General features: G+C 59.7%; 51 protein-coding genes and 1 tRNA gene (2 of these 52 cut by a window edge). 24 read left to right on the top strand and 28 right to left on the bottom strand.

Annotation, left to right across the window (positions count from 1 at the left end; genetic code table 11):
• From ASE98_RS25235 to ASE98_RS25225, 3 genes are all read left to right on the top strand, one after another.
• A protein-coding gene (locus ASE98_RS25235; protein WP_060544036.1) for a methyltransferase crosses the window boundary here: on the top strand, positions 1 to 380 show its 3' portion. 850 nt of this gene lie to the left of the window's left edge; 380 of the gene's 1,230 nt are visible here — the last part of the coding sequence; its start codon lies beyond the left edge, outside the window; it ends in the stop codon at positions 378 to 380.
• A 345-nt stretch (positions 381 to 725) separates the two neighbouring features.
• A complete protein-coding gene (locus ASE98_RS25230) occupies positions 726 to 1,550 on the top strand; it encodes an FkbM family methyltransferase (RefSeq protein WP_060544035.1) in 825 nt (274 codons plus the stop codon).
• A 78-nt stretch (positions 1,551 to 1,628) separates the two neighbouring features.
• Positions 1,629 to 1,704, top strand: a tRNA-Thr gene (locus ASE98_RS25225).
• Positions 1,705 to 1,768: 64 nt separating this feature from the next.
• On the opposite strand, the gene ASE98_RS25220 is transcribed toward ASE98_RS25225, so the two are convergent.
• The 6 genes from ASE98_RS25220 to ASE98_RS25195 form a co-directional block, all read right to left on the bottom strand.
• A complete protein-coding gene (locus tag ASE98_RS25220; protein ID WP_060544034.1) occupies positions 1,769 to 2,479 on the bottom strand; it encodes an SDR family NAD(P)-dependent oxidoreductase in 711 nt (236 codons plus the stop codon).
• Between the two features lie 60 nt (positions 2,480 to 2,539).
• Entirely contained in the window at positions 2,540 to 2,761 is a 222-nt protein-coding gene (locus tag ASE98_RS25215) for a tautomerase family protein (protein WP_060544033.1), read from the bottom strand.
• 314 nt (positions 2,762 to 3,075) lie between these two features.
• The gene (locus tag ASE98_RS25210; protein ID WP_060544032.1) at positions 3,076 to 3,288 is read right to left on the bottom strand and encodes a hypothetical protein; all 213 of its coding nucleotides are present in this window, start codon (positions 3,286 to 3,288) and stop codon (positions 3,076 to 3,078) included.
• Between the two features lie 245 nt (positions 3,289 to 3,533).
• Entirely contained in the window at positions 3,534 to 4,640 is a 1,107-nt protein-coding gene (aguA, locus tag ASE98_RS25205) for an agmatine deiminase (RefSeq protein ID WP_060544031.1), read from the bottom strand.
• Between the two features lie 5 nt (positions 4,641 to 4,645).
• Positions 4,646 to 5,524: an N-carbamoylputrescine amidase gene (gene aguB, locus ASE98_RS25200; RefSeq protein ID WP_060544030.1), complete on the bottom strand. Its 879-nt coding sequence runs from the start codon at positions 5,522 to 5,524 to the stop codon at positions 4,646 to 4,648.
• A gap of 230 nt (positions 5,525 to 5,754) precedes the next feature.
• Entirely contained in the window at positions 5,755 to 8,667 is a 2,913-nt protein-coding gene (locus tag ASE98_RS25195) for an aminotransferase (RefSeq protein ID WP_060544029.1), read from the bottom strand.
• A gap of 174 nt (positions 8,668 to 8,841) precedes the next feature.
• On the opposite strand from ASE98_RS25195, the gene rfbC reads away from it, so the two are divergent.
• From rfbC to ASE98_RS25175, 4 genes are all read left to right on the top strand, one after another.
• Complete coding sequence (rfbC, locus tag ASE98_RS25190) at positions 8,842 to 9,387, top strand: dTDP-4-dehydrorhamnose 3,5-epimerase (RefSeq protein ID WP_060544028.1); 546 nt, start codon at positions 8,842 to 8,844, stop codon at positions 9,385 to 9,387.
• Positions 9,388 to 9,478: 91 nt separating this feature from the next.
• A complete protein-coding gene (locus ASE98_RS25185; protein WP_060544072.1) occupies positions 9,479 to 11,287 on the top strand; it encodes a sensor histidine kinase in 1,809 nt (602 codons plus the stop codon).
• On the top strand, positions 11,284 to 12,678 hold the full coding sequence (locus ASE98_RS25180) for a sigma-54-dependent transcriptional regulator (protein WP_060544027.1): 1,395 nt from the start codon (positions 11,284 to 11,286) through the stop codon (positions 12,676 to 12,678). The genes ASE98_RS25185 and ASE98_RS25180 overlap by 4 nt, the downstream gene beginning before the upstream one ends.
• Before the next feature lie 40 nt (positions 12,679 to 12,718).
• On the top strand, positions 12,719 to 13,174 hold the full coding sequence (locus ASE98_RS25175; protein ID WP_060544026.1) for a thioesterase domain-containing protein: 456 nt from the start codon (positions 12,719 to 12,721) through the stop codon (positions 13,172 to 13,174).
• A 37-nt stretch (positions 13,175 to 13,211) separates the two neighbouring features.
• On the opposite strand, the gene cysQ is transcribed toward ASE98_RS25175, so the two are convergent.
• Both cysQ and nudE read right to left on the bottom strand, forming a co-directional pair.
• Entirely contained in the window at positions 13,212 to 14,039 is an 828-nt protein-coding gene (gene cysQ, locus ASE98_RS25170; RefSeq protein ID WP_060544025.1) for a 3'(2'),5'-bisphosphate nucleotidase CysQ, read from the bottom strand.
• Positions 14,036 to 14,602: an ADP compounds hydrolase NudE gene (gene nudE, locus ASE98_RS25165; protein ID WP_060544024.1), complete on the bottom strand. Its 567-nt coding sequence runs from the start codon at positions 14,600 to 14,602 to the stop codon at positions 14,036 to 14,038. Before nudE ends, cysQ begins: the two co-directional genes overlap by 4 nt.
• Before the next feature lie 88 nt (positions 14,603 to 14,690).
• On the opposite strand from nudE, the gene yrfG reads away from it, so the two are divergent.
• Positions 14,691 to 15,353, top strand: coding sequence for a GMP/IMP nucleotidase (gene yrfG / locus ASE98_RS25160; protein ID WP_060544023.1), 663 nt, complete (start codon positions 14,691 to 14,693; stop codon positions 15,351 to 15,353).
• Between the two features lie 142 nt (positions 15,354 to 15,495).
• Here yrfG and lysM read toward each other — a convergent pair whose 3' ends face one another.
• Positions 15,496 to 15,945 (bottom strand): peptidoglycan-binding protein LysM, encoded by a 450-nt coding sequence (gene lysM / locus ASE98_RS25155; protein WP_060544022.1) that lies wholly within the window; start codon positions 15,943 to 15,945, stop codon positions 15,496 to 15,498.
• A 135-nt stretch (positions 15,946 to 16,080) separates the two neighbouring features.
• On the opposite strand from lysM, the gene ASE98_RS25150 reads away from it, so the two are divergent.
• From ASE98_RS25150 to ASE98_RS25135, 4 genes are all read left to right on the top strand, one after another.
• Positions 16,081 to 16,968, top strand: coding sequence for a LysR family transcriptional regulator (locus ASE98_RS25150; RefSeq protein WP_060544021.1), 888 nt, complete (start codon positions 16,081 to 16,083; stop codon positions 16,966 to 16,968).
• Positions 16,969 to 17,060: 92 nt separating this feature from the next.
• On the top strand, positions 17,061 to 17,900 hold the full coding sequence (fdhD, locus tag ASE98_RS25145; protein ID WP_060544020.1) for a formate dehydrogenase accessory sulfurtransferase FdhD: 840 nt from the start codon (positions 17,061 to 17,063) through the stop codon (positions 17,898 to 17,900).
• A complete protein-coding gene (locus tag ASE98_RS25140) occupies positions 17,897 to 20,245 on the top strand; it encodes an FdhF/YdeP family oxidoreductase (protein ID WP_060544019.1) in 2,349 nt (782 codons plus the stop codon). Before fdhD ends, ASE98_RS25140 begins: the two co-directional genes overlap by 4 nt.
• 249 nt (positions 20,246 to 20,494) lie before the next feature.
• Positions 20,495 to 20,986, top strand: a complete 492-nt coding sequence (locus ASE98_RS25135; RefSeq protein ID WP_060544018.1) for a glycine zipper domain-containing protein — start codon at positions 20,495 to 20,497, stop codon at positions 20,984 to 20,986.
• Positions 20,987 to 21,047: 61 nt separating this feature from the next.
• Here the strand turns inward: ASE98_RS25135 and ASE98_RS25130 are convergent, their stop codons facing one another.
• The 3 genes from ASE98_RS25130 to ASE98_RS25120 all read right to left on the bottom strand — a co-directional run bounded on the left by ASE98_RS25130 (position 21,048) and on the right by ASE98_RS25120 (position 24,843).
• On the bottom strand, positions 21,048 to 21,467 hold the full coding sequence (locus ASE98_RS25130) for an acyl-CoA thioesterase (protein ID WP_060544017.1): 420 nt from the start codon (positions 21,465 to 21,467) through the stop codon (positions 21,048 to 21,050).
• A gap of 90 nt (positions 21,468 to 21,557) precedes the next feature.
• A complete protein-coding gene (locus ASE98_RS25125) occupies positions 21,558 to 22,784 on the bottom strand; it encodes a 3-hydroxyacyl-CoA dehydrogenase (protein ID WP_060544016.1) in 1,227 nt (408 codons plus the stop codon).
• 124 nt (positions 22,785 to 22,908) lie between these two features.
• Entirely contained in the window at positions 22,909 to 24,843 is a 1,935-nt protein-coding gene (locus ASE98_RS25120) for a RecQ family ATP-dependent DNA helicase (protein ID WP_060544015.1), read from the bottom strand.
• Between the two features lie 247 nt (positions 24,844 to 25,090).
• Between ASE98_RS25120 and ASE98_RS25115 the strand changes: the two genes are divergently transcribed.
• Positions 25,091 to 26,152, top strand: a complete 1,062-nt coding sequence (locus tag ASE98_RS25115) for a S8 family peptidase (RefSeq protein ID WP_060544014.1) — start codon at positions 25,091 to 25,093, stop codon at positions 26,150 to 26,152.
• A 387-nt stretch (positions 26,153 to 26,539) separates the two neighbouring features.
• Entirely contained in the window at positions 26,540 to 26,818 is a 279-nt protein-coding gene (locus ASE98_RS25110) for a hypothetical protein (protein WP_060544013.1), read from the top strand.
• A 106-nt stretch (positions 26,819 to 26,924) separates the two neighbouring features.
• Here ASE98_RS25110 and ASE98_RS25105 read toward each other — a convergent pair whose 3' ends face one another.
• The 3 genes from ASE98_RS25105 to ASE98_RS25095 form a co-directional block, all read right to left on the bottom strand.
• Positions 26,925 to 28,466, bottom strand: coding sequence for a phosphoenolpyruvate carboxykinase (locus tag ASE98_RS25105; RefSeq protein ID WP_060544012.1), 1,542 nt, complete (start codon positions 28,464 to 28,466; stop codon positions 26,925 to 26,927).
• A gap of 179 nt (positions 28,467 to 28,645) precedes the next feature.
• Positions 28,646 to 29,548, bottom strand: a complete 903-nt coding sequence (gene hslO, locus ASE98_RS25100; RefSeq protein WP_060544011.1) for an Hsp33 family molecular chaperone HslO — start codon at positions 29,546 to 29,548, stop codon at positions 28,646 to 28,648.
• A 274-nt stretch (positions 29,549 to 29,822) separates the two neighbouring features.
• On the bottom strand, positions 29,823 to 30,227 hold the full coding sequence (locus ASE98_RS25095; protein WP_060544010.1) for an RNA-binding S4 domain-containing protein: 405 nt from the start codon (positions 30,225 to 30,227) through the stop codon (positions 29,823 to 29,825).
• 215 nt (positions 30,228 to 30,442) lie between these two features.
• Here ASE98_RS25095 and rimB point away from each other — a divergent pair, with 215 nt between their 5' ends.
• The gene (gene rimB, locus ASE98_RS25090) at positions 30,443 to 30,922 is read left to right on the top strand and encodes a retropepsin-like aspartic endopeptidase RimB (protein ID WP_060544009.1); all 480 of its coding nucleotides are present in this window, start codon (positions 30,443 to 30,445) and stop codon (positions 30,920 to 30,922) included.
• Positions 30,919 to 31,824 (top strand): 30S ribosomal protein S6--L-glutamate ligase, encoded by a 906-nt coding sequence (rimK, locus tag ASE98_RS25085; RefSeq protein ID WP_060544008.1) that lies wholly within the window; start codon positions 30,919 to 30,921, stop codon positions 31,822 to 31,824. The genes rimB and rimK overlap by 4 nt, the downstream gene beginning before the upstream one ends.
• Positions 31,825 to 31,878: 54 nt before the next feature.
• Here the strand turns inward: rimK and ASE98_RS25080 are convergent, their stop codons facing one another.
• Both ASE98_RS25080 and ompR read right to left on the bottom strand, forming a co-directional pair.
• Positions 31,879 to 33,192: an ATP-binding protein gene (locus tag ASE98_RS25080; RefSeq protein WP_060544007.1), complete on the bottom strand. Its 1,314-nt coding sequence runs from the start codon at positions 33,190 to 33,192 to the stop codon at positions 31,879 to 31,881.
• Between the two features lie 115 nt (positions 33,193 to 33,307).
• A complete protein-coding gene (ompR, locus tag ASE98_RS25075) occupies positions 33,308 to 34,048 on the bottom strand; it encodes an osmolarity response regulator transcription factor OmpR (RefSeq protein WP_060544006.1) in 741 nt (246 codons plus the stop codon).
• Positions 34,049 to 34,408: 360 nt separating this feature from the next.
• Between ompR and ASE98_RS25070 the strand changes: the two genes are divergently transcribed.
• From ASE98_RS25070 to tauD, 7 genes are all read left to right on the top strand, one after another.
• On the top strand, positions 34,409 to 36,733 hold the full coding sequence (locus ASE98_RS25070) for a Tex family protein (protein WP_060544005.1): 2,325 nt from the start codon (positions 34,409 to 34,411) through the stop codon (positions 36,731 to 36,733).
• Positions 36,733 to 37,116, top strand: a complete 384-nt coding sequence (locus ASE98_RS25065) for a PaaI family thioesterase (protein ID WP_060544004.1) — start codon at positions 36,733 to 36,735, stop codon at positions 37,114 to 37,116. The genes ASE98_RS25070 and ASE98_RS25065 overlap by 1 nt, the downstream gene beginning before the upstream one ends.
• Before the next feature lie 334 nt (positions 37,117 to 37,450).
• Positions 37,451 to 39,034, top strand: a complete 1,584-nt coding sequence (gene gshA / locus ASE98_RS25060) for a glutamate--cysteine ligase (protein ID WP_060544003.1) — start codon at positions 37,451 to 37,453, stop codon at positions 39,032 to 39,034.
• A 241-nt stretch (positions 39,035 to 39,275) separates the two neighbouring features.
• On the top strand, positions 39,276 to 40,253 hold the full coding sequence (gene tauA / locus ASE98_RS25055; protein WP_060544002.1) for a taurine ABC transporter substrate-binding protein: 978 nt from the start codon (positions 39,276 to 39,278) through the stop codon (positions 40,251 to 40,253).
• A 16-nt stretch (positions 40,254 to 40,269) separates the two neighbouring features.
• Complete coding sequence (gene tauB, locus ASE98_RS25050; RefSeq protein WP_060544001.1) at positions 40,270 to 41,064, top strand: taurine ABC transporter ATP-binding subunit; 795 nt, start codon at positions 40,270 to 40,272, stop codon at positions 41,062 to 41,064.
• Positions 41,061 to 41,900 (top strand): taurine ABC transporter permease TauC, encoded by an 840-nt coding sequence (gene tauC / locus ASE98_RS25045; protein ID WP_060544000.1) that lies wholly within the window; start codon positions 41,061 to 41,063, stop codon positions 41,898 to 41,900. The genes tauB and tauC overlap by 4 nt, the downstream gene beginning before the upstream one ends.
• 130 nt (positions 41,901 to 42,030) lie before the next feature.
• Entirely contained in the window at positions 42,031 to 42,873 is an 843-nt protein-coding gene (gene tauD, locus ASE98_RS25040; protein ID WP_060543999.1) for a taurine dioxygenase, read from the top strand.
• A gap of 162 nt (positions 42,874 to 43,035) precedes the next feature.
• On the opposite strand, the gene mgrA is transcribed toward tauD, so the two are convergent.
• From mgrA to ASE98_RS24990, 9 genes are all read right to left on the bottom strand, one after another.
• A complete protein-coding gene (gene mgrA / locus ASE98_RS25035) occupies positions 43,036 to 44,073 on the bottom strand; it encodes an L-glyceraldehyde 3-phosphate reductase (RefSeq protein WP_060543998.1) in 1,038 nt (345 codons plus the stop codon).
• A gap of 317 nt (positions 44,074 to 44,390) precedes the next feature.
• Positions 44,391 to 46,352, bottom strand: coding sequence for a choline transporter BetT (betT, locus tag ASE98_RS25025; RefSeq protein WP_162237417.1), 1,962 nt, complete (start codon positions 46,350 to 46,352; stop codon positions 44,391 to 44,393).
• 290 nt (positions 46,353 to 46,642) lie between these two features.
• Positions 46,643 to 47,209 carry a phosphonate degradation HD-domain oxygenase gene (locus ASE98_RS25020; protein WP_060543995.1) on the bottom strand — a complete coding sequence of 189 codons (567 nt, stop codon included), beginning with the start codon at positions 47,207 to 47,209 and terminating at the stop codon, positions 46,643 to 46,645.
• Entirely contained in the window at positions 47,209 to 48,342 is a 1,134-nt protein-coding gene (locus ASE98_RS25015) for a TIGR03364 family FAD-dependent oxidoreductase (protein WP_060543994.1), read from the bottom strand. Before ASE98_RS25015 ends, ASE98_RS25020 begins: the two co-directional genes overlap by 1 nt.
• A 144-nt stretch (positions 48,343 to 48,486) precedes the next feature.
• Positions 48,487 to 49,512 (bottom strand): putative 2-aminoethylphosphonate ABC transporter substrate-binding protein, encoded by a 1,026-nt coding sequence (locus tag ASE98_RS25010; protein WP_060543993.1) that lies wholly within the window; start codon positions 49,510 to 49,512, stop codon positions 48,487 to 48,489.
• Between the two features lie 48 nt (positions 49,513 to 49,560).
• On the bottom strand, positions 49,561 to 51,285 hold the full coding sequence (locus ASE98_RS25005) for a putative 2-aminoethylphosphonate ABC transporter permease subunit (RefSeq protein WP_060543992.1): 1,725 nt from the start codon (positions 51,283 to 51,285) through the stop codon (positions 49,561 to 49,563).
• On the bottom strand, positions 51,285 to 52,361 hold the full coding sequence (locus ASE98_RS25000) for a putative 2-aminoethylphosphonate ABC transporter ATP-binding protein (protein WP_060543991.1): 1,077 nt from the start codon (positions 52,359 to 52,361) through the stop codon (positions 51,285 to 51,287). The genes ASE98_RS25005 and ASE98_RS25000 overlap by 1 nt, the downstream gene beginning before the upstream one ends.
• A 209-nt stretch (positions 52,362 to 52,570) precedes the next feature.
• Entirely contained in the window at positions 52,571 to 53,434 is an 864-nt protein-coding gene (locus ASE98_RS24995) for a LysR family transcriptional regulator (protein ID WP_060543990.1), read from the bottom strand.
• Positions 53,435 to 53,450: 16 nt separating this feature from the next.
• A complete protein-coding gene (locus ASE98_RS24990; RefSeq protein WP_060543989.1) occupies positions 53,451 to 55,712 on the bottom strand; it encodes a heavy metal translocating P-type ATPase in 2,262 nt (753 codons plus the stop codon).
• An 84-nt stretch (positions 55,713 to 55,796) separates the two neighbouring features.
• On the opposite strand from ASE98_RS24990, the gene cadR reads away from it, so the two are divergent.
• Positions 55,797 to 56,246 (top strand): Cd(II)/Pb(II)-responsive transcriptional regulator, encoded by a 450-nt coding sequence (gene cadR, locus ASE98_RS24985; RefSeq protein ID WP_060543988.1) that lies wholly within the window; start codon positions 55,797 to 55,799, stop codon positions 56,244 to 56,246.
• Between the two features lie 127 nt (positions 56,247 to 56,373).
• Here the strand turns inward: cadR and ASE98_RS24980 are convergent, their stop codons facing one another.
• Both ASE98_RS24980 and lgt read right to left on the bottom strand, forming a co-directional pair.
• Complete coding sequence (locus ASE98_RS24980) at positions 56,374 to 57,345, bottom strand: thymidylate synthase (protein WP_060543987.1); 972 nt, start codon at positions 57,343 to 57,345, stop codon at positions 56,374 to 56,376.
• A 47-nt stretch (positions 57,346 to 57,392) separates the two neighbouring features.
• Positions 57,393 to 57,671: the 3' end of a prolipoprotein diacylglyceryl transferase gene (lgt, locus tag ASE98_RS24975; RefSeq protein ID WP_060543986.1), read on the bottom strand. 534 nt of this gene lie beyond the right edge of the window; the window shows 279 of its 813 coding nt (coding positions 535-813); its start codon lies off the right edge, out of view; its stop codon occupies positions 57,393 to 57,395.

Genomic DNA, 57,671 nt, shown 5'->3' with positions numbered 1-57,671 from the left:
CCATGGCCCGGCGCCTGGGTTTCGATTTGCTGCAACGGCAACTGCGCGGCGTGGATGAGTACCTGCAAACCCCCTCCCTGCCCAGTGCCTGGCTGGACAGGTCCTTCGCCGATTACTGCCATCATTTGGCCGCACTCAAAGAATTATCCACAACAGGTCCGCAGAACTGGCCTGAACTCGAGGCCGCCGGTTGGCGGCGGCTGGCCGAAGTGCGCAATCTGGAACTGCTGCGCGGGCTTTTCCGACGCCCGCTGGAGCTTTGGCTGGTGCTCGATCGGGCATTGTTCCTTAGCGAGCAGGGCTTTGCCGTTCGTCTGGGCACCTTCTGCGAAACCCCGCTTACACCGCGCAACTTCCTGCTCCTGGCTGAACGCCCTTGAAACGCGCCCAGCCTGTGGATAACTCTGTTGATTAAATAATCGCGGATCCAATAAATACGGCTGTTTGTTGGCGGAATCGTTACTGTTCATTTTTTGTTCACGCACCAAAAAAACCCAAAAAACAGGTATTTGCGAACAAACGAGAACGGATTCACAAAAATCGGAAATGAACGGAAGCGGCGTCAGGCCGGATGTGCATAAGCATTCTATGCAAAGGACATAAGCGCCGAATCCCGGACCCCAAGAGGGGGAAATTGCGCCACTTCGCGACTCTTGTTATACACACACCCAAGGACGCCGACAGTGCGGCCACGAACAAGAAAACCAATTCGACAGGACGCGACAGTGACGTTCATTTCTTACGCACAGAATTTCGAAGACATACGCCTGTGGCGCGCCCTCAAAAACGTCGAAAACGGCTTCTATATCGATGTCGGGGCAAACGACCCCAGCCATGACTCAGTCACCAGGGCCTTCTACGACAATGGCTGGACAGGCATCAACGTCGAACCGATGCCCAACTACTACGACGCCCTGTGCCTGCAACGCCCCAAAGACACCAACCTGCAATGCGTAGCCGGTGAAAGCGCCGACAACCTGACCTTCTACACCATTGCCGGAACCGGCCTGTCGACTCTCGAGCCGGCCATGGCCAAATTGCACAAAGACGCCGGCATGGACGTACGCAGCCAAACGGTCACCTCCCGCACCCTGACCTCCATTTGCGAAGAACACGCCCGGGGCCGCGCCATCCACTTCCTGAAAATCGATGTCGAAGGCCATGAGGAAACCGTCCTGCGTGGCATGGACTTCAGCCAATGGCGACCATGGGTCATCCTCATCGAGACCCCGTGGGAACGCAATCAAACTTGGGAAAACCTCGTCACCGACGCCGGCTATCACTCCATCCTGTTCGATGGCATCAATACCTACTACCTCGCCGAAGAAAACTTGAACCTCAAGCCTGCCTTCGACATCCCGCCGTGCAACCTGGACGAATTCCAGTTCTGCAAAGGCCACAAGTTCAGCCACCCCGTCGGCGACGCCGAACACCAACTCGCCACCGCCCTGCAACGCGCCGAACAGGCCGAAGCACAGCTGCGCGCGATGCAAAAAAGTCGAACCTGGCAAGCCATTCAGAAACTCAAGAAAACCCTGCTGCGCGCCTGACCTGAAGCCCGGACAAAAATAGTCAGAATTCAGGGGTTTACAGAAGCTATGCAATCGCTATAATCGTCGCCCTGACACGCCGGTATAGCTCAGATGGTAGAGCAACTGACTTGTAATCAGTAGGTCCCGGGTTCGATTCCTGGTGCCGGCACCATACAAAACAAAGCCCTCGTAGAAATACGAGGGCTTTGTTGTTTCTGTCGTCCGGAAAACAGGTCTCAGTGACCCGCACTCTGCCCGCCATCCACGTGCAGGATTTCGCCAGTAACAAACTTGGCGCCATCCAGGTACACGACCGCCTGCGCAATATCGTCGATCTCGCCCATATGCCCGACCGGGTGCAGGTTGCCCAGTGCTTCATGGGTTTCTGCGCCGTGCATCGGCGTCTTGATGATGCCGGGGCTGACTGCGTTCACCCGAATCCCGCGTTTGGCGTATTCGATAGCCAGGGATCTGGTCGCCGCGTTCAAGCCGCCTTTGGTCAGCGACGCCAGTACCGATGGCACTCCGTCGATGGCGTGATCCACCAGGCTGGTGGTGATGTTGACGACGTGGCCGCTGCCCTGTTTTTCCATCTCGGCGATGGCGAGCTGGGTGATGTAGAAGAAGCCATTGAGGTTCACCGACAACACGTTGGCATAGTCTTCAGGGGTATAAGCGGTGAACGGTTTTGCGATGAAGATCCCGGCGTTGTTGACCAGCGTATCGATACGACCGAAACGGGCAATGGCTTCGCGGATGACCCGCTGAGCAGTGGCCGGTTCGCCGATGTCGCCGGCGACAGTGAGAATGTCCGGATCGCTGGATGGCTTGATCGAGCGCGACGTGGCGACGATCCGGTAACCGAGTTCACGGAAGGCCTTGACCATGCCGTCGCCGAGACCTTGGGATGCGCCGGTGATAACGATGACTTTTTTCGAATGGCTCATGATGAATACCTCTGACGACAATAATTATTAAAAAGCGACCAATTCACCGACACACGGCTGTCATGACGGCCCCTCATTCTCAGCCAACTGCTTGCGGTACTGGGTGGTGGTGATCCCGGCGTAACCCCAGTTATCGGTGTCGACTTCCTCAATCACGATGTGGGTCAGTTCAGGGCGTTTGTTGAGCACGCGCTCCAGGGTTTCGGTGATTTCGGCGATCACCTGAGCCTTCTGCTCAGTGGTAACGCCATCGCGGGTAATGCGTACGCTTACGAAAGGCATGAGGACATCTCCAGTGACCTTCCCGTCGGGATGATGGGGAGGTGTTGGAACTCAATGTATGGAGTTAGCAGAGGGGGATAAAGGTGGGGGCCGGAACATCATTAGTTACGCGATGTAATGAGTTATATAAGACTCGCGTTGTGGTCCTGGCATAGGTTTACACCTGCTTCAGTCTCCAAACTGCGGGGGTTGGCGTCAGGTGGTAGTGCGTTAAAGATCAAAAGATCGCAGGCTGCGATTTTTGATTTTTTCTCAAAAAAAAAGCGCCACCATCGCGGCAGCGCTTTTTCCTGATCAATCCGTTGTCGTTGTTCCTATCCTTCCATTACATCCCACAACGCTTCCAGTTCCGCCTCGCTGAACAATCCAGCAGGGTAGCGCTCGATCATTGTCCGGCGCGGATCAGTCTCACCGATCTGACACGTTTCGTTGGACTTGAACCAGTGCGCCAGACTCTGGAGCGATTCGCTGTTTACCGCCAGGGGATGCATTGCCCGCTCGCTTGCTACATTCACTTCGGCGTTCATTCCAGCGCTCTCTCCCGGTTTTTGAGCGGCTAACTTATCCAAGGTTTATGACAGAACATCGAAGTCCTTCCCCTCCCCGTCTTGCACATGCGCAGATACAAGAGCTGTGCCAAGGTCGCTGAAATGTCGCCAGCCGGATAAAAAAAAGCCCGCGATCCTTGAGGTCTGCGGGCTTTCGGTATCAGCGATGAAGTCAAAGCCTGACAAACTGATTTTGCAATCAACTCAATATGTTACAACCGCACTCACTCTTTGTGCGGCGCAGGCTGCTGCTGGGTAAGGCAGTGAATATTGCCGCCCCCCAGTAACAGTTCGCGACCCGGCACCATGACCACTTCGTGCTGCGGGAACAGGTTCTGCAAAATTTCTTTTGCGGGAGCATCCTGCGGGTCATCGAAACTCGGGGCAATGATGCCGCCGTTGACGATCAGGAAGTTCACGTAGGAGCCGGCCAGACGAACAGTCGGATTACGCTCCTGAGTACCGTCCACCGGATCGACACCGGCGCATTCTTCCTCGGTTGCAAACAGCGGACCCGGAATCGGCATCTTGTGCACCGTAAATGGGCGGCCTTTGGCGTCGGTGCTGTTTTGCAGCACGTTCATTGCCGCTTGGCAGCGCGGGTAGTTCGGGTCTTGCGGATCATCGGTCCAGGCCAACAGCACTTCACCCGGACGCACGTAGCAGCAGAAGTTATCCACATGACCGTCGGTTTCGTCGTTGAACAACCCGTCCGGCAGCCAGATGACTTTATCCACAGCCAGATTCGCGCTCAGCACCGCTTCGATTTCCCCACGGTTCATGTGCGGGTTGCGATTGTGGTTGAGCAGACACTCTTCGGTGGTGATCAGGGTGCCTTCGCCGTCGACATGAATCGAGCCGCCTTCAAGCACGAAGCCTTCGGTGCGGTAGCGCGGGCTGCGCTCGATTTCGAGGATCTTGCCGCCGACCTGGGAATCACGGTTCCACGGTGAATACAGACCGCCTTCGAAACCGCCCCAGGAGTTGAAATCCCAGTTCACACCACGGACTTCACCGCTGTTGTTGATGACGAACGTCGGGCCGGTATCCCGGACCCAGGCGTCATCGCTGGACATTTCCACCACGCGGATATTCGGCACGTCCAGGCGGGAACGAGCGTTCTCGTACTGGCCGGCGGAGACTGCCACGGTCACCGGTTCAAAACGCGCAATGGCTTTGGCCACAGCGACATGAGCGGCTTGTGCCGGTTTGCCGCCCAGGCGCCAGTTGTCCGGGCGCTCGGGCCAGATCATCCAGGTCTGGGTTTGGGGTGCCCACTCGGCTGGCATGTAGAAGCCGTCGGCGCGAGGGGTGCTGTTCAAAGTGGTCATGGCAATCAGGACTCCAGGGAACCGTCGAGGGTTTTCAGAGCGCCGTACAGGTCTGGACGACGGTCGCGGAACGAACCCCACGCGCTGCGGATGTGCTCCAGCTCGTCGAGGTCGAAATTGTGCACCAGAATACCTTCTTCGGTTTTATTGAGCTCCTGAACTTTCTCGCCGAACTGGTTGGCGATGAATGACGAGCCGTAGAAGGTAATGTCGTAGCCGTCCTGCTCTTCGTTGCCGATACGGTTGCTGGCGATCAACGGCATCAGGTTGGCACCGGCATGGCCCTGCTGCACACGCTGCCAGTGATCCCGTGAGGAAATGGTCTTGTCGTGGGGCTCGCTGCCGATGGCGGTCGGGTAAAACAGGATCTGCGCCCCCAGCAAGGCCATGCTGCGCGCACATTCCGGGAACCACTGGTCCCAGCAGATGCCCACGCCGATCTTCGCGTACCGGGTGTTCCACACTTTGAAGCCGGTATCACCCGGATTGAAATAGTACTTTTCGTGATAGCCAGGGCCGTCGGGGATGTGGCTCTTGCGATAAACCCCCAGGTTGCTGCCGTCGGCATCGATGATCGCGACGCTGTTAAAGCGAGCACGCCCCGCCAACTCGTAGAAGCTGATCGGCAGCACGACTTGCAACTCTTTGGCGACTTTCTGGAAGTGCCTGATGGCAACGTTGTCTTCGACAGTTGTGGCCAGCTGCAGGTAATCCGGATTCGGCTTCTGGCAGAAGTACGGGGCTTCGAACAGTTCCTGGATCAGGATAATTTGCGCGCCTTTGGCTGCGGCCTCGCGGACCAGCTTTTCAGCGGTCTCGATGTTGGCTTCAAGGTCCCAGGAACAGGCCATCTGGGTAGCGGCGACGGTAACGTTACGACTCATGAAACATCTCCGGGGCAAGCGCTGGAATCGAGCTTGGCATCGATCCATACAGAAATGGGAGCCCCGGGCAGGGTCATTCACGCCGTGGGCAACGGCGACTTTATAACCGATTAATATCGACTTTAGAAGCTCATAAAATGCGTTACGTCTTAAACGAAGTATTTATTATCGATAACAATCGGCATTTAATCCGTGTAGGAGCTGTCGCAAGCTGCTCCTGCACGGATCGATCAGAGTCCCTCAGCCAGCACCTTCGACAGCATGTCGACAAAGAAATCCACGCTCTGGCGCGAGGTGACCATCGGCGGCTTGATCTTCAGGACATTCAAGAAGTCGCCAGTCGGTTGCATGAAGATCCCCAGTTCACGCAAGCGCTCGCACAGCGCCGTGGTTTCTTCGGTCGCCGGCTCCAGGGTTTCTCGGTTGCGGATCAATTCGACGCCCAGATAGAAACCGGAGCCGTGCACCGCACCCACTAACGGATGAATATCGATCAGCGCTTCCAACCGCTGCTTGAAATGCCCGCCGACGACCTGGGCGTTTTCCCAGAGCTTTTCCTCTTCCATCACATCCAGCACCGCCATGCCGATCTGGCAACTGACCGGACTGCCGCCGGCGGACGAGAAGAAGTAGCCCTCGGCCTCGAGCGCTTCGGCAATTTCCCGGCGGGTAATCACCGCGCCCAACGGCTGGCCGTTACCCATGCCCTTGGCCATGGTGATGATGTCCGGCACCACGCCCTGCTCTTCAAAGCCCCAGAAGAAGTCGCCCATGCGTCCATAACCGACCTGTATTTCGTCGGCGATGCACACACCGCCACGGTCACGCACCAGCCCATAGACTTGCTGCAGATAACCCGGTGGCAGCGAGATACCACCGGCATTACCGTATACCGGCTCGCAAATGAAGCCAGCCAGTTGACGATTCTGCCCGGCGATTTTCGCCAGGTTGTGTTCGACGCTGCGCACGTAGTCCGGCGTACTGTCCGGGCCACGGAACTCGCCTCGATAGGTGTTCGGTGCAGTCACCGGATGCACCCAGTCCGGGCGGCTGCTCAAGGCCTTGGGGTTGTCTGCAATAGAGGTCGAGACCGCGTCGGCGCCTACCGTCCAGCCGTGGTAGGCCTCCAGCACGCTGAGCATGTCGCGGCCGCCGCTGTAGGCCCATGCCAGGCGAATCGCCAGGTCGTTGGCCTCGCTGCCACTATTGACCAGGAACACCCGATCCATGCCATCCGGTGACAATTTCAGCAGGCGCTCGGAGAACTCGGCCACCGCCGCGTAGTTGAAACGCGAGTTGGTGTTGAGCAGTGACCACTGCCGGCTGGCGACCGCCGCCATGCGCGGATGGCCATGGCCCAATACCGCGACGTTGTTGAGCATGTCGAGATAGGAGCGGCCCTGCATGTCGATCAAATGATTGCGCCAGCCACGCTCGATGCGCGGCGGGTCGACGTAATAGTGTTTTTGCGTGCGGGCGAAACTGGCGTCGCGGCGGGCCAGCAAAGTCGGCCCATCGAGTTCGGGCTCCGCGTCACAGGCCAGCCCCAGCAGCGCTGCCGGCGATGGACACAGTGCTTGCCAGGCTGCCGCACGCGACGGCGCACAGAACAACGGCGCATCGATAGAAGCCCCCCGGCACAACTGCACCAACAGCGGCCCGCTGACAGAACCCAGCACCTGGCCTTTAACCAGCGCCGCGCCGCTGTGCAGCGACGGTGTGACACCCCACAGGCGTAGACTCAGTTGCGGGCCGTCGAGTTGCAACAACCCCGTTGCCGACAAATGCACCACCCCGGCAAACGGCGCTTCGACCGGTGTGCCCTGGGGTACGTGCAACTCAACGTGCAACGGGCAAGTGTCGGGTTCAATGGCACTGTCCGGCCGGGTCCTGGACAAGCGATATTGCCCGTAGCGACTGGCTGCCAGACCATGCGCCGCTGCCGCTTCGCTCAACAGGCGTTGATCGATGCCTTGCTGCTCCCAGTTACCGGCTTCGAAATGCGGGCTGAGCACGCCCAGGTCAATCAAGGCAAACTCGCGCCCCACCAGATTGGGTAGCAGCGGCGCGAAACCTTCACTGTTGATGACTGGCAGGTTCTCGCCGACCGACGTCAGAATCACAGCCTCCATCAAAGCCAACGGCACCGAGGTGGCGACGCGGAAGATCTCCCACTCGTGGACCAGATTGTCGCGACTGTAGGCATTGCCCGGATCGATGCTGACCTGCTGTTCACCGCTGAGCACCAACACCGCCGCCCGGGCCACGATCAACGGCCAGAGCGCCAGCAGTTCTTCACGTTGCAACGGGTTGACCGCGTGATAGGCCTGGATCGCCGGCAGAATGCACAACGGATTGCCTTCGCCGTGATGCAGCAGCGCAGCGCAGGTCACCGACAGATCGGTGATACGCCAGGTACGCACCAGATCGCCGAAATCGATGACCCCCTGCAATTGCCAGTGGCGCTGCGCATCACGTTGCCACACCACGTTGTCATCGGTGATATCCATGTGGATGGCCTGCACCGGCAGCTTGTCTTCCAGCGGCTGCAAATGGCGCTCGGCCTGTTCGGATGCTTCGACAATCAGTCGACGCAGGGTTTCATCCTTGATCACGGGCAACAAATGCGCGATCAGCGCATGGGCGTGGCGAGCGTCCCACTGCAGGGTTCGCACCAGCCCCGGATGATCGAAATCAGCCAGTGCCAGATCCATCTCGCCGCACAACCGACCGAAACCGGCCACCACGGCAGGATTGAAATACTCGAGGCTCGTCAGGGGCTGGCCTTCGATGTAATCGAGCAGGCGCACATGCACCGCATCACCGCCGACATCCAGGGAAAGCAGGTCTGCTCCGTTTTTTGCCGGAATCACTCGTGGCACGTGTACATCCGGGTGCTCGCCCAAATGCCTGAGCCCCGCGTGCTGGGCTTGCAACTCCAGCGTCGCATAGTCGCCGCGGCAGATTTTCAGGACAAAACGTCCCTGGTCAGTATCGACGCGGTAGTTCAGGTCCTGCTGACTGCCAAGGGCCTGTAATTTTCCGCTGAGCCCGTAATGTTCTTCCAACAGCTCAAGCGCTTGCTCCGCAGACACCTGCGGGCTGGGCAAACTGGCGCGATGAATCAACGTGGCAAGCGACATACAACGACCCCTGAAATTTCATTAGACGCCTATATCGCCATTGCTTTGGACGATACGCAAGCCCCCGGGAGCCGGTACTGGTCGCTTGTGCCGGCAATTGACTGCACATGTCTCTCGCCCCGGCCCGCACTTTGCGCAAGAATGTGCGTCATCAACTATTGCTGGAGAGAGACCATGAATGTAGTGACCACCGACCTGCCCGGTGTTCTGATCCTCGAACCCAAGGTCTTTGGTGACGAACGTGGTTTCTTCTACGAAAGTTTCAACGCGAAAGCTTTCGAACAAGCCACCGGCCTGAATGTTCAATTCGTTCAAGATAATCATTCCCGCTCACAAAAAGGCGTGTTACGCGGCCTGCACTACCAGCTCGAAAACACTCAGGGAAAACTGGTTCGCGTCACCTATGGCGAAGTACTCGACGTTGCCGTGGATATTCGCCGCAGCTCACCGAACTTTGGAAAATGGGAAGCCGTACATCTGTCTGCCGACAACCATCGTCAACTCTGGGTACCCGAAGGCTTTGCCCACGGCTTTGTGGTGCTCAGCGACTACGCCGAATTTCTTTACAAGACCACTGATTACTACACCCCGTCCGCCGAGCGCAGCATCCGCTGGGATGACCCGGACCTGGCCATCGACTGGCAGCTTGCTCAGCCGCCACAACTATCCGCCAAGGATCAGTTCGCAACGTTCTTCAAGGATGCCGACGTCTTCTCCTGATTCAAGACAAAATACATAGCGCCACTTACCGCGCAGACGGTACGCGCAAGCCTAGGCATAATGCGCCTGTACCCACAGGCGCCCGATGCTCATGACTGCGACCCTTCCTCCCAGACCCCGCTGGCGCAGCCTGGCCCTTCTTGCACTGTGCCTGGCACCTCTGCTGTGGCCGCTGGAACATCTCGCCGAGCGCTACTACCGCAGCGAACTGGCCAGCCAGAATCGGCAGACCCTCGATCTCTACGTCGCCAACCTTCTGGGTACCCTGCATCGCTATGAGGTATTACCGCAGATCCTCGGCGATCTGCCGGCCCTGCGGGCCGTCATCGGCGCACCGGACGATGGCGTCACCCAGGGCAATGCCAACCGCCTGCTGAAAAACATCAGCACCCAGACCGGCGCCGAAGTCATGTACCTGATGGACTCCAGCGGCAAAACCCTGGCCGCTTCCAACTGGGACAAGCACGACAGTTTCGTCGGGCGCAATTTTTCGTTCCGGCCGTACTTCAGCGAAGCCATGGCCGGGCGGCTCGGACGCTTTTTCGGCTTGGGCACCACCTCTGCCAAGCGCGGCTATTTCTTTGCTGCAGGCGTGCGTGACGGCGAGAAAATCGTTGGGGTGCTGGTGGTCAAGGTAGACCTCGACCACACCGAAAGCCTCTGGGGCAAAACCCCGGAACAACTGCTGCTGACCGACCACAACGGCGTGGTCATCCTGACGTCGCGGCCTGAGTGGCGTTTCCGTTCGACCCGCGCGCTGAGCGAAGAAGAAAGCAAAGCCATTACTGCGATTCAACCTTACCCAACCCGCGATCCAAAGCCGCTCAAGCTCAACCCCAATGCCTGGCTGACCCAGACCCAGCCAATCGCCGAGACCGGCTGGAACGTCAGTATCCTCGCCCCGCGTACGTTGATTGACCGCCCGGTACGCACAGTGGTCGCCGTCGGTGGCGCCACTCTGCTGGTGTTGATGCTGCTCCTGGGCCTGATGATGCAGCGCCGTCGCCATTACCTTGAGCGCATCGCCTTCGAAGCCAAGGCCCGTCGCGAACTGGAGGCCCGGGTCGCCGAGCGCACCAGCGATCTCGAAGGCCTGAACCGGCGCTTGAAACAAGAGGTGCTGGAGCGCGAACAGGCTCAACAGGAACTGGTACGCGCCCAGGATGATCTGGTGCAGGCGGGTAAATTGTCGGCATTGGGGACGATGTCGGCGAGCATCAGCCATGAACTCAATCAGCCGCTGGCGGCGATTCGCAGCTACGCGGAAAACGCCGAGGTACTGCTCGATCACCAACGCACCGATGATGCCCGGGGCAACCTCAAGCTGATCAGCGAATTGACCGGGCGCATGGCTTCGATCATTGCCCACCTGCGCGCCTTCGCCCGGCGCGATCGCCATGCCCCGGAAAGCGTGGCCCTGCAGCCGGCGCTGGACGATGCACTGGCCCTGCTGGCCAAACGTCGGCGCAGTATGGAGGTTGAGCTCATCCGCGATTTGCCCGCCGCCACCCTGTGGGTCGAAGCGGGAGAAACGCGCCTGCGCCAGGTGCTCGGCAATCTGCTGGCCAACGCCCTTGATGCCCTGACGGAAAAAGGCCCGCCACGTAAACTCTGGCTAAGTGCCCAATCCAGCGCCGATGGCGTCAACCTGTACATTCGCGACAATGGCCCGGGTTTCTGCATGGAAGCCCTTGCCCGCGCCAGCGAGCCTTTCTACACCACCAAGACCCGTACACAAGGTCTTGGCCTGGGCCTGGCGATTTGCGAAACCCTGATGCGCGCCTTCGGTGGTGAACTGTCGTTCGCCAACCACAAGGAAGGCGGTGCGTTGATTACTCTCAAGCTGCGCGCTGGTGCACCGGGCGTGAGCCTGCAACCGCCCGAGGACCGAAGTGCATGACCATCGACAACCGTATTCAGGTCGTGTTGATCGACGACGATCCCCATCTGCGCCAGGCGCTGAGCCAGACCCTGGATCTGGCCGGCCTGAAAGTCTTGCCGCTGGCCGAAGCCAAGGGCCTGGCCGCGCAACTGGAGCGCGACTGGCCGGGCGTGGTGGTCAGTGACATCCGCATGCCCGGTATGGACGGCCTCGAACTGCTGACCGAGCTGCATGCCCAGGACCCCGACCTGCCGGTGTTGCTGATCACCGGACACGGCGATGTGCCGTTGGCGGTGCAAGCCATGCGCGCCGGAGCCTATGATTTTCTGGAAAAACCCTTCGCCAGCGATGCCCTGCTCGACAGTGTGCGCCGCGCCCTGGCGCTGCGCCGCCTGGTGCTGGATAACCGCAGCTTGCGGCTCGCATTGAGCGATCGCCAGGAGTTGAGCACGCGCCTGGTCGGGCAATCGGCGCCGATGCTGCGCCTGCGCGAACAGATCGGCGCGTTGGCGGCGACCAAGGCCGATGTGCTGATTCTCGGAGAGACCGGCGCCGGTAAAGAAGTGGTTGCGCGGGCCCTGCACGATTTATCCAACCGCCGCAACGGGCCGTTCGTGGCGATCAACGCTGGCGCACTGGCCGAATCGGTAGTTGAAAGTGAGCTTTTCGGCCACGAACCCGGCGCATTTACCGGTGCGCAGAAGCGCCGCATCGGCAAGTTCGAATTCGCCAACGGCGGCACGCTGTTCCTGGATGAAATCGAAAGCATGAGCCTCGATGTGCAGGTCAAATTGCTGCGTCTGCTCCAGGAGCGGGTAGTCGAACGCCTGGGTGGCAACCAACTGATCCCGCTGGACCTGCGCATCATCGCGGCGACCAAGGAAGACCTGCGCCAGGCCGCCGATCAGGGGCGCTTCCGTGCCGACTTGTACTACCGCCTGAATGTCGCGCCCCTGCGAATTCCGCCGTTACGCGAGCGTGGCGAAGATGCGTTGATGATGTTCCAGCATTTCGCCGATGAGGCCAGCACCCGCCACGGCCTGCCGCCCCATGAACTGCAGCCGGGACAGCGCGCCTTGTTACTGCGCCACACCTGGCCCGGTAACGTGCGCGAACTGCAAAACGCCGCCGAACGATTCGCCCTGGGGCTGGAACTGGCCCTGGATAACAACGCGCCCGACGATGCTGTCGGCACTACGGTCGAAATGATCAGCGGCGGGTTGAGTGAGCAAGTGGAAAACTTCGAAAAAAGCCTGATTGCGGCCGAACTGGCGCGCTCTCACAGCTCCGTGCGCAGCGTCGCCGAAGCCCTGGGCATTCCGCGCAAGACCCTGCATGACAAACTGCGCAAGCATGGCTTGAGTTTCGCCGACAGCGGCACTTCCACCCACGCCGACGAGCACGAATGAGCCACCGTCCAATCCCTCACTTCAAACAAGAGGCCACGCAATGACCCGCGAAAGCCGTCAACTGGAATCGGTTCTTCATCACGACATCCCTCTGACACGGGACATGGGCCTCAAAGTGCTCGACTGGCACGACCAGCAACTGCGCCTGCAGCTGCCGCTGGAAGCCAACGTCAACCACAAGAGCACCATGTTCGGTGGCAGCCTGTATTGCGCTGCGGTGCTGGTCGGCTGGGGCTGGTTGCATTTGCGCCTGAAAGAGGAAGGCATCGAAGATGGGCACATCGTGATTCAGGAAGGGCAGATCAGCTATCCCCTACCCGTGACGAGTGATGCCACAGCCATTTGTCAGGCGCCGAGTGCGGCGGCGTGGAAGAAGTTTCTGACCATGTACCAGCGTTATGGTCGGGCGCGGTTGACGCTGGCTACACGGGTGGTGAATGCGGGGAGTGATGAGTATGCGGTGCTGTTTACCGGGCAATACGTGCTGCACCGCTGATAGGCAATGGTCGCCGTAGGAGCCAGCTTGCTGGCTCCTACGAGTTGGCGAGCGCCAATAGTTTCTCCCGCCACGCGGCCTTCGCCGGCAACGCCAAAAAGAACTCATTCAACAGCGACTCCCGCGCCGGGTAACAGAACGGCGCGCCGCTCAAATCCAGCACCTCCCCGCCCGCGCCTTCCAGCACACCTTGCGCCGCCGCCGTGTCCCACTGCGAAGTCGGCGCCAAACGCGGATAACAATCCGCTTCGCCTTCAGCCAACAAACAAAACTTCAGCGAGCTGCCGATATTAGCCAGTTGCAGCTCTCCAAGGCTTGCACTCAACCCCGCCAGCAAACGCTCCTGCTGCTCACTGGAATGGCGGCGGCTGGCAACCACGGTAAACGCCTGGCCGGGTGCCAAGGCATGCCGCACCTGAATCGTTACCGGTGTACCACCTTGATCGCCACGCCACGCACCGAGCCCGGCTCCACCGACATAGAAGCGCCCATTGGTCGGCATCGACACCACGCCGAATACCACTTGGCCGTTTTCGATCAGGGCAATATTGACGGTGAATTCCTCACTGCCAGATATGAACTCCTTGGTGCCATCAAGTGGATCGACCAGCCACCAGCGCTGCCATCCAGCACGTACGCTCTGGGGGATGTTGGCGTCTTCTTCGGACAGCACCGCAATGCTCGGGTCCAGCGCCGTCAAGCCGGCCAGAATCAGATGATGGGCAGCCAGGTCTGCCGCAGTGACAGGCGAGTCATCCGATTTGGCCGTCACCGCTGTACCGGTACGCCAGAACGGCAGGATCGCTTCGCCGGCCTTCAACGCCAGCTCAACCACGGGCGCCATCAACGGGTGAGTGAAAGTCATGGCAGAAACACCCCACGCTGAGTCAGCAGGTCACGGGCCAGATACAGCGCCGCCAAGGCACGGCCCTCGCTGAACTGTGGGTTTTGCGCCAGCGCCGACAGCTCACGCAGACTGACTTTGCTCACGCCCATAGGCTCTGGCTCGTCGCCTTCCAGACGCTCTTCATAGAGGTCCATAGCCAGGACTACCTGAATTTTCTGGCTCATATAGCCGGGCGACAGCGATAGTTCGGTCAAGTGTTCAAGTTGCCGGGCACCGAAGCCTGCCTCTTCCTTGAGCTCACGTTCGGCGGCGGCCAATACGTCTTCACCCGGTTCGATCAGGCCCTTGGGCAAGGACATCTCGTACTCATCCGTACCGGCGCAATATTCCTCGACAAGCACCGCATGATCGGCATCCAGCATTGCCACGATCATGACCGCGCCATACCCGGCACCTTTGCCGACCAATCGCTCATACGTGCGTTCCACGCCGTTGGAAAAGCGCAACTTCAGCTCTTCCACACAGAACAATCGACTGGTGGCGACAATTTCGCGGGCGAGTATGGTGGGTTTCTGGCGCATGCAAAGCTCCTTGGCGTGAACGCGCTACTATAACGCGGCTTTCCCTATTGTTTATGTCAGATATCTTTCTACCGTCCGAGACGTTGCCATGCCTTCACTACCCTGGTCCGCTATCGATACCGTTCTGCTGGATATGGACGGCACGCTGCTGGACCTGCATTTCGACAATCACTTCTGGCTGGAACACCTGCCCCAGCGTTACGCCGAGCTGCACGGTATAGACCGGGCCATTGCCGAACAGGAGCTGCAGCCATTGTTCGAACGCAATGCCGGACAGTTGCAGTGGTACTGCCTGGATTTCTGGAGCGCCGAGCTGAAGCTGCCGGTGCGAGAGCTCAAACTGGAAACCGCTCATCTGATCGCTCTGCGTCCTGATGCGGACACCTTTCTGGCGGCGATAAAACAAGCCGGCAAGCGCGTGGTACTGATCACCAACGCGCACCGCGACTCGCTGTCGCTGAAGCTGGAAAAAATCGAGCTGGCGCCGTATTTCGAGCGGTTGATCAGCTCCCACGACTACGGCTTCCCCAAGGAAAATCCGCAGTTCTGGGATGCGCTGCAAGCCGATATCGATTTCGACCCGTCACGTAGTCTGTTTATCGACGACACCTTGCCGATCCTGCGCAGTGCGCGGGACTTTGGTGTGGCGCATTTGTTGGCCGTGAAAGAGCCGGACAGCCGCAAGGGGCCGAAGGACACAGGCGAATTTGCCGCGGTTGAGGATTATCGGGATTTGATTACCGGGCTTTGAGACTAGGGCGCCTGCATCGCGGGCAAGCCACGCTCCCACAGGATTTGTGTCGTGCGATTGATTAGTGAACGACTCAGATGCTATGGGAGCGTGGCATGGTCCGGGCGGCGTTCCGACGATGGCCATCACACGGACTTAAGGCCTACTCAGGAATCCTTAACGACTGCCCCGGATAGATCTTGTTCGGGTCCTTGAGCATCGGCTTGTTGGCTTCGAAGATTTTTTGATACTTGTTTGGATCACCATAGACGCGCTTGGAAATGGCACTGAGTGTGTCGCCTTTCTCGACCGTGACGAACTTCGCTGGCGCTGCCACCGGCCCGGTCACAGTGATCTGGTCATCAACACCGCTGATACCCGCCACGTTGCCAAGTGCCAAAAGAATCTTTTCCTTTTCTTCCTGGCTTGAAGCTTCGCCCGTGGCAATGATTTTGTCGCCCTCGACTTTCACCTGGACCTTGGAGGTGTCGATGCCCGTCAAGGCGCTCTGCACATGCTTGGTCAGCGCCTCGCTATTGGCTTCGGCCTTGTCCGGCGTCAGTGCATCGAGGATTTTTTCACCAGCTTCTTTTAGAAAACTGAACAGGCTCATTGTTTGCTCTCCTTGGGTTTGGGTGTCCAGATGAAAAAGCCTAGACCACACCCGTCACTTGCGGACCCAACCCGACCAATGACGCCGCTTCCCCCGGACGATAGAATCCTCCCCTTCACCCACCCTGGAGCGAAGATGGACATCAAGCAGCTGAAATTCCTCATCGCGCTCGACGAAACCCGCCATTTCGGCCAGGCCGCCGCGCGCTGCCACATCACCCAGCCGACCCTGTCCATGCGCCTGCGCAACCTCGAAGAAGAACTCGAGTTGCCGTTGGTCAATCGCGGTCAACGTTTCGAGGGCTTCACCGCACCGGGAGAGCGGGTGCTGGCCTGGGCGCGCACCGTGCTGGCGGCCTACGACGGTTTGTACGCTGAAGCGGCGGCCTGTCGCGGCAGTCTGGTCGGGACCTTGCGGCTGGGCGTGGTGCCATTGTCGAGTTTCGATCCGTTGCCGCTGCTGCAGCGCCTGCACGGGGAACATCCGAATTTGCGTTTCGAGCTCTCGGCACTGAGTTCCGAACAGATTCTCGAACAGCTGGCGAACAACCGCCTGGACCTCGGTGTGTCTTACCTGGAACGTCTGGATGCCGAACGTTTTGACTCTCTGACTTTCAGCGAAACCCGTATGGGCCTGCTCTACGACCAGCGTTTCTTCACCTTCGGCGAGGCGCCGCTGAGTTGGGAAGCGTTGATCGAACTGCCGCTGGGCATGCTCACCAGTGGCATGCACTTCCGCCAGTCCATCGACCATAACTTCCACAGCCGTGGCCTCACGCCACAGCCGTTGTTGCAAACCGACGCTGTGCATCAATTGCTACAAGCTGTGCACGGCGGCTTGTGTTGCGCCGTGATGCCGCTGGATGGCGGCCTGGAAAGCCTGACTGATCATTTGCGCCTGCAGCCTATCGAAAATGCCCAGACCCTAGGCCGGCTGGGGTTGATCAAGCGTCGCAGTGCGCCACGCTCGGCGCTGGCGGAAGCGTGTTTTGCGATTTATCAGCAATCGCGGCCTTGCTCTTGATCGACGCTATCTATCGGTAGATCAGTATTAGCGATTAGACGCGACAAGTTGTCGCGCCTAGTCTTAAAGCTGATCAAACCGACGGTGATGCCATGAATACCAAGCGCCCTGCCTGCGCGGCGCCTGCCCTCGAAACACCCGCGCCCGCCGCAAGCCAGACTTACAGCTACAACAACCTTCAGTACTGCGAATCGGCGAGCACCGCGCTGGCCGAGGAAGTGGCGTTGGCGATTGCCTACAACGGCATCAGCCAGGCGGTCATGCTGGTGACCCCGACGGACCTGGAAGACTTTATCGTCGGGTTCAGTCTGGGCAGCGGCATCATTCAGGACGCCGCGGACATCTACGACCTGCAACTGAGCGGCTCGGGTTCGGCGCAGTACGCGCAAGTGACCATCGCCAACCGCGCCTTCTGGAACCTCAAGCAGCAACGCCGGCAATTGGCCGGCACCAGCGGCTGCGGGCTGTGCGGAGTTGAAGCGGTCGAGCAGGCACTGCCGCAGCTTCAGGTATTGCCCGGCGCACCGTTGCCTCCCGCCGAATGGCTCGACGGTCTGCGCGAGCGCATCGGTGCCTTCCAGCCCCTGGGCCAGCATTGCGGCGCGGTGCACGCTGCGGTGTTCATGAACAACCAGGGCGAATTGCTGCTGGGACGTGAAGACATCGGCCGGCATAACGCCCTCGACAAATTGATCGGCGGCCTGATCCGGCAAAAGATCCCGACCACTGGCGGGTTGGCCATCGTAACCAGCCGTTGCAGCCTCGAATTGATCCAGAAAGTATTGCGCGCCGGCATCCAGACCCTGGTCAGTCTGTCGTCACCCACCGGCCTTGCCGTGCAATGGGCCCGTCGCCACAACCTCAATCTCATCCATCTGCCACAAAAGAATGCGCCGCGGGTCTACAGCCCAGCGTTGGAGAACCAAGCGTGAGTCAACACCGTCAAGCCGACCAGACACCCGTTCCTCGCTACAAGCCCTACAAAGGCCCCGCCGGTGGCTGGGGTGCACTGATCAGCGTCGCCCAGGCCTGGTTGACCAGCGACAACGCACTGAAAAACCTGCGCATGATGCTCAAGACCAACAAGAACGGCGGTTTCGACTGCCCCGGTTGTGCCTGGGGCGATTCCAAGGAAGGCGGCATGGTGATGTTCTGCGAGAACGGCGCCAAAGCGGTGAACTGGGAAGCGACCAAACGTCGGGTCGACGGCAACTTCTTCGCTAAACACAGCGTCACTTCGCTGCTGGAGCAGAGCGACTATTGGCTCGAGTATCAGGGCCGTATTACCGAGCCGATGAGCTATGACGCCGCAACCGATCGCTACAAACCGATCAGTTGGGACGCCGCCTTCGCCTTGATCGCCAAACATCTGCAGGGTTTGTCGAGCCCGAATCAGGCCGAGTTCTACACCTCGGGACGTGCCAGTAACGAAGCGGCATTCCTTTATCAATTGTTCGTGCGCGCCTACGGCACCAACAATTTCCCCGACTGCTCGAACATGTGCCACGAGGCCAGCGGTGTTGCGTTGTCGCAGAGTGTTGGCGTCGGCAAAGGCACCGTGACGTTTGACGACTTCGAACACGCCGATGCCATTTTCGTCTGGGGCCAGAACCCCGGCACCAACCACCCACGCATGCTCGAACCGCTGCGCGAAGCGGTGAAGCGCGGTGCTCAAGTGGTCTGCATCAACCCGCTCAAGGAGCGTGGCCTGGAGCGTTTTCAGAATCCGCAACATCCGCTTGAAATGCTCACCAACGCAGACAAGCCGACCAATACGGCCTACTTCCGCCCGGCACTGGGTGGCGATATGGCGATAATGCGCGGGATGGCGAAATTCCTTCTGATGTGGGAGCGCGATGCACAAAAAGCCGATGCCCCGGCGGTGTTCGATCACGACTTCCTCAATGAACACTGTGCCAATGTGCTGGAGTACCTGTCAGCCATCGACGACACCCCATGGGAGCAGATCGTCGAACAGTCCGGCCTGCCCCTGGTAGAGATCGAGCAAGCGGCGCGCATGTATGCCAAGGGCAAGAGCGTCATCATGTGCTGGGCCATGGGCATCACCCAGCATCGCCATTCGGTGGCGACCATCCAGGAAATCGCCAACCTGATGCTGCTGCGCGGCAACATCGGCCGGCCAGGCGCGGGCCTGTGCCCGGTGCGTGGCCACAGTAACGTGCAGGGTGATCGGACCATGGGCATCAACGAACGCCCGCCGGTGGCGCTCCTCGATGCGCTGGAGCGGCGCCTCCAGTTCAAGGTACCCCGTGAAAACGGCCACAACGTGGTGGAGGCGATCCACGCCATGGCCGAAGGTCGGGCTAAAGTCTTCATCGGCCTGGGGGGCAATTTCGCCCAGGCCACCCCCGACAGCCCACGAACCTTCCAGGCCCTGAGCAACTGTGACCTGACCGTGCAGATCAGCACCAAGCTCAACCGCAGCCATCTGGCTCATGGCAAAGACGCCCTTATCCTGCCGTGCCTGGGCCGTACCGACATCGATATCCAGGGCGAAGGCGCACAGGCGGTGACCGTCGAAGATTCGTTCAGCATGGTCCATGCGTCCAATGGTCAGTTGCAGCCGCTGTCTAACCAGATGCGTTCGGAACCGGCAATCCTGGCCGGTATCGCTACGGCGACCCTGGGCAACCATCCGGTAGACTGGAACTGGCTGGTGGCTGACTATCGGCGCATTCGCGACCTGATCGCCGACACCATTGCCGGCTTCAAGGACTTCAACGAGAAGATCAAGAACCCGGGCGGTTTCTATCTGGGTAACAGCGCGGGGGCGCGACGCTGGAACACCACCTCGGGCCGCGCCAATTTCCGTCCCAATAACCTGCCCAAAGACCTGGTGCACGAACGCACCCGGGCAACCGGTGTATTGCCGGACCTGATCATGCAGTCAATGCGCTCTCACGATCAGTACAACACCACCATTTATGGCCTCAACGATCGTTATCGCGGTGTGAAGGGGCAGCGTGATGTGTTGTTCGTCAACGAAGCCGACATCATTCGCCTGGGCTTCAAACCCGGGCAGAAGGCTGACATTGTGTCGATCTGGGATGATGGTGTTGAGCGGCGGGTGAAAGGCTTCACGTTGCTGGCGTTTGATATTCCTTCCGGACAGGCAGCGGCTTACTATCCAGAGGTGAATCCACTGGTGCCCCTGGAAAGTACCGGGGATGGCAGCCATACGCCGACGTCGAAGTTTGTGGCGATCCGGCTGGAAGCGGCGAGTGAGACCGGGTTGATTTTGGCCAGGTCGGCTTAAAGCGTCAGCAGGCCCTGACAACACATGATCGGGACCATCCGGCAACTTTCCAATCGCCCACAAAAAAGGCCGTTTTTTCACAAAAACGGCCATTCCGAAGTAACTAAAGACCAGCGAAAATCGCTTAAGTTCCGTCTAAAAAACAATAACTTATAGAATTGTGCACAAGTCGTGTTACTCGTCGGATTTCGATTGTCACTCCACTGATACAGCCTCAGGATCGAGCCGTCATCCCCTTGAGGTTCCTCCATGAAGTTCTCCTCGATTCTCCTGTTGTCCCTTGGCCTTGTCAGTGGCATTGCCTCTGCCGGCGGAAACACCGAAGCAGGTGTGGGCGGCGCGTTGGGCGGGGTTTTGGGCTCGGTCGTCGGCCAGTCACTGGGCGGCAGTACAGGTTCAACCATTGGCGCGGCCCTCGGCGGCGCGGGTGGTAGCGCAGTCGGCGCAGACAAACACAGCCGTGGCGAAGCCGCCATTGGTGGTGCGTTGGGCGCGGCAGGCGGTAACGTGGTCGGGCGCAATGTTGGCGGCACCTCCGGCAGCCTGGTCGGCGCCGCAGTAGGCGGCGGTGCTGGCGGTGCGCTGGGTAACTACATGGGCAACAAGTACGATGATGATGACGGCGATGATTATCGTGGCGGTCATCGCGACGGCCGCTACTACCGTGACGGCCACCCGGGTCGCGGTCATGCCTATGGCCATCGCAAGCATCACAAGAAGTACTACCGTCACCGTCATTGAGACCGGAATGGTTTCGCAGGCAGGTAAGAAAAACGCAGCCCGAGGGCTGCGTTTTTTTATTTTAAACCACGAGCCGCTCCAGAGCGTTGCGCAGTCCTGCCGGAATCGGCGTCGGCTGGTTCGAAACACGATCTACGAATACATGCACGAAGCGGCCGGCCGCACAGGCCTCATCCTCCCCCTCCTTGAATACCGCCAGCTCATATTGCACGGAACTGTTACCCAGCTTGCCGACCCGCAAGCCAATCTCTATCCGGTCCGGAAACGCAACGGAAGCGAAGTAGTCGCAGGCTGAACTCACCACGAATCCCACCACCTCGCCATCATGGATATCAAGGCCACCGACTTCGATCAGGTAAGTGTTCACCGCCGTGTCGAAAAAGCTGTAGTAGGTGACGTTATTGACGTGACCGTAGGCATCGTTGTCGTGCCAGCGCGTGGTAACAGACTGGTAGTGCGGGTATTCGCAGCGTTGGGGCATCAGCGTTGGTTCCTGGAGTTGGTTTGCCAGTTCAAGGCGAAAATCTCGTTATCGTTCTTTGCGGGCTAGCCCACTAAGGCGCCATACCCATTACTTGTCAGCAAACCCTTTACCCCCCGCCGCCAGCTCACCAATCAAGCGCGCCGGCCGCCAGTGGTCACCCTGCCGCGTCTCGAGCGCTACCAGCCGCTGATGAACATCCGCCAAACCTTGCTGATCCGCCCAAGCCATCGGTCCGCCCTTGTCCGCCGGGAAACCGTACCCGTTGAGGTATACCAGATCGATGTCATGGGCTGATCCCGCGATACCCTCCTCAAGAATCTTCGCGCCTTCGTTGACCAACGCCAACAAACACCGCTCCAGGACTTCCTCCGGGCCAATCTCGCGACGGTGGAACCCGAGATCCTCGCTGACCTGCAGTACCAGCGCATCAACCTGCGGATCGTGTTCGGCCTGGCGACTACCCGGCTCATAGTGGTAATAGCCATTGCCGCTCTTCTGGCCGAAACGACCCGCTTCGCACAGACGATTATCTACCTGAAACTGCGGCGCATCCTGCCCTGTGCCGGATAATTGTCGAGCGCGCCATTCCAGATCGACACCAACCACGTCGTACATGCGGAACGGTCCCATGGCAAAACCGAAGCCTTGCAGGGCTGCGTCGACCTGGTGAGGAAAAGCACCTTCAAGCAACATCTTGCGCGCTTCGTGGGTGTAGGTCCGCAGCATGCGGTTGCCGATAAAACCCGGGCAATTACCCGCCACTATGCTGACCTTGCCCATGCGCTTGCCCAGTGCCAGAGCGGCTTCAAGCACCGCCGGGGCGGTCTGCGCGCCACGAACGATTTCCAGCAGCTTCATGATGTGCGCCGGACTGAAGAAATGCAGGCCCAGGACCTGTTGCGGACGGCGAGTGACTGCAGCGATGGTATCGATGTCCAGCGCCGAGGTGTTGCTGGCCAGGATGGCTTCAGGTTTAAGCAGAGCGTCCAGTTCGCGGAAGATTTTCTGCTTGAGTTCGAGGTTTTCGTAGACCGCTTCGATGACCAGGTCGACATCCCGTATAGCCGCATAATCGGGTGCTGTCGTTACTCGGGCGATACGATCATCGGCCTCGGCCTGATCGATCCGGCCTTGTCGCACGCTGTGGGCGTAGGTGTCCGCCACTGACGTCAGCGCTTGTTCCAGCATCTGGGGGTTGTTATCGACCCACTGCACCGCCACCCCGGCGTTGGCCAGGCACATGACAATGCCCCGGCCCATGGTGCCCGCGCCGATGACGGCGGCGCGCTGAATATTCGACGGTGTCTGGCTCATATTCTGTTCTCTTGTTGGCGATCCGAAGACAGCCATCACCATAATCAGCCACTGTGCTTTTTTGAAATTTATTCCTGTGATGAACAACATTCAGCGCGTGGATACACCTCAGAAAGATCACCGATCAGACTGAGAGATGCTGTTGGGCCCAATCGCGCACTTCGGCGTACGGGTAAACCTCCAGCACCGCAAAACCCGAAATGGCCCGCGCCTTGAGTTTGGTAAATAGCGGAACGCTGATGCCGCACAAAAACCGCGTCACACGCTCGGCCGAAGGTAATGTGCCGGTGTATTGCTCGTGCCTGTGGATAAAGTCTGCACACAACGCCTCGAAATTTTTATCCACAAGCGCCGGCAAATCCGGTGGTGCCGGCAGGCGCGCCACCTGCCCGTGACACACCGAACAATGCCCGCACTGCTGCGGTGCATTGTCATCACCAAAGTACTCGGCCAGGCGATAACCCAAACACCTGTCAGTGGCAAAAAGCGCCAACATGGCGTGAATCCGCGCGATCTCGGTTTGCTCATGCCGGGTGAAACAAGCGTGCAACTCTTCACTCAACACGACGCTGTCGAAACCGGTTTGCAGCAGGCTGTAGACCTCGGTCATCTGTTTACTTTCCAGCTCGACCCAACCCTTTTCCTGAAAGTAATCCAACGCCCTCACCACCCGAGTGCGTTCGGCCTGATGCTGTTCATACAACGCATCGAAATTCACCGTGGCCCAGGTCCGTGCGCGGCTGGAAGTCTGGATGATCGCGGCGACGAAATCCCTGCGTTCCCCCTCGAAACGGGCCAGCAAGGCCTCGGGCTCCTGCAAATACTTGAAGCGGTATTCGGCGTAATAGGCATAGCGCGGGGCGATGATCCCGCGCAACTCCAGTTGCACCAGCAAGGTCTTGAGCGGTAGCTGGCGAATGTTGCTCTGGTCCGCCAACGGCCCCAGCAAAAACTCCCACTGACCTTGCGGCGCAGCAGCCTGCAATTCGTCGAGTACGCAGCGAATACCGGCGTGCTCGGGAGTGTCGCCATAGACGAAATTTTCCAGCACGTTGAGGCTGTCGCGGTTGGCCAATACCAGGCAATCGGAAGGCTGTCCGTCACGCCCGGCGCGGCCGATTTCCTGGCTGTAGTTTTCGATGGATTTGGGCAGATCGAAATGCACCACGTTGCGAATGTCGCTCTTGTCGATGCCCATGCCGAACGCGATGGTCGCGACGATGCAGTTGGACTGTCCGCCCATGAACCGACGCTGAATCGCCTCCCGTTGTTCATGGGGCAACCCCGCGTGATAGGCCTCGGCCTGAATACCGTTGCGACCCAGGTGCTCGGCAATGTGCTCAGCGGTTTTCTGCAGGGTTACATAGACGATGCTTGGCTGGTCGGGACGTTCGCTCATCCATTCGACGAGACGTCGTCGCTTGTCCTGGCCGCGAACCGGCTCTACCAGCAGGTTGAGGTTCGGCCGATAGAAACCGGTAGTCACCACATCGTCGGCTGCGATGGCGAATTTGGCCTGCATGTCTGCGATCACTTTGGGCGTGGCGGTAGCGGTAAGCAGCAGCACCTGCTGGATGTTGAATTGGCGTTGGTAATCGGGAAGCTTGAGGTAGTCCGGACGGAAATTGTGGCCCCACTCCGAGATGCAATGAGCCTCGTCCACCACCAGTAGCGAGATCGGTACCTGCTGCAAAAAGTTGCGAAAGCGCTCGTTCTTCAGGCGCTCCACGGAAATCATCAGGATTTTCAGTTCGCCGGACTTTGCACGGGCCATCACATCGCTGGCGTCATCGCGGCTCTGGGCCGAATCGATACTGCCTGCGGCGATGCCATGGCGCTGGAGGAACGCCAGTTGATCCTGCATCAGCGCCAGCAACGGCGAGACCACCAGCGTCAGATGCGGCAGCAACACTGCCGGTAATTGATAACAAAGGGACTTGCCGGACCCGGTAGGGAAAATCGCCGCAGCGGAGCGCCCCTCCAACACGGCGCTGACGGCAGTCTCCTGACCCGGGCGAAATTGTGGATAACCGAAAACCTGCTCCAGGGTGCTGTGCATAACGCTGTCACTCCGTTGACTGCTGCGATGTGCAAAGCCTAGCCGGCGATCGCAGCGAGTCGAGAAAAGGTCGGGGGTAAAAACCATACCGGATAATACAGCGTCACCCGTTCTGCTCGCGCCACGGATTGAAATACATGAAGCACGTTGCCATCTGACTAGCTTGCACCTCCCAGGGTTATGGTTCACCTACACCGCGCGAAGTCAGGAAGGCTGAGTAGCGCGTCCCCCTTTCGAAGGACCGATCATGCTTAAAACCTTTGTAGTTCCCTTTGCCCTGATGATGACCACTGCGCAGCTTCTTGGCGGATGCAGAGCCTCTCACCATCTCCCCGTAGTGCCGGACGCATTCAACACACCTGAGTATCAAGCTCAAAAAGGGTTGGGGGTGATCAACGCATCGCACCTCTACGAACGCGGTGGCACTGGACGGGGAGTGACAGTTGCGTTGATCGATTCGGGCCTGAACGCCGACCTGCCGCAATTCCAGGGCAGAATTCGTGATCCCGGTTTCGACTACGTCGAGAAACGTCCCGGTGGCCTTGATCGAATCGGTCACGGCACCCAGATGGCTGGAATTATCGCCGCCAACAAGGACGATCAGGGTATGCACGGCGTCGCGTTCGACGCACAGCTGATCCCTTTTCGTTTCGGCGACGACAATGAGCCTTTTTTTTTCGACAGTGAGATCGCGCAATCATGGCAATCGGGTTTCGACAAAGGTGCACGCATACTGAACAACTCGTGGGCCAACGCCATTCCTGCGACAGAAATCAATGAAGAGCGCTACAAACAGGTCATGCCGGAGTCATTGTCAACCGCGCGAAAACTGGTGCGGGACGGCGCCGTATTTGTGTTCCCGACTGGAAACGAACTCAAACGCGAACCCTTGGCCGAACCGGGTTTGCCCCTCGCCATACCTGAACTGGAAAAAGGCTGGATCGCCGTTGTTGCATTGAAAAACGATGGGACTGCCATCAATGCCAAGTCCAACTACTGCGGCGTGGCGGCAGCATGGTGCATTGCCGTACCGGGTGGCGACTCCGGAGCGGACCAGGGCTTGCTGACCACCAGCAAGGATGGTGGGTACGTACAAACCGCGGGCACGTCACCCGCCGCCGCGCTGGTCAGCGGTGCTCTGGCGGCATTGCAAAGCCGCTACCCCGAGCTCACTGCACAGCAGGTACGTGAACACCTGCTGGCGACAGCGAACCGGACTGGCATCTATGCCAACAGTGAAGCATACGGCAGAGGGCTGCTGGACCTGGAAGCGGCTTCACGTCTTCCATCTCAATCCACAATCGAATAATCCGCCATGGACCGGACACTGCGATCCCAAGTACGCCACACGCACCTCCAGCTTCACCGGTCAGGCAGGCATCGCACTCACAGGTGTTCGCGGTTACTGAGTGAGAGTCTACGAAGTTTCCTACAACTTCTGACGCTCCACTTCCCCGACTTTGCCATGCGGCGTCCCTCTCCCCTGTCGGTTTTTTTACCGAAAGTGGCTATGCAAGGTAAAACCTTGGGAGATGCGTAGGCCTCTTCCGCCAGACACAATAAAAGCCCTACAAAACCTGTCCTCCTCAGCCGTCTTGTCGCGCAACCTCCCTCCCTTCTATAGTTTCCGGCACGGCTGAAAACAGTGTCTCGCCCTGCCGGGAACACTTGCCGATTTCGCACAGGACCCACCTCGATGGACAAGCCAGATTCGTTGCCAGACCGCTATCACCCGCTCAAAACCAGTTACAGCGAAACTCCGGTACTGGTCATCGATACGGAGGCCGATCCCCACGAGATCCTCGACGCCGCCCGACAGCGCATCCGAGCCGCCAGCGATCTGCTCGAAACCCTGTATTGCCTGTGCTTCAAGCAGGCCGATGCGAGTGATATCCCGAAGATCGTCAGCGCGCTTTACCTGCTCACCCAGGATGGCAATGACCTGCTTGAAATCGCCCGCCAGCGTTTGCCCTGAATTTGCTCTCAGTCACGCCCATTGCAACAAGCACTTGAAAACCCAAACCCACGGGCATAAAAAAACCGCCCCGAGGGGCGGCTTTTTCATGGCTTGAAACCAGCGCTTACAGCTTTGGACCGGCAGCCTTGATCGCATCGCTCACGTCGAACTTCTTGAAGTTCTCGATGAACAGACCGGCCAGTGCTTTGGCCGATTCGTCGTAGGCGGCTTTATCAGCCCAGGTGTTGCGTGGGTTCAGCAGGCCAGTCTCAACGCCCGGTACGGCCAGTGGCACGTCGAGGTTGATGGTGTCCAGGTGCTCGGTCTCGGCACCGATCAGAGCGCCGCTCTGGATCGCAGCGATCACCGCACGGGTGGTCGGGATGTTGAAGCGCTTGCCGACGCCGTAGCCGCCGCCGGTCCAACCGGTATTGACCAGGTAGACCTTGGAGCCGAAGCCGCGGATGCGCTTGATCAGCAGCTCAGCGTATTCGCCAGCCGGGCGCGGGAAGAACGGTGCGCCGAAGCAGGTGGAGAAAGTCGACTTGATGCCGCTGCCCGAACCCATTTCAGTCGAACCCACCAGAGCGGTGTAGCCGGACAGGAAGTGGTAGGCCGCTTGTTCTTCGCTCAGGATCGACACTGGCGGCAGGACGCCGGTCAGGTCGCAAGTCAGGAAGATTACAGCGTTCGGCTCGCCACCCAGGTTCTGCTCGGAACGCTTGGCAACGTGCTCCAGCGGGTAAGCAGCGCGGCTGTTCTGGGTCAGGCTGACATCAGCGTAGTCGGCGTGCTTGGCGTCATCGATAACGACGTTTTCCAGGACTGCACCGTGCTTGATGGCTTTCCAGATGACCGGCTCGTTCTTCTCGGACAGGTCGATGCACTTGGCATAGCAACCGCCTTCGATGTTGAACACCACGCCCTCACCCCAGCCGTGCTCGTCGTCACCGATCAGGTAACGGCTTTCGTCTGCCGACAGAGTGGTTTTACCGGTGCCCGACAGACCGAAGAACAGGGTCACGTCGCCTTCTTCGCCGATGTTGGCAGCGCAGTGCATTGGCAGCACGTCGGCGGCCGGCAGCAGGAAGTTCTGCACGGAGAACATGGCTTTCTTCATTTCACCGGCGTAACGCATGCCGGCGATCAGCACTTTCTTCTGCGCGAAGTTGATGATCACACAGCCGTCGGAGTTGGTGCCGTCACGCTCCGGAACGCACTCGAAGTTGGCGACGTTGAGAACCTGCCACTCTTCACGGCCAGCCGGGTTGTACTGGGCAGGATTGATGAACAGGCAACGGCCGAACAGGTTCTGCCAGGCGGTCTGGGTGGTCATCTTCACGGCCAGGTAGTGGTCGGCGGCCGCACCTACATGCACGTGGGAAACGAAATGCTCTTGCGCGTTGTTGAACGCCTCGACGCGAGCCCACAGGGCATCGAACTTGTCGGCCGGGAACTTGCGGTTGATCGGGCCCCAGGCGATAGCGGCCTGGGTGCTCGGCTCTTCAACGATGAAGCGATCGACTGGCGAACGGCCAGTACGGTGACCGGTGCGAACTACCAGTGCGCCGGTATCGGCAAGCTCGCCTTCACCGCGGTTGAGGGCTTCTTTAACCAGATCATCAACACTCAGATCGGTGTACACGGCGTTATTGGCTTGCGTCATGAGGTTCCCCGTCGGCCAGTGGCCGAGTGCTCCAAACGTTTTGTAGTAGAAAGTCGTGCACTACTACCGCGAAAAAAGTGGGCCGGATTATGCCAGAAAAGCCCAAAAAAAGTAGGGCCCTCCCGTCGTAACGGCGTTATTCCGGCGGTCTCCAGTGAATTTACCTGCGCTGAACCGTTTTAGTGCCGGGTATCTGACGGCGTATCAACACCCGCTCCAGCGAATAATTGAGTGACGTCGGCGGCATCGAACAGATAACGCTCGTTGCAGAACTGACAGTCGATCTCAATGTTGCCGCCGTGTTCGACCACCAGTTGCTGCGCATCTTCCATACCCAGACTGACCAGGGCATTGGCCGAACGTTCGCGCGAGCAACTGCAGCGGAAGCGCAGCTTCTGCACATCAAACAGGCGCACCTGCTCTTCGTGATAGAGGCGATGGAGCACGGTTTCGTTGTCCAGGCTCAGCAGCTCATCGGCGGTCAGGGTGCTACCCAGTGCAGTGATGTGCTGCCAACTGGCGGCGCGATCTTCTTCGTCTTTCAAGCGATCAGCGGGTAATTGCTGCAGTAACAGACCACGGGCGCGACGGCCATCGGCGTACAGCCAGAAACGCGTGCCGACCTGCTGGGACATCACGAAATAATTGGTGAAGCATTCGGACAGGGTTTCGCCGTCAAGGTCGACGATGCCCTGATAACGCTGGCCCTGGGTCGGATCAATGGTCAGTGCCAGGACGCCGTCCGGCATCAGGTCCGCCAGGGTTGCGTCCGGGGCAATCCGGTCGGCTTCGTAACGGGCCAGGCCACGAATATCCCGCTCGCTGGAACACTCGATCATCAGCAACGGAATAGGGCCTTCGGAACGGGCCTGCAAAATCAGCAAGCCATCGAACTTCAAGGCGCCGACCAGCAAAGAGGCGGCGGCCATGAGCTCACCGAGCAATTGCGCGACCGGCTGCGGGTAGGCGTGTTTGGCCAGGACTTCGGCATAGCTGAGCTCCAACGAGACCAGCTCGCCACGGGTGTCGCTGTCATCAAAGATGAAGCGTTGGGTGAAGTCGTTGTCCGCTAGATCGGTCATAAGTTTGGGTATCTGAAATGATGACAAAAGTTAACAGGAGGCAAGAAATGCGCTTGCAACATGGTATTGCAGGCATTTTATGGACATTGCGCGGCGGTTCCAAGCGAAGTGGAATCGGCGTCGGCTGACTTGCGGTTTCATGCTGCTGACGCTGCTGGCCTTGTGGTTATGGCCTACAGGTCAGCAGCCGTGTGCAGTTTTCGACGAGCGGCAGTGTTGCCAGCGTCACCCCGATATGGATGCGCAATCGTGCAATTGCAAGTCACGCGATCTTTCAGTCGTTGCTGCTGCCACGAAACTTGAACAGATCCCGCCGCTGCTTCTTGCTAGGCTTGCCATCGGTACTTACGCCCAAAGCGCCGGCCTTGCGTTGGGCCGCAGCATTTTCGCGCTTGGCGATGCTGGCTTCGGTCTCGGCGTACAGGGTCTGCGCCTCGGGTGCGCCACGGCGAATAATCGACAAAGCCTGTACCACCACCGTGCGCTCCTCGAACCCGGTGCGAATCACGAACTCATCGCCGATGCGCGGCTCCTTGCCCGGCTTGCAGCGCTCGCCACGGCAATGCACTTTGCCACTTTCAATCGCCGCCTTGGCCAGGGCGCGGGTTTTGTAAAAACGTGCGGCCCACAACCACTTATCGAGACGGACTTTGTCGTCCTCTTCGTTTTTTTGTGCCATGGAATTTCCTCGCTCTGAAATATTGGTGAACTGTACTACCGTTTCATTCGTACCAAGAATTACACCAGTGCGGATTACAATGCACACAGTCCAGACCCTTGCGAGGGGCTGGAAATCCGGGCCGTAGATATCTGTCGCCTTTTAATCATTATTCTGCGTGAATACCGCGCATCAGGCCCCATGCGGCCCGAGCGGTTTCTACCGGTTGAGCATCTTTGAAGACATTTGATCATTTGACCGTCGTCGGTCTGCGCGAGTGGGTGGCGCTCCCGGATTTGGGAGTCGCGGGCCTTCGGGCAAAAATCGACACCGGCGCCAGTACCTCCAGCCTCCATGCCACTGATATCGAGCCCTTCGAGCGCGACGGGGAACGATGGGTGCGCTTCACCGCGCACCTGGGTTCGGTGGTGCAACTGCGTCACCGGCGCTGCGAGGCGCCGATGGTGACGAAAAAAACCATTAAAAGCTCCAATGGTCATGCGCAGGTGCGATACGTGATCAGCTCCACCCTGGCCCTTGGTGATCGGGTCTGGCGGGTCGAGTTCACACTCGCCTGCCGCAAGTCCATGCGCTATCGCCTGCTACTCGGTTCAAAAGCCTTGATCGACGGACAGTTGGTGGTCAATCCGGGCATAAAATATGTACAAGACAAGCCGGTGTTCCCGGTATCTACCTCCTCCACAGGTGTTGCATGAAGATCGCTGTGCTGTCGCGCAATCCACGTCTGTATTCCACCCGACGCCTGGTTGAAGCCGGGACTGAACGCGGCCATGAAATGGTGGTGGTCGACACCCTGCGCGCCTACATGAACATTGCCAGCCACAAGCCGCAGATCCACTACCGGGGCAGGCCGCTGGAAGGTTTCGATGCAGTGATCCCGCGGATCGGTGCATCGGTGACGTTTTATGGCTGCGCGGTATTGCGCCAGTTCGAAATGATGGGGGTTTATCCACTGAACGAATCGGTCGCCATCGCCCGCTCACGGGACAAGCTGCGCTCACTGCAATTGCTGTCGCGTCGCGGCATCGGTTTGCCTGTTACCGGATTTGCCCACTCCCCCGACGACATTCCCGACCTGATCGCAATGGTCAACGGCGCGCCGCTGGTGATCAAGGTTCTCGAAGGCACCCAAGGCATCGGTGTGGTGCTCTGCGAAACCGCAACAGCGGCGGAGTCGGTGATCGAGGCATTCATGGGGCTCAAGCAGAACATCATGGTTCAGGAGTACATCAAGGAAGCCGGGGGTGCCGACATTCGCTGCTTCGTAGTAGGCGACAAGGTGATTGCAGCAATGAAGCGCCAGGCCAAGCCAGGAGAGTTTCGCTCCAACCTGCATCGTGGCGGCAGCGCGAGTCTGATCAAGATCACACCGGAAGAACGCATGACGGCTTTGCGTGCAGCAAAGGTGATGGGGCTGGCGGTGGCTGGCGTGGACATCCTGCGCTCCAATCATGGACCGCTGGTGATGGAAGTGAACTCGTCACCTGGACTGGAGGGGATCGAGACCACCACCGGGAAGAATGTGGCAGGGATCATCATCGAGCATCTGGAGAAGAATGGCGGGCCGAACATGACACGGACCAAGGGTAAGGGTTAACCCTCACTTGCTGATCGTTCCCACGCTCTGCGTGGGAACGATCAAGTCAGACAGTCAGACCGCATCTCTGGGCAACAGCAGACCCAGCGGCAACCGCACCCGCGCTTCCAGCCCGCCACCCGAACGGTTGCGCAACTCGACATTGCCGCCATGCATCGAAGCAATCCGCTTCACGATCGCCAACCCCAAGCCTGTGCCCTTCCCGCCCCGTGCGCGGTCGCCACGGGTGAACGGATTAAAGATTGCTTCCAGCTCCGATGGATCGATCCCGGCTCCACGATCCATGACACTCAGCACCACATAGGGAGCGGCAGTGTCACCCGATACATAGGCCGCCACTTCCACGCCACTGCCGGCGTGATGCAGCGCATTGCCGATCAGGTTGTTCAACAACCGCTTCATTGAAACCCGACGTAGCGGAAACGGCTGGATCGGTTCAAGGTGCAGATGCACTTTTTCTTCGTTCTGGTTGTACGGCGCGGCAACTTCACGGACCAGATCACTCAGGTCCACCTCTTCCACCGACTCGTCACGACCATCGCGAATGAACGCCAGGAACTGGTCGAGAATGGCGTCCATGTCTTCGATGTCGCGCACCATGTCGTTAGTCAGGTCGGTGCGATCACCCATCAATTCCAGGGACAGACGCAAGCGGGTCAACGGCGTGCGCAGGTCATGGGACACCCCGGCCAGCATCAGCTCACGCTCGCGACCGGCCTGCTCAACGTCTTCGGCCATCTGGTTGAAAGCGCGGTAAACCTCGGTCATTTCGCTGGGCGTATCGCTGATCGGCAGACGCACGCTACGGCCCTGGCCGAGTTGCCGCGCAGCATACACAAGGCGTTTCAATGGCTGGTTGAGCTGGCTGACGAAGATCCAGGCCGAGGCCGTGGATAACAGGCCGATCGCAAGGAACCAGCCGAGCACGTTCCAGATTTTCTGGCCGCGCAAAGGATGCGGGTAGAGCGGCACTTTCAGCCAGCCGTCACCCAGGCTTGGCGCCCGAACCCATAGCGCCGGCGGTGAGTGCATGCGTAATCGGACTTCGGTATCGGCTCCCAACTCGTCTTGCATCTGGCGCTGGTAGATTTCGCTGTAGGGCCAATGCTGCTCGCCTTCCGGCACCCCGGCACCGACTACCCGGATCAAAGTCGCAGCCTCGGCGATCTTGGCGCGATTTTCCTCATCGGCAGCCCAATAGGCCCGCAGCGTCAGGGCGACGCCATGGCTGTATTGGCGGTCAACCAGCACGTCTTCGTTCATCAGCAGATAAACCAGGGTCAGCGCCTTGGAAAACAGCACGACGATCAGCACCAGCCAAAGGGTGCGGGAGAAGAAACTCTGGGGGAACCAAACGGGGGTTTTCATGGGTAACCGTTACACACTTGCAGGAGCGAGCGATGCTCGCATATTGCGGATCGCGAGTCTGCGGGCAAGATCATCTGACCCTTTACCCGCATGACTCGCTCCTACAAATCACCGATCACTTGGTGGCAGTGCCATCCGGCACGAAGACGTAACCCACGCCCCAGACGGTCTGGATATAACGCGGTTTGGATGGATCAGGTTCGATCATCCGGCGCAGACGGGAAATCTGCACGTCGATGGAGCGCTCCAGCGCATCCCACTCGCGGCCACGGGCCAGGTTCATCAACTTGTCGCGGGTCAATGGCTGACGGGCATTCATCACAAGCGCCTTGAGCACTGCGAATTCACCGGTGGTGAGCATGTGAACCTCATCACCTCGCTTGAGCTCGCGGGTTGCCAGGGACAACTCGTAATCACCAAATGTCACGCTTTCGTCTTCGCTGCCCGGCGCACCAGGAACCGGCGCCAACTGACGACGCAGTACCGCTTTTACGCGAGCCATCAGCTCATCCGGATTGAATGGCTTGGCCAGATAGTCGTCGGCGCCCAGTTCCAGGCCCTTGATGCGGCTCAGCTCGTCGCCCTTGGCGGTAAGCATGATGATCGGAATCTGATTGTTCGCGTTGCGCAGGCGGCGGCAGGCGGTCAGACCGTCTTCACCGGGCAACATCAGGTCGAGTACGACCAGGTTGAACACTTCACGCGCCAGCAGGCGGTCCATTTGTTCGGTGTTCGGTACGGCGCGGGCGCGGTAGCCCTTGCTGACGAAAAAACGCTCCAGCAGGCTGCTGAGGCCCGGATCGTCGTCAACAATAAGAATTTTTTCGCCTTCAGCAATGTTTGCAGTGCTGCTCATTGGATGCTCCTTTTAGCTCGGTGCGCATTATGGCGTAGCTGCCGTTATACGCACCGTGTGCATTGTTAGCAGATTTTTCCTCAACCGCCAGAAATCCGGGCATTGTGCCTGCACCTGCAATGCCCCCGAAGGGCAGAACGCTGGTTATAATGCGCGGCCTTTTGTGTCAGGCAACATCAGACAGGTACTACAGACAGACGCCATTTATTTTCATGGCATCGGCAGTAATTGTTCGATTTCACGGGTCAACGGGATACCTTTTGATCCAGGTAGCGGCGCAGGCCAGGCCGCTCAACCAGACTCGTCAAGGCCTTATCTTCGCGCCTGCGAGCCTGCTTTCACAATTTGTCAGGTGGTTTTATGGACAGCATCAACAGCCGCATCGCCGAGGAACTCGGTGTACGCCCACAACAGGTCGAAGCGGCCGTCGCGCTACTCGATGAAGGTTCTACCGTTCCTTTCATCGCCCGTTACCGGAAAGAAGTGACCGGCAGTCTCGATGACACCCAACTGCGTCACCTTGAAGAGCGTCTGCGCTACCTGCGAGAACTCGACGAACGGCGCATCAGCATCCTTGCCAGCATCACCGAGCAGGGCAAGCTGACCCCGCAACTTGAGCGCGATATCAAGCTCGCCGACACCAAGACCCGTCTCGAAGACTTGTACCTGCCGTACAAGCAGAAGCGCCGCACCAAGGGCCAGATCGCCCTGGAAGCCGGCCTCGGCGAGCTGGCTGATGGCCTGTTCAATGACCCGTCCCTGACTCCTGAAACCGAAGCCGCCCGCTTCATCGACGCCGAAAAAGGCGTGGCCGATGTGAAAGCCGCCCTCGAAGGCGCCAAATACATCCTGATGGAGCGCTTTGCCGAAGACGCAGGTCTGCTGGACAAGCTGCGCAACTACCTCAAGCAGGAGGCAACCCTCAGTGCCCGCGTGATCGCCGGCAAGGAAGAGGAAGGCGCCAAGTTCCGCGACTACTTCGAGCACGACGAACCGCTCAAAAGCATGCCGTCGCACCGCGCCCTGGCAATTTTCCGTGGCCGCAACGAAGGCATTCTCAGCTCTGCGCTGAAGGTCGGTGACGAACTGCCAGGCACCATGCACCCGTGCGAAGGCATGATCGGCCAGCAATTCGGCATCCAGAACCAGAACCGCGCCGCCGATAAATGGCTGGGCGAAGTGGTGCGCTGGACCTGGAAGGTCAAGCTCTACACTCACCTGGAAACCGACCTGCTGGGCGAACTGCGCGACGGCGCCGAAACCGAGGCGATCAATGTGTTCGCCCACAACCTGCACGACCTGCTGCTGTCGGCCCCGGCCGGCCCGCGCGCTACCCTGGGCCTCGACCCGGGCCTGCGTACCGGCTGCAAGGTGGCGGTGGTTGATTCCACCGGCAAGCTGCTCGATCACGCCACGGTCTACCCGCACGTGCCGCACAACAAGTGGGACCAGACCCTTGCCGTGCTCGCCGCCCTTTGCGCCAAGCACTCCGTGGACCTGATCGCCATTGGTAACGGCACCGCCAGCCGTGAAACCGACAAGCTCGCGGCTGAACTGATCAAAAAATATCCAGCCATGAAAATGACCAAAGTCATGGTCTCCGAGGCCGGCGCATCCGTCTACTCGGCCTCGGAACTGGCTTCCAAAGAATTCCCGGACCTCGACGTGTCGATCCGTGGGGCAGTATCGATTGCCCGTCGCCTGCAAGACCCGCTGGCCGAGCTGGTGAAAATCGATCCGAAATCCATCGGTGTCGGTCAGTACCAGCACGACGTATCGCAGCTCAAACTGGCTCGCGGCCTGGATGCCGTAGTCGAGGACTGCGTAAACGCCGTGGGCGTCGACGTGAACACCGCTTCGGTGGCGCTGCTGGCCCGCATCTCCGGCCTCAACGCGACCCTGGCGCAGAACATCGTCAGCCACCGCGATGAACACGGCGCATTCAAGACCCGCGCCGCGTTGAAGAAAGTTGCGCGCTTGGGTGAAAAAACCTTCGAACAGGCAGCCGGCTTCCTGCGCGTGATGAACGGCGACAATCCGCTGGACTCGTCGGCAGTTCACCCGGAAGCCTATCCACTGGTGCAGCGCATCGCCGCCGAGACCGACCGTGACATCCGCTCGCTGATCGGTGATGCCGCATTCCTCAAGCGCCTGGACCCGAAGAAGTACACCGATGAAAGCTTCGGCCTGCCAACCGTCACCGACATTCTGCAAGAACTTGAGAAACCCGGGCGCGACCCGCGTCCCGAGTTCAAGACCGCCGAATTCCAGGAAGGCGTCGAAGACCTCAAGGACCTCGAACTGGGCATGATCCTCGAAGGCGTGGTGACCAACGTGACCAATTTCGGCGCGTTCGTCGACATCGGCGTGCATCAGGACGGTTTGGTGCACATCTCTGCGCTTTCGGAGAAGTTCATCAAGGATCCTCGTGAAGCGGTGAAGGCCGGTGACGTGGTGAAAGTGAAGGTCATGGAAGTCGACATCCCGCGCAAGCGCGTGGGCCTGTCGATGCGCATGAGCGACACCCCGGGCGAGAAAATCGACGGCGCTCGCGGTGCACGTCCGGGTTCGGCTCCGCGCCAGTCCCAGAACAACGCACCACGCAAAGAGACCACCGCTGCGGCACCGAGCAACAATGCCATGGCCTCGCTGTTCGCCAATGCCAAGCAGTTGAAGAAACGTTGATGGAGATCCCTGCCGGCCTGACCCAGAGCGCGTTTTTCAAGCTGCTGGGTTGCCGCTTGCACAGCCTGGAAACCGGGGTGGCCCAAGTCGCCCTGGCGCTTGAACCCGAGCTGCGCAATCGCGGCGGCAAGCTGCACGGCGGGGCCTTGTTCAGCTTGGTGGACATTGCCATGGGGCTGGCCTGTTCCAGCACCCATGGCTTCGACCAGCAGAGCGCGACCATCGAATGCAAGATCAACTACATCCGCGCTGTTTCTGACGGTGAGGTGATGTGCACGGCGCGGGTGATTCATCCGGGTCGGCGCACGCTGGTGGTCGAGGCCGATGTGATGCAAGGCGACAAACTGGTCGCAAAAGCGCAAGGCACGTTCGCTGTCCTGTAGCTAGTCGCTATCAATTTGAGTTAATTTCAGCGTCATACATCCTGTAGGAGCGCCTGTGGCGAGGGGGCTTGCCCCCGTTGGGCAGCGAAGCAGCCCCAAAATCTCTGAATGTCCAGGATTTTGAGAGTGCTACGCACTCAAACGGGCCGATGCGGCGTTCCGGCAAGCCCCCTCGCCACAGATCGCTCCCACAGGGATCGTGTAGTTTCTGACTGACCGGCATACGGCCTGTGCGGCTCGAAAAACCAGGCGAAAACGCCAGTTTCAACTTCACCCTTGTAGACCGTCTTGACCACCCCCATATTGGGGCGACTGACGCGTGAAGGAATCCAACTTGAGCGAACTTCTCAACCGCCGCCTGGCTCTGCTCGGCGAGCGCGCTAACCTCTCTCTGCTCGAACAGTGCCTTCACGGCATCGAACGTGAATGCCTGCGCGTGACCAGCGAAGGTCGCCTGGCGCAAACGCCTCACCCGGAAGAATTGGGTTCCGCGCTGACCAACGAACAGATCACCACCGACTATTCCGAGTCGCTGCTGGAGTTCATCACCCCGGCTCTGCCCGATCCTGCCGATACGCTGGCAAGCCTGGACAGCATTCACCGTTTTGCCTACAGCAAGCTCGGCAACGAGTACCTGTGGAGCCCATCGATGCCGTGCCCGTTGCCGGCCGAGGAAGACATCCCGATCGCCTATTACGGCACCTCCAATATCGGGCAGCTCAAGTACGTGTACCGCAAGGGCCTGGCCCTGCGCTACGGCAAGACCATGCAGTGCATTGCCGGGATTCACTACAATTTTTCCCTGCCGGAAAAAATCTGGCCGCTGATCAGGCAGGCCGAAGGATTTGTCGGCACCGACCGCGACTATCAGTCGTCGTCCTACATCGCGCTGATCCGCAACTTCCGTCGTTACAGCTGGTTGCTGATGTACCTGTTCGGAGCCTCACCAGCGCTGGACGCCGGTTTCCTGCGCGGACGCTCGCACCAGCTGGAGCAACTGGACCCGGAGACCCTGTACCTGCCGTACGCCACCAGCCTGCGCATGAGTGACCTCGGTTACCAGAGCAACGCCCAGGCCGGCCTGACGCCGTGCTACAACGATCTGAGCAGCTACACCGACAGCCTGCGCAAGGCGGTGGCTACGCCGTATGCACCGTACGTCGAAGTCGGCACCCACAAGGATGGCGAGTGGGTACAGCTCAATACCAACATCCTGCAGATCGAGAACGAGTACTACTCCAACATCCGCCCCAAACGCGTGACCTACACCGGCGAGCGGCCGATCCAGGCGCTGGTGGCCCGTGGCATCCAGTACGTCGAAGTGCGATGCCTGGACATCAACCCGTTCCTGCCGATGGGTATCGACCTGGCCGAATCACGCTTCCTCGATGCCTTCCTGTTGTACTGCGCGCTCAATGACAGCCCGCTGCTGACCAACACCCACTGCACCAACGCGACCTCGAACTTCCTCAGCGTGGTCAAGGAAGGCCGTCGTCCAGGCCTGCAATTGCAGCGGGACGGCCAAGCGGTCGACCTGAAAGAGTGGGCCGGCCAACTACTGGAAAACATTGCCCCGCTGGCGGCACTGCTCGATCAGAGCCATGGCGGCGACGCCCACAGCAAGGCGCTGGATGCTCAAATGGCCAAGGTCAAGGATCCGTCCCTGACGCCCTCCGCCCAAGTATTGGCGGCAATGGCCGAGCACAAGGAAAGCTTCGCCCAGTTCTCCTTGCGCCAGAGCCAGGTCCACGCCGAGTACTTTCGCAGCGAGCCTTTGGCTGCCGAGGAACAGGCGAAATTTGAAGCGCTGGCGCGTTCGTCACTGGCTCAGCAGGATGAGCTGGAAAATAACGAAGTCGGCGATTTTGATGTGTTTGTCGGGGCGTACCAGGCCAGTATCCTGGCGATCAGTAATTAATCAGCGCCTGACAGGGATCGTTCCCACGTTCTGCGTGGGAATGACTCAAGGGACGCTCCGCGTCCAGGTGACGCGCAGCGTCACCGGCTGCATCCCCATGCACAGCGATAGAACGATCCCTGTTCACCCTTAGATTTTTCAGCTTATAGCTAATTCGAAAAAGTTATTTATTTTCGAATTCTTAGATCATTTAGTCTCCTTTTCACGCCGACACTTCGGTCGCCTGACAAGGAGCTTTCCAATGAAACTGCATTTCCCCCTTCGCTTGCTGGCGGCCGCATCTTTGGCTGCCGCGAGTCTGTTTGCCCAGGCGGCCGACGTCACCGTCGCCTACCAGACCACCGTTGACCCGGCGAAAGTCGCCCAGGCCGACGGCGCCTACGAAAAGGCCACCAAGGCCGATATCAGCTGGCGCAAATTCGATAATGGTGCCGACATCATCGCCGCCATTGCTTCCGGTGATGTACAGATCGGCTACCTCGGTTCCAGCCCGCTGACTGCAGCAATCACCCGAAAAGTTCCGGTAGAAACCTTCCTCATCGCCACGCAAATCGGCGCCGCCGAAGCACTGGTCGCCCGCGACGGTTCCGGGATCAAGACGCCCCAGGATCTGATCGGCAAGAAAATCGCCGTGCCATTCGTTTCCACAGGCCACTACAGCCTGCTCGCGGCACTCAAGCACTGGAACATCGACCCATCGAAAGTCACGGTTCTCAACCTCGCCCCCCCGGCGATCATTGCCGCGTGGAAACGCGGTGACATTGATGCCACTTACGTATGGGACCCAGCGCTGGGTGTGGCCAAGGAAAACGGCAAAGTGCTGATCACTTCAGGCGAGCTAGCCAAATTCGGCGCACCAACCTTCGACGCCTGGATCGTGCGCAAGGACTTTGCCGAGAAGCATCCGGAGATCGTCACCGCGTTCGCCAAAGTCACCCTGGACGCCTATGCCGACTACCGCAAGGATCCGAAAGCCTGGCTGGCCGACCAAAACAACGTCGACAAACTGGTAAAACTCTCTGGCGCCAAGGCCAGTGACATTCCGCTGTTGCTGCAAGGCAACGTCTACCCGCTGGCGGCCGATCAGGTCACGACCCTGGGCGCACCCACCACCAAAGCCATCACCGATACCGCCGTATTCCTCAAGGAACAAGGCAAGGTCGAGGCCGTGCTGCCGGACTACGCACCGTACGTCAACGCCAAGTTCATCACCAACTGATCGGGAGTCTATTGCGATGGCTTTGCTACAGCTGGAGCGCATCAGCGCACGGTACCCCGGTGCAGCGGAACCGGTGCTGGCGGATATTTCCCTGAGTCTGGGGCCCCAGCAGTTGCTGGTCGCCCTCGGACCGTCCGGCAGTGGCAAGACCTCGCTGTTGAACCTGATTGCCGGTTTCGTCGAGCCCAGCGCCGGGCGCATTACCCTCGATGGTGTACCGATCAAGGGCCCGAGCGCCGAGCGCGGCGTGGTGTTCCAGGACGACGCCCTGCTGCCCTGGCAGGATGTGTTGGCCAACGTCGGTTTCGGCCTGGAACTGGCCGGCGTTACCCGGGACAAACGTGAAATCCGCGCCCGGGAAATGCTCTCGCTGGTTGACCTGTCCGGCTTCGAAAAGCGCCGCATATGGCAACTCTCGGGCGGCCAGAAGCAACGCGTCGGCCTCGCCCGTGCACTGGCTGCCGACCCGCGAGTCTTGCTCATGGATGAACCCTTCGGCGCCCTCGACGCCTTCACCCGCGAACAAATGCAAGAGCTGCTGCTGCAAGTCTGGCGGCGCACTGCCAAACCAGTATTCCTGATTACCCACGACATCGAAGAGGCAGTTTTTCTCGCCACCGACCTGATTCTCCTGGCACCCAACCCAGGGCAAATCGTCGAACGCCTGAGTCTGGATTTCGGTCAACGGTACGCCGCCGGTGAGTCCGCCCGAGCCATCAAATCCGACCCGCGTTTTATCGAAACCCGCGAACACGTGCTCGCCAGAGTGTTCTCCCAACGCAGCGCCGCCCAGCGGCAGGAGCGCGCATGAGCAGTTACGAGATTCCGGCTGCAACGGTCAAGCCGAGCAGCTCAGGCACCGTCATCCCGGTACGCCGCAGCCTCAGCACGCGCTGGATCAGCGTGCTGACCCTGATCGCCTTGCTCGCCATCTGGTGGGCCGTGACGGCCAGCGGCTTGATCGAGCCGCTGTTCCTGCCGCCGCCGTCCGCGGTGCTGCAAAAAGGCTGGCTGCTGGCGACCAGCGGTTACATGGACTCGACCTTGTGGCAACACTTGGGCGCCAGCCTCAGCCGCATCGGCCTGGGCCTGGGTTTTGCCGTATTGACGGCAGTGCCGGTGGGGATTGCCATCGGTGCCAACCGTATCGCCCGTGGTGTGCTCGACCCGCTGATCGAGTTCTACCGCCCGATTCCACCGCTGGCCTATCTGCCGCTGATTGTGATCTGGTGCGGCATCGGCGAGCTGTCGAAAGTCTTGCTGATCTACCTGGCGATTTTCGCCCCGATAGCCATCGCCACGGCAACCGGCGTGCGCACCGTCGACCCGGCCAAACTGCGTGCTGCGCAGTCGCTGGGTGCGACCCGTGCGCAGTTGATTCGTCATGTGATTCTGCCCAGTGCCTTGCCGGACATTTTGACCGGTGTGCGCATTGGTCTGGGTGTAGGTTGGTCGACCCTGGTCGCCGCCGAATTGATCGCTGCCACCAGCGGCCTGGGCTTCATGGTGCAGTCCGCTGCACAGTTCCTGGTCACCGATGTGGTGGTGCTGGGGATTCTGGTGATTGCGCTGATCGCCTTCGCCATGGAAATGGGCCTGCGCGCCCTGCAACGCAAACTGGTGCCATGGCACGGCCAGGCCCACTAAAGAATCATGTGGGAGCGGGCTTGCTCGCGAAGGCGGTGTATCAATCACAGTAATGTTGCCTGACATACCGCATTCGCGAGCAAGCCCGCTCCCACAAACAGCTCTGCGAGCCGAATTGAAGAGAATCACCATGAGTCAACTGACCATCACCCCCTTGAGTTCTGCCCTCGGCGCCCAGATCAGCGGCATCGACATCAGCCAGCCGCTGAACCTGGAACAACGCGATGTCATCGAGCAGGCGCTGCTCAAGCACCAGGTGCTGTTCTTGCGCGACCAGCCAATCACGCCGCAGCAGCAGGCACGCTTCGCCTCGTATTTCGGCGATCTGCACATTCACCCGATCTACCCGAACGTGCCGGAGCAGCCGGAAGTTCTGATTCTCGACACCGCCGTCACCGACGTGCGCGACAACGCAATCTGGCACACCGACGTGACCTTCCTGCCAACGCCGGCCATGGGAGCGGTGCTCAGCGCCAAGCTATTGCCGGAGTTTGGTGGCGATACGCTGTGGGCCAGCGGAATCGCTGCATACGAGGCGTTGTCAGCACCGATGAAAACCTTGCTTGAAGGGCTGACCGCCACCCACGACTTCGCCCGCTCGTTCCCGCTGGAGCGCTATGGCAATACACCTGAAGCGCTGGGCCAGTGGGAGGAGGCACGTCGCAAGAATCCGCCGTTATCGCACCCGGTGATTCGTACGCATCCGGTGAGCGGGCGCCGTTCGTTGTTCATCAACGAGGGCTTCACCTCGAAGCTCAACGAGATGTCGGAAACCGAGAGTGAGGCGATCCTGAAGTTCCTGTTCGCCCATACGACTCGGCCGGAATTCACCATTCGCTGGCGCTGGCAGCAGGACGACATCGCGTTCTGGGATAACCGCGTGACTCAGCATTACGCGGTGGACGACTACCGCCCGGCACGGCGAGTGATGCAGCGGGCGACGGTATTGGGGGATGTGCCTTTCTTTCGCTGAGCCCGCGGAATTTGTAGTGCCTGGGCTGGCCCCTTCGCGGGCAAGCCCGCTCCCACAGTGGCCGTGTGTTGACCAAGCTCTGAGTCCACCCGAGAAACCTGTGGGAGCGGGCTTGCCCGCGAAGGGGCCAGCGCAGGCGCCAGAATATCTGGCGCCAAACCCCTACTCAGCTGTCGAAGGTTTCTCCCACAGATTAATTCCGCCCTCCTGGGCAAACCGGTCAATCTCCGCCAGCTCCTCAGCACTGAAGCTCAAATTCTTCAATGCCCCGACGTTCTCGATAATCTGCTCCGGCCGGCTCGCACCGATCAATGCCGAGGTGACCCGCGCATCGCGCAACGTCCAGGCCAGCGCCAGTTGTGCCAGGCTCTGGCCACGACGCCTGGCGATCTCGTTGAGTGCCCGCACTTGGGCAATGTTGGCCTCGGACAAATGCGATGACTGCAACGAACCACCGCCCGGACGGTTGACCCGCGCATCCGCCGGCACGCCATTGAGGTACTTGTCAGTCAGTAAACCCTGAGCCAGTGGGGTAAAGGCAATCACCCCCGTGCCGAGCTCGTCGGTCGTATCCAGCAGGTCCTTTTCCACCCAGCGATTGAGCAGGTTGTAGGCCGGTTGGTGAATCAACAACGGCACTTTCCACTCTTTGAGCAGCGCCGCCATTTCACGGGTCTTGACTCCGGAATAGGACGAGATGCCGATATACAACGCCTTGCCCTGCTGTACCGCGGTAGCCAGTGCGCTGGCGGTTTCCTCCAGCGGGGTGTCGGGATCGAAGCGGTGGGAGTAGAAGATGTCCACGTAGTCCACGCCCAGGCGTTGCAAGCTCTGGTCGAGACTGGCCAGCACGTACTTGCGCGACCCGCCGCCCTGCCCATAAGGCCCGGGCCACATGTCCCAACCGGCCTTGCTGGAGATGATCAATTCGTCGCGGTACTGCTTGAAATCTTCGCGCAGCAATCGGCCGAAATTGATCTCGGCACTGCCATATGGCGGGCCATAGTTGTTGGCCAGGTCAAAATGGTTAATCCCCAGATCGAACGCTGTACGTAACAGCGCGCGCTGTGTGTCGATCGGCGTGCTGTCGCCGAAGTTGTGCCACAGGCCCAGGGACAGCGCCGGCAGCACCAGCCCACTGCGGCCCACGCGGCGGTAAGGGATGGAGTCGTAGCGGTTTTCGGCAGCGGTGTAGGTCATCGAATCCTCTCTTGTCGGTCTTGAATCTGGTATCGACTGCTTCGCCAGTCGCCAAGCATACGCTTGGACAAACGCCAGAAAACCCTGAATTCGACTAATTGCTGAAACGTTTCATTTTTTATTTTCAAACGAGTCCGCAAATACCTCCCCCGCGTAAACCTCTGCACCCAACACCGAGACCGCGCCATCGATGGCGACTTCCTTGTTCACCGTATCTGCGCAGGCAGGCCGGGCTCGCGCACTGAACTGCCGCAAGTGGGCGACACCTTTGCCGATCAGCGCCGAGACCTGAAAGCGCCTCGGCGTCACCGTTCTGGTCAGCGCACCAGATGCAGGAACTGCATGTGCCGTTCGTACTGATCGAGGATATCGTTGATGATCTGTTCCTTGGTGTAGCCCACCAGATCGTAGTCCTGACTGCCCTCGCTTAAATGCACCTCCGCCCGGTAGTAGCGGCGATTGTTCAGTTGCTTGGAGCCCATGCCGCCGCGGGCGAAGGACGGCGTGAAGTAGCCGCGCATCTGCACCTGATAAACGAACGGATGCTGATCGCCATGACCGATTTCCAGGCTGACGCTGTCATTGGTCGGGTCCGGGTGAGTCGCTACGTGCAAACCCTTTTCGATGAACACGGCAGACACTTCCTCAATCGCCGGGCGCACCGTCGTATCCAGGAAGCGATAGACCTCATCCCGTGAGGGGAAGTGCACTGCCTGACTCAGACGCTGACGCCAGCCGCCCTTGCCACGCCGGGATCCCGAGACCGGTGCCAGGGAATGCATCTGTGCGATCTGCTTCTGTGATTCCAGGTAGAAGGCCTTGTGCAGCCCCCACATCATCAACAGCAAAATCAGCGAGAACGGTAGAGAGGTCAGCACCACCGCCGACTTCAACGCATCGATGCTGCCGGAAAACAGCAACGCACTGGTCACCAGTGCGGTCATCGCGCCCCAGAAAACCCGCAGCCACTTCGGTCCATCTTCATCAGGACTGCCGCCCTTGGCGGAAAGCGTCGACAGCACCACGGTGCCGGAATCGGCTGACGTCACGAAGAACACGAAGCTGATAAACACCGTGACCGCGATCACGGTCTTACTCCACGGGTACGTCTCGAGCAGCAGATACAGGGTCATCGACGGGTTGTCGATGGCCGACATTCCGAGTGCGCTCATGCCGTGGTTGAGTACCTGGTCGATGGCGCTGTTACCGAAAATCGACATCCACGCCAGGGTGAAGCCGAGTGGAATCAGCAACACGCCGAAGACGAACTCGCGGATGGTCCGGCCACGGGAAATCCGTGCGATGAACAAGCCCACGAAAGGCGACCAGGCGATCCACCAGGCCCAATAGAACACGGTCCAGCCGCCCAGCCAGTCGCTGGGTTTGTCATAGGCATACAGGTCGAAACTCTTCATCGGCAAGGCACCGAGGTAGTCGCCGAGGTTCTGGATCAAGGTATTGAGCAGGTGCTGGGTGGGACCTGCGAACAACACGAACAGCAGCAGCGCGCAGGCCAGCAGCATGTTGATGTCGGACATGACCCGCACACCCTTATCGACACCGGACACCGCGACGATAATCGCCGCGCCCATCATCAGCGTGATCAGGCCGACCTGTATCCACTGGGTGTGGGCGATGCCGAACAGGTAGTCCAGGCCCGAGTTGAGGTGCAACACACCAAAACCCATGTCGGCGCCGAGGCCGAACACCGTGGCGATGATGCCAAAGCCATCCACCGCATAACCGATAGGGCCATTGATGCGCTTGCCGATCAGCGGATACAGCGCCGAACGCAGGGCCAGAGGCAGATTGTGGCGGTAGGCGAAGTAGGCCAGCGCCATGCCGACAAAGGCAAATACACCCCAGCCATGCAGGCCCCAGTGCAGAAACAGGATCTGCATCGCCTGGCGCGCCGCGTCCGCCGTACCGGCTTCGCCTTGGGGCGGCTGGAGCATGTGGGTCAGCGGCTCGGACACACAGAAGAAAAACAGGGTGATGCTGATACCGGCGGCGAACAGCATGCCGGCCCACGACAGATAACTGAACTCGGGTTCGTCGTGGTCGGCACCGAGCTTGATCTTGCCGTAGCCGGACAAGGCGGTGACCACCACGAAGACCAGATACAGGGTCATCGCCAGCAGGTAATACCAGCCGACCGTGTTGGCCGCCCAGTTTTGCGCCGCCAGTAACCAGGCTCCAGCCTGTTCGGGCATGGCGATGACCACAACGCCAAATAACAGAATGAAACTCGCCGCGAAGTAGAAAACCGGCGGATTCATGCGGACCAGGCCGCTTGCAGGGGTGGGGGATGCACTCATGAACGGTGCACCTCGAAGGGTAGAAACGTGGCTGTGAAAATCGGACTCAGCAAAGGCAAGCCTCCTGTTGTGAGCGGGCGGCGAACCACCGGTTTAACTTGAATGAACGTTCAAGTAAAACATGGATAGGGGGCTAAGGACTAATTTCAAGGCTCGGCGGTACTGCTACTACGCTAGCTCATGGATGCAAAATGAGGTTGCATCCGACGAAGAATCCGGGCGCACCGAATGCGCTGCGCCCATTGTGATACTCAGCTCACTTGACGAGATAACAGGCCAGCGGCCTTTTGCTTGAGGATCTGCAGATCAATGACCGGCACGCGCATTTCCTTGGCCAGTTCATCCCACTGACGCATGCGCAAACTCACGGCACACAAAGGATCCTGCTCGAAAGCTTGTGCCTCGACCGCCGTCATCACCCCGCCCTGATATTCCAGGGTGCGGCGACTGGCTTCGCTCAAGCGCTGGTAGTACCCAGGCTCTTTCAACGTCAAATAACGCTTGGCCTGGACGTGATACTCCACCAGTCTTGCCATGCGTTCGCTGAAACCTGCGCGGCGCAGGTAATCGGCACCCAGCCGCTCATGGCTGACTACGCCAAAGCCGCCCATGTTCTCGGCGCTTTCGGCGCAAATATGCCCGATGTCGTGAAAAAATGCCGCCAACACCACTTCATCATCGTAGCCTTCGGCCATGGCCAGTTGCGCGGCTTGGGACATGTGCTCGATCTGCGATACCGGCTCACCGATGTAATCGCTGTCGCCAAAGCGCTCGTACAAACCGAACACTTCGGCAATCACTTGCTCGCTGCGCTCCATCAGATTTCTCCCAAAACAGTGGCTACGTTTTGCTCGGCCATCGCCGGCCCGACGCTCATGCCCACGCCCGTGTGCATGAGTGCCACACTCACGCCTGGCGCCGGACGCAAGAACGAAAAAGGCCCCGGCCCCCGTGAACCATAGACTCCCTGCCAGCGCTCGACCACTTGCACCTTGCAGCCCAACGTTTGCTCGGCCAACTCAATCATCCAGTCATCGACCTGCTCGGCATTGAATGGGGAAGTATCACTGGCGTAATGGTGGGAGTCGCCGATGATCAACTCGCCATAAGGCGTCGGGCTGATCAGCAGGTGAATGCCGTTTTCATGCAAATGCGCTGCATTGCGCAGAATTTCAGCCTGTACTGCCGCAGCTTCCGGCAGATCGGCAAATGCCCCGTAATGCACGCAGCTCAACCCCGTAAGCAGGGCGTGCTGCAGGTTCAGGTTGATTTGTGGACGGGCGCGAAGCATTTGCAGACGGCAGATTTGCGGGTTCAACTCGGCGATCTGCTCGGCGAGCAAGGTCTGATAATCGTGGCCGGAACAGACAATGATTTGCCCGCCATGGAATGTGCCGGCGGTGCTGTGCAGACGGCCCGGTTCGATGTCGCGCACCAGAGTCGAAAAATGAAACTCGACGCCCATTTCGCGACGCAGGTAGTCGATCAATGCCGGGATCGCTTCGCGGGAATAAAGTTGCTGGTCATCCATGCCGTGCAAAGCGGCGCGATGATGACGGAACTGGCCGCTGTACAAATCCTGCAAGGCGGCGCCACGCAGCAGGTCCACGTTGTAACCGTGTTCCACCGCTCGGCCGGCACAGAAAGCCTCCAACAGTTGTTCTTCGGCTTCGCTGCGAGCGAACAGATATGAACCGTTGCGCTTGAGTTGCAGGCCGGCGAGCTGTGCCCATTGGCCCCAGATTTCACGGCTGGCACGGGCCAGTTCCAGCATCGGTCCCGGCGGCTGGCCGGTGACCAGTGCCTGGCCGAAGTTGCGCACAGAGGCGCCCAAGGGCGTAGTGCTGCGCTCGAAAACCGTGACTTTCAGACCGCGTTTGGCGGCGGCATAGGCGTGGGATAAACCCAGGATGCCGGCGCCGACGATCAGCATGTCGGTGTGTTGTGTCATGAAGATTTGTCCTGAATTCGAAGCCGCCTTTGCGGGCAAGCCCGCTCCCACATTTGCCTGGTGCGACCCCCGGATCTCCTTCCACTGGAGATCTACTGTGGTAGCGGGCTTGCTCGCGAAGGGGCCATCTCAGCCGATGAAGATTTACTTGGCCGCCACTTTCTCGGACTTGCCGTCATAGCGCTTGCGCCATTCACTCAGGATTTGGTCGCGATTTTTCGAAGCCCAGGCAAAGTCGTTTTTGATCAGGCGCTGCTCATAGTCAGCCGGCAACTCGGTCTGCGGCTTGGCGATACCAGGCTGAGCAAGGACAGCGAAGTTTTCCTTGTACAACTCCATCGCCTCGGGACTTGCCGAGAAGTCAGCCAGTTTCTTCGCCGCTTCTTCGTGAGCTGTACCCTTGATCACGGCAGTCGCTTCGATCTCCCAGCCCAAGCCCTCTTTCGGCAGGATGATGTCCAGCGGCGCACCCTGGCGCTTGAGTTGAACGGCCGGGTACTCGAAGGAAATACCGATCGGGAATTCGCCGGCGGCCGCCAGCTTGCAGGGCTTGGAGCCGGAGTGAACGTACTGGCCGATGTTCTGGTGCAGTTCGTCCATGTACTGCCAGCCCTGCTTCTCGCCGAAGGTTTGCAGCCAGGCGCTGACGTCAAGGAAACCGGTACCGGACGAAGCCGGGTTCGGCATGACGATCTTGCCTTTGTACTCAGGCTTGGTCAGGTCTTGCCAGCTCACCGGCTTGGTCAGGCCCTGCTTCTCGGCTTCGACGGTGTTGAAGCAAATAGTCGCAGCCCAGACGTCCATGCCGACCCAGGCTGGCGGGTTGGCGGCGTCGCGGTAGTTGCCGCCGATCTTGCCCAGATCCTTCGGCGCGTAGGTTTGCAGCATGCCTTGCTGATCGAGGATCGCCAGGCTCGAAGCGGCCAGGCCCCAGACGGCATCGGCTTGCGGGCGGTCTTTTTCGGCCAGCAGCTTGGCGGTGATGATCCCGGTGGAATCACGCACCCACTTGATTTCGACGTCCGGGTTGGTTTTCTCGAAGGCTGCTTTATAGGTCTTCAGTTGTTCGGCTTCGAGGGCGGTGTACACCGTCAACTCGGTTTTCGCTGCGAAGGCGTTCAGGCTGAAAGCGGTGAGGACAGCAGCGGCCAGGGCCAGGGGCTTGAACATGATCTTTTCCTGTTTTTGAGTTGAAGGGTTTTTTTGAGGAGCAGCGAATCAATGACCGGGTGCGGTCTGCCGCCAGGCCTGGGAGCGGCGCAGCAAGCCGCGCGAAGCCCAGGCCAGCAGCAGGGACACACCCGCCGAGGTGAACAGAATCAGGGTCGACATCGCTGCCGCGCCGCCGACGTTGCCGGCGTCGTCCATGTTCAGCACCGCCACCGCCGCGAGGATGGTGTCGGGGCTGTAGAGGAAGATCGCCGCCGAGACAGTGGTCATGGCCGAGACGAACAAATAACGCACGATGTCCAGCAGAGCCGGCAGGCAAATCGGCACGGTGACCCGCAGGTAGTGCCGGTACAGTGGCGCCTTAAGCGACAGCGCGGCGGCTTCGAACTCCGCATCGAGTTGACGCAGCGCGGTGGTGGCAGTCATTTGTGCGGTGGTCAGGTAGTGCGCGATGGTGCAGACAATCAGCAGGGTCATGGTGCCGTAGAGCACGTGCAACGGATTGCCGGAGAGGTTGAAGAAGAAAACGTAACCCAGCCCCAGCACCAGTCCCGGCACCGCCATCGGGATGAAACTGAGCATGCGCAGGGCCATGTTCAGTCCACGCTGGCCCTTGGTTTTTTCCATCAGGTACGCACCAGTGAAGATCAGCAGGCTGCCAATCAACGCCGTACCCAGTGCCATCTTCAAGCTGTTGCTGTAGGCCAGCCAGCCACCACCGGCGGTTTCGTTGAACTGGTAATGGTTGAGCGAAAGCGACAGGTTGTACGGCCAGAACTTCACCAGCGAGGAGAACACCGCCATGCCGAACACCAGCAGCAGTGCAGCGCAGATCAACAGGACGATGGCCAGGTAGCAACCGTCGCGCAGCTTCGACGGTGCTGGCTGGAACACCTGGGCACGACCACTCATGGAGTCGCCATGACGTCGACGCAACCAGGCGTCGACGCCAAAGCTGAACAGCGCAGGCAGCAGCAACACCATGCCGATCAACGCACCGCGACCGAATTGCTGCTGGCCGACCACAGCCTTGTAGGCTTCCAGCGCCAGGACTTGATAATCGCCACCGACCACCACAGGCACACCGAAATCGGTAATGGTCAGGGTGAACACCAGACAGAACGCAGCGAATACTGCCTGGCGGGTCGCCGGCCAGGTGATGCTGCGGAAGGCTTTCGCCGGACTGGCGCCCATGCTGGAGGCGGCATCGAACAACCGCGCATCCGCCAGGGACAACGCAGAAAGAAGAATCATCAGGGCGTGTGGGAAGGTGTAGATGACTTCGCCGAGTACGATGCCCCAGAAGCCGTAGATATTGTCCGAGAGCAGGCCACGCAACATGCCCTGGTTGCCGAACAGATAAACCAACGCGATCCCCGGCAGCATCGATGGCGCCATCAAGGGCAGCAGCGAGATACCACGCCAGATACCCTTCGCCGGGATCAAAGTGCGTTGCAAGGCGTAGGCAAACAGATAGGCCAGCGGTACGACAATAGCCGCCACGCTGAGGGAAACCTTCAGGCTATTGCCCAGTAACCAGTGGAAGTTCTCACTGGTCACCAACTCCCTCGCCGCGATCCACCCCCCACCCTGCCCGGCTTCGGCGCTGAACCCGCGCCAGAAGATCGCCAGCAACGGCATCAACACGGCGAAACCCAGCAACACCAGCAGGAGCACCTTGCCGCCGACCACGAACAGACGATCACCGATCTCGGCATGGGAGATCTGCCGAACCTGCTTGCCTGGCAGCGGCAGCGCCATGTTCGCGCTCATCAGGCGAACACCTGCAGGCTGCGCGGTGGCAACGCGACCATGATCTGCTGCGCCCCCAGACGCGGCATGGCTTCAGGCGCCAGTTCAGCCAGCAGTGCATGGCCCGGCAGTTGATCGAGTTCGAAACTCATGCGGCAACGGTTGCCCAGGAAGGTGATTTCGCGAACCTTGGCCGGGAACAGGTTTTCCTCATGCACCAGCGGATTGACGTTGATCGCTTCGGGGCGGCAGAACAACCGGCCTGACGCGGTCCTGGCGCTGCCATCGGCCAGGCGCATGTGCATCCCGCCGACCTGCGCGTGGCTGTCGCTGCTGCTGTGGAATGGCAGCCAGTTGCCCTGACCGACGAACTCCGCGACAAAGGGCGTGGCCGGGCGGTTGTAGATCTCCTGTGGCGTGGCGTACTGCTCGACCTTGCCGTTGTTCATCACGGCGATGCGGTCCGCCATCAGCATGGCCTCGTCCTGATTGTGGGTGACCATCAGGGTGGTGATGCCGAGGCTGCGCTGCAGCTGGCGCAGTTCCGTGCACAGATGCTCGCGCACTCGCGCATCGAGGGCGGACATTGGCTCGTCCAGCAGCAACAATGACGGTGCCGGCGCCAGGGCACGGGCCAATGCCACCCGCTGCTGTTGACCGCCGGACAACTGGCCCGGGTACTTCTTCTCACTGCCGGTCAGGCCGACCAGTTCGAGCATCTGACCGACACGACGGCGAACTTCATCGCGGCCACTGCCGGCGAGGCCGTAGGCAATGTTCGCTTCAACGGTAAGGTTGGGGAACAGCGCATAGGACTGAAACAGGATCCCGTAGTCCCGAGCCTGGGGGGCCAGGTGAGAAACATCACGATCGCCCAGGTACAACTCGCCGCTGTCTTGTTTTTCGAGACCGGCGATGCAGCGCAGCAAGGTGGTCTTGCCGCAGCCCGACGGGCCGAGCAGACACACCAGCTCACCGGCCGCGACGTCGAGGGAAACGTTATCCAGTGCGGTGAAGGCGCCGAAGCGTTTCTGCACGCCGCGCACCTTCATCGGCGCGCCAGGGTTGGTCAGGGCAGTTGCGATCGAGCTGTTCATGGACGGGCCTCATCTAGCGGATGAAGGCCATCCTAGGGATGTAATGAGTCCGTCATGTGGCAGTAGGGCAAAAACTGCCGATAGTGGTATTCAGGGATTTTGGTTGCCCGGGCTGCCCCCATCGCGAGCAGGCTCGCTCCCACAGTTGACCGCGTTCCCCTGTGGGAGCGGGCTTGCTCGCGAAGAGGTCGGCAGAATCACAGCACGCCCTATGCCGGGGACATTTCCTGCGCCAGCCCAAGAAACGCCGCCGGTAAACGCGCGCCTTTGCGCTCCTTGAGGCAGTACAGGTATTCAGGAATCTGCGGTGCATTTTCGATAGTCAGCACGCGCAGTTGCGGATCATGGGGGACTTCCTGGCGGGCGATGATGCTGATGCCGATGTTGCGCAACACCGCTTCACGGATAGATTCACGACTGCCAATCTCCAGCAACGGCCCGAAACTCACCCCGGCGCTGGCCAGCAACTCCTCAGTCAGCCGCCGAGTGGTCGAGCCCGATTCGCGCATCAACAGGGTATGGCCGGCCAACGCGTTGAGCGGCACATGCTCGTGAAGCGCCAGCGGATGATTGCGATGCACCGCCAGCACCAGCGGGTCGCTGCCAAGCACCCGGCGAACCAGTCGCGCATCTTCCAACAACTGCGATGAAGCCGCGACATCGACACGGTAATCCTCCAACGCTTCAAGTACCTGCTGGGAGTTACCGATTTCCACCGAAACTTCCACCTGCGGCAGGCGCTCGCGAAAGGTTTTCACCAGGTCGAGGATGTAATACGGCGCCGTGGCCGCGATGCGCAAGGTGCCCTGCACCTGCCCGCAATTGCGCAGAAAAAACTCAATGTCGGCCTCCTGCTGCATCAGCACCTTGACCATCGGCAGCAGCCGGGCACCTTCATCGCTGACACTGAGGCGGCGACCCCCGCGGTAGAACAGTTCAACCGAGTACTGACTTTCGAGATTGCGAATCTGCGTCGTCACCGTCGGTTGGCTCAGGCCGAGTTTCTTTGCCGCCTGGGTAATACTGCCCAGGCGGGCAACCATGTAAAACGCCTTCAACTCGGCACTCAGCACGCCTGTCCCTCTTCTTCTATTTGCGCAGCAGGCGCAAGCCGTTGAACACCACCAACAGGCTCACGCCCATATCGGCGAACACCGCCATCCACATGGTAGCGACCCCAGCGAAGGTTACCCCAAGAAAGATCGCTTTGATGATCAATGCCAAGGCAATGTTTTGTTTGAGGATGCTCGAGGTCTGCCGCGACAAACGAATAAAACCGGGGATTTTGCGCAGATCATCGTCCATCAAGGCGACATCGGCGGTTTCGATCGCTGTATCGGTGCCCGCTGCGGCCATGGCGAAACCGATTTCCGATCGCGCCAATGCCGGGGCATCGTTGATGCCGTCACCGACCATACCCACCCGATGGCCCTTGGCGTACAGGGCCTCGATGGCCTGCAGTTTGTCGCCCGGCAACAGGTCGCCCCTGGCCTCGTCAATGCCCACTTGCGCAGCGATCGCCTGGGCGGTGTGGACGTTATCACCAGTGAGCATCAGAGTTTTGATACCCAGCTCATGCAATTGCCGGATCGCCTCGCGGCTGGACTCCTTCACCGTATCGGCCACGGCAAACAGTGCCAACGGGCCGGACTGGTCGAGCAGCAGCACCACCGACTTGCCCTGTTTTTCCAGAGCGAACAGTTTTTCTTCCAGCACCGGCGAGCACAGCCCCAGCTCTTCCACCAGACGGTGATTGCCCAGGTGGTAGAGCTGGCCATCGATCTCGCCACGCACGCCACGCCCGCCCAGCGCGGCAAAGTTATCCACAATCAGCGGCGTGAATTGTTTATCCACAGCCGCGTTGGCGATCGCCAGCGAAACCGGGTGATCAGAACGTCCGGCCAGCGCGGCGGCAATGGCCGGGGCCAATTCGTCGGCGGTCGGGTCGAGTGACAGGTAATCGGTCTGCACCGGCTTGCCATGGGTGATCGTTCCGGTCTTGTCCAGGGCCAGGTAGTCGAGCTTGTAACCACCCTCCAGGTACACACCGCCTTTCACCAGAATACCCTTGCGCGCAGCGGCTGCGAGACCGCTGACGATGGTGACCGGGGTCGAAATCACCAGTGCACATGGGCAAGCAACCACCAGCAACACCAGCGCCCGGTAGATCCAGTCGAACCACAGAGCGCCCATAAACAGCGGTGGGATCACCGCAACCGCCAGCGCCAGGATGAACACCGCGGGGGTATAGATTTTCGAGAAGCTGTCCACGAAACGCTGGGTTGGCGCCCGGGCACCCTGGGCCTGCTCGACGGCATGAATGATGCGCGCCAGAGTCGAATTGTTGGCGGCAGCGGTCACCGTATATTCCAGGGAACCGGCCTGGTTGATGGTGCCGGCGAACACTTTGTCGCCAATGGTTTTCTCCACCGGCAGGCTCTCGCCAGTGATCGGTGCCTGATCAATCGTCGAGTTGCCCGCGATCACCTCGCCGTCCAGGCCGATGCGCTCGCCGGGACGAACCCGCACCCGCGCCCCAAGCTCAATGGTCTTTACATCGCGGGCCACCCAGCTGCCATCGGCCTGCAGCACCGTTGCCTGCTCCGGGGTCATCTGCATCAGCCCACTGATGGCATTGCGCGCACGGTCCAGGGATTTGGCCTCGATCAACTCGGCCACCGTGAACAGAAACATGACCATCGCCGCTTCCGGCCACTGGCCAATCAGGATCGCGCCGGTTACGGCGATACTCATCAGCGCATTGATATTCAGGTTAAGGTTTTTTAGCGCGATCCAGCCCTTTTTGTAGGTGCCAAGGCCGCCACTGAGAATCGAAACCAGCGCGACGATCGCTACTACCCAGTCTGGCGCGGCGGATGTGAAATGAATGACTTCGGCCAGCAATGCGCCGACACCGGACACCGCCAATGGCCACCACGGCTTTTTACCCGGTGTCGGCGCGAGTGTTTCAACACCCTCTTCCAATGGTTCGGCGTGCATGCCGAGGGACTTGATCGCCTCGACGATGGGTTCGGTGCCGGGCAAATCGTGGGTCACCCCAAGCACCCGATTGATCAGATTGAACTCCAACTGCTGCACGCCGGTCAGTTTGCTTAGCTTGGCCTGAATCAGCGTCTGTTCCGTTGGGCAGTCCATCGCCTCAATGCGAAAACTACTCAGTCGAGCCCCAACCGTTGGCGTCTCGCTCAATTTGACCAGAGCAGGCGCCGTCATTTTGGATGAACAGCAGGAGTCGCCGTGACCGCCATGGTCGTGCGTTTGCACTGCTTGCAGCTTGTGGCTGTTATCGTGATCAGCCCCGGATTTGTGGGAGTGCAGGGAATCGCTCATTGGTCGTGTCCATAAGAGTGCCTGTTGCCTAGTTAAGACCCTGTAGCCACTATAGGGTCAAGCACCTATTTGGAGATTGTCAGGATGAAGATTGGAGAGCTGGCAAAACTCACCGATTGTGCCGTGGAAACCATCCGCTATTACGAGCGCGAAGGCCTGTTGCCACTGCCTGCCCGTAGCGATGGCAACTATCGGGTTTATACCCAGGCCCACGCCGAGCGCCTGACCTTCATCCGCAATTGCCGCACCCTCGATATGACCCTGGAAGAAATCCGCAGCCTGCTGGCCTTTCGCGACAGCCCGCAGGATCAGTGCGAGAGCGTCAATGCGCTGATCGACGAGCATATTCACCATGTGAAAGCTCGAATCGACGGCTTGCTGGCCTTGCAGACACAACTGCTCGACCTGCGCCAACGCTGCAGCGAAGGGCCGAATATCGATCAGTGCGGGATTTTGCAGCAGCTGGAAGTGAGTGGCGCGGTTGTGGCAACCGAGGTGGAGCATTCCCATGTCGGTCGCAGTCACGGCCACTAAAAACCGCGCAAAACCAAATGTGGGAGCGGGCTTGCTCGCGAAAGCGGTCGGTTAGTCAACATCTCTATCGACTGACACGGCCTCTTCGCGAGCAAGCCCGCTCCCACATTGGTTCAATGGCAGGCCTTTAGACCGCCATCGGCGCGGTCATTGGCGCGTGGTGCTGGTAACCCTCGAGCGAGAAGTCACCCGGTTCGATCAGTTCCAACCACTCCGGCTGGTACACCCCAGTCTTGGCAAACTCCGGCACACGCTCGGAAATCACCAGCTTCGGCATCGGGAACGGCTCGCGCTTGAGCTGTTCGTTAAGCATGTCCAGGTGATTCTCATAAACGTGGGCATCACCGATGAAGTAGGTGAACCAGCGCGGTGTATAGCCGGTCAGGCGGCCGATCAGGCTCAGCAGCGCGGCGCCTTCAGTCAGGTTGAACGGCGTACCCAGGCCCAGGTCATTGGAGCGAATGTAGAGGGTCAGGGAAATTTCCTTCGTTTCTACGTTCGGGTGGAACTGGTACAGCAGGTGGCACGGCGGCAGGGCCATTTCATCGAGTTGGGCGCAGTTCCAGCCGTGGAACAGAATACGCCGGCTGCCCGGGTCCTTGATGATGGTGTCGACGCACTGGCGCACCTGGTCGATGGCTTTATACAACACCACGTAGGCCTGACCATCTTCCTCGCCTTCGGCAATCTGACGGTAGCCTTGCTGCAGGGTCTGCTCGATAGCCGCCTGGTTGCTGAGCGGAATCTGCTTGTACGCCGGCCATTTGCGCCATTGCACGCCGTAGATCTCACCGAGGTCGTCGGCGCCCTGACGGAACGGGTTGGCCAGCCACTGCGCGTTTTCGTTGGCGTTCTGGTCCCATACCTTGCAGCCCAGGGCGCGGAATTCGGCAGCGTTGTTCACGCCACGCAGGAATCCGCACATCTCGCCGATGGCGGATTTGAACGCCATTTTGCGCGTGGTAATCGCCGGAAAGCCTTCCTGCAGGTCATAACGCAGCATCGCGCCGGGAAAGCTGATGGTGTTCACACCGGTGCGGTTGGCCTGCTTGGTGCCATTGTTGATGACGTGGGCGACCAGTTCGAGATATTGCTTCATGAGTTACCTGTGTCCTTGAATCCCGGGTGGTGACCCGGGCTTCGAATTTATACGGCTGGCGCTGGAGTTGCCGGAGCGCGGTGGTACGCCAGCCAGATCAGGAACAGACCACCGACGATCATCGGCACGCACAGCACCTGCCCCATGGTCAGCCAGTTCCAGGCCAGATAGCCCAGTTGCGCGTCCGGTACGCGGACAAATTCGACGATGAAACGGAAGATGCCGTAGAACAGCGCGAACATCCCGGATACCGCCATGGTTGGCCGCGGCTTGCGCGAGAACAGCCACAGGATCAGGAACAATGCCACGCCTTCCAGGGCGAACTG

The organism is Pseudomonas sp. Leaf48, assembly GCF_001421885.1.
Classification (GTDB): domain Bacteria; phylum Pseudomonadota; class Gammaproteobacteria; order Pseudomonadales; family Pseudomonadaceae; genus Aquipseudomonas.
Note: the sequence above shows the minus strand (reverse complement) of the source record. Positions and strands in the feature narration are given on the sequence as shown.

Coding starts and splice junctions, on each gene's coding strand:
- ASE98_RS25220 (WP_060544034.1), bottom strand. CDS start 2,479: ATGAGCCATTCGAAAAAAGTCATCGTTATCACCGGCGCATCCCAAGGT.
- ASE98_RS25215 (WP_060544033.1), bottom strand. CDS start 2,761: ATGCCTTTCGTAAGCGTACGCATTACCCGCGATGGCGTTACCACTGAG.
- ASE98_RS25210 (WP_060544032.1), bottom strand. CDS start 3,288: ATGAACGCCGAAGTGAATGTAGCAAGCGAGCGGGCAATGCATCCCCTG.
- aguA (WP_060544031.1), bottom strand. CDS start 4,640: ATGACCACTTTGAACAGCACCCCTCGCGCCGACGGCTTCTACATGCCA.
- aguB (WP_060544030.1), bottom strand. CDS start 5,524: ATGAGTCGTAACGTTACCGTCGCCGCTACCCAGATGGCCTGTTCCTGG.
- ASE98_RS25195 (WP_060544029.1), bottom strand. CDS start 8,667: ATGTCGCTTGCCACGTTGATTCATCGCGCCAGTTTGCCCAGCCCGCAG.
- rfbC (WP_060544028.1), top strand. CDS start 8,842: ATGAATGTAGTGACCACCGACCTGCCCGGTGTTCTGATCCTCGAACCC.
- ASE98_RS25185 (WP_060544072.1), top strand. CDS start 9,479: ATGACTGCGACCCTTCCTCCCAGACCCCGCTGGCGCAGCCTGGCCCTT.
- ASE98_RS25180 (WP_060544027.1), top strand. CDS start 11,284: ATGACCATCGACAACCGTATTCAGGTCGTGTTGATCGACGACGATCCC.
- ASE98_RS25175 (WP_060544026.1), top strand. CDS start 12,719: ATGACCCGCGAAAGCCGTCAACTGGAATCGGTTCTTCATCACGACATC.
- cysQ (WP_060544025.1), bottom strand. CDS start 14,039: ATGACTTTCACTCACCCGTTGATGGCGCCCGTGGTTGAGCTGGCGTTG.
- nudE (WP_060544024.1), bottom strand. CDS start 14,602: ATGCGCCAGAAACCCACCATACTCGCCCGCGAAATTGTCGCCACCAGT.
- yrfG (WP_060544023.1), top strand. CDS start 14,691: ATGCCTTCACTACCCTGGTCCGCTATCGATACCGTTCTGCTGGATATG.
- lysM (WP_060544022.1), bottom strand. CDS start 15,945: ATGAGCCTGTTCAGTTTTCTAAAAGAAGCTGGTGAAAAAATCCTCGAT.
- ASE98_RS25150 (WP_060544021.1), top strand. CDS start 16,081: ATGGACATCAAGCAGCTGAAATTCCTCATCGCGCTCGACGAAACCCGC.
- fdhD (WP_060544020.1), top strand. CDS start 17,061: ATGAATACCAAGCGCCCTGCCTGCGCGGCGCCTGCCCTCGAAACACCC.
- ASE98_RS25135 (WP_060544018.1), top strand. CDS start 20,495: ATGAAGTTCTCCTCGATTCTCCTGTTGTCCCTTGGCCTTGTCAGTGGC.
- ASE98_RS25130 (WP_060544017.1), bottom strand. CDS start 21,467: ATGCCCCAACGCTGCGAATACCCGCACTACCAGTCTGTTACCACGCGC.
- ASE98_RS25125 (WP_060544016.1), bottom strand. CDS start 22,784: ATGAGCCAGACACCGTCGAATATTCAGCGCGCCGCCGTCATCGGCGCG.
- ASE98_RS25120 (WP_060544015.1), bottom strand. CDS start 24,843: ATGCACAGCACCCTGGAGCAGGTTTTCGGTTATCCACAATTTCGCCCG.
- ASE98_RS25115 (WP_060544014.1), top strand. CDS start 25,091: ATGCTTAAAACCTTTGTAGTTCCCTTTGCCCTGATGATGACCACTGCG.
- ASE98_RS25110 (WP_060544013.1), top strand. CDS start 26,540: ATGGACAAGCCAGATTCGTTGCCAGACCGCTATCACCCGCTCAAAACC.
- ASE98_RS25105 (WP_060544012.1), bottom strand. CDS start 28,466: ATGACGCAAGCCAATAACGCCGTGTACACCGATCTGAGTGTTGATGAT.
- hslO (WP_060544011.1), bottom strand. CDS start 29,548: ATGACCGATCTAGCGGACAACGACTTCACCCAACGCTTCATCTTTGAT.
- ASE98_RS25095 (WP_060544010.1), bottom strand. CDS start 30,227: ATGGCACAAAAAAACGAAGAGGACGACAAAGTCCGTCTCGATAAGTGG.
- rimK (WP_060544008.1), top strand. CDS start 30,919: ATGAAGATCGCTGTGCTGTCGCGCAATCCACGTCTGTATTCCACCCGA.
- ASE98_RS25080 (WP_060544007.1), bottom strand. CDS start 33,192: ATGAAAACCCCCGTTTGGTTCCCCCAGAGTTTCTTCTCCCGCACCCTT.
- ompR (WP_060544006.1), bottom strand. CDS start 34,048: ATGAGCAGCACTGCAAACATTGCTGAAGGCGAAAAAATTCTTATTGTT.
- ASE98_RS25070 (WP_060544005.1), top strand. CDS start 34,409: ATGGACAGCATCAACAGCCGCATCGCCGAGGAACTCGGTGTACGCCCA.
- ASE98_RS25065 (WP_060544004.1), top strand. CDS start 36,733: ATGGAGATCCCTGCCGGCCTGACCCAGAGCGCGTTTTTCAAGCTGCTG.
- tauA (WP_060544002.1), top strand. CDS start 39,276: ATGAAACTGCATTTCCCCCTTCGCTTGCTGGCGGCCGCATCTTTGGCT.
- tauB (WP_060544001.1), top strand. CDS start 40,270: ATGGCTTTGCTACAGCTGGAGCGCATCAGCGCACGGTACCCCGGTGCA.
- tauC (WP_060544000.1), top strand. CDS start 41,061: ATGAGCAGTTACGAGATTCCGGCTGCAACGGTCAAGCCGAGCAGCTCA.
- tauD (WP_060543999.1), top strand. CDS start 42,031: ATGAGTCAACTGACCATCACCCCCTTGAGTTCTGCCCTCGGCGCCCAG.
- mgrA (WP_060543998.1), bottom strand. CDS start 44,073: ATGACCTACACCGCTGCCGAAAACCGCTACGACTCCATCCCTTACCGC.
- betT (WP_162237417.1), bottom strand. CDS start 46,352: ATGAATCCGCCGGTTTTCTACTTCGCGGCGAGTTTCATTCTGTTATTT.
- ASE98_RS25020 (WP_060543995.1), bottom strand. CDS start 47,209: ATGGAGCGCAGCGAGCAAGTGATTGCCGAAGTGTTCGGTTTGTACGAG.
- ASE98_RS25015 (WP_060543994.1), bottom strand. CDS start 48,342: ATGACACAACACACCGACATGCTGATCGTCGGCGCCGGCATCCTGGGT.
- ASE98_RS25010 (WP_060543993.1), bottom strand. CDS start 49,512: ATGTTCAAGCCCCTGGCCCTGGCCGCTGCTGTCCTCACCGCTTTCAGC.
- ASE98_RS25005 (WP_060543992.1), bottom strand. CDS start 51,285: ATGAGCGCGAACATGGCGCTGCCGCTGCCAGGCAAGCAGGTTCGGCAG.
- ASE98_RS25000 (WP_060543991.1), bottom strand. CDS start 52,361: ATGAACAGCTCGATCGCAACTGCCCTGACCAACCCTGGCGCGCCGATG.
- ASE98_RS24990 (WP_060543989.1), bottom strand. CDS start 55,712: ATGAGCGATTCCCTGCACTCCCACAAATCCGGGGCTGATCACGATAAC.
- cadR (WP_060543988.1), top strand. CDS start 55,797: ATGAAGATTGGAGAGCTGGCAAAACTCACCGATTGTGCCGTGGAAACC.
- ASE98_RS24980 (WP_060543987.1), bottom strand. CDS start 57,345: ATGAAGCAATATCTCGAACTGGTCGCCCACGTCATCAACAATGGCACC.